The sequence below is a fragment of the Staphylococcus sp. EG-SA-14 genome, assembly GCF_017151935.1.
Classification (GTDB): Bacteria; Bacillota; Bacilli; order Staphylococcales; family Staphylococcaceae; genus Staphylococcus; species Staphylococcus aureus.
In genome coordinates this window covers 57672-108439 of sequence record NZ_JACVZM010000007.1, presented here as the reverse complement: position 1 = coordinate 108439, position 50768 = coordinate 57672, and the positions used below count along the sequence as shown (strand labels likewise).

19 protein-coding genes and 1 other RNA gene (1 of these 20 only partly in view) are annotated in these 50768 nt (G+C 34.4%); 17 read left to right on the top strand and 3 right to left on the bottom strand.

The features are described from left to right. Window positions 1-248: 248 nt before the first annotated feature. From IDG63_RS06405 to IDG63_RS06395, 3 genes are read left to right on the top strand one after another with little or no spacing between them, the layout of a single operon-like run. On the top strand, window positions 249-935 hold the full coding sequence (locus tag IDG63_RS06405) for a DnaD domain-containing protein (protein WP_000362220.1): 687 nt from the start codon (window positions 249-251) through the stop codon (window positions 933-935). Then, the gene (nth, locus tag IDG63_RS06400) at window positions 925-1584 is read left to right on the top strand and encodes an endonuclease III (RefSeq protein WP_000253775.1); all 660 of its coding nucleotides are present in this window, start codon (window positions 925-927) and stop codon (window positions 1582-1584) included. The genes IDG63_RS06405 and nth overlap by 11 nt, the downstream gene beginning before the upstream one ends. A 4-nt stretch (window positions 1585-1588) precedes the next feature. Continuing rightward, window positions 1589-1930, top strand: coding sequence for a YpoC family protein (locus IDG63_RS06395; RefSeq protein WP_000182028.1), 342 nt, complete (start codon window positions 1589-1591; stop codon window positions 1928-1930). A gap of 564 nt (window positions 1931-2494) precedes the next feature. On the opposite strand, the gene IDG63_RS06390 is transcribed toward IDG63_RS06395, so the two are convergent. Both IDG63_RS06390 and recU read right to left on the bottom strand, forming a co-directional pair. Continuing rightward, complete coding sequence (locus tag IDG63_RS06390) at window positions 2495-4678, bottom strand: transglycosylase domain-containing protein (RefSeq protein WP_000138343.1); 2184 nt, start codon at window positions 4676-4678, stop codon at window positions 2495-2497. Continuing rightward, a complete protein-coding gene (gene recU, locus IDG63_RS06385; RefSeq protein WP_001108889.1) occupies window positions 4675-5301 on the bottom strand; it encodes a Holliday junction resolvase RecU in 627 nt (208 codons plus the stop codon). The genes IDG63_RS06390 and recU overlap by 4 nt, the downstream gene beginning before the upstream one ends. 305 nt (window positions 5302-5606) lie before the next feature. Here recU and IDG63_RS14940 point away from each other — a divergent pair, with 305 nt between their 5' ends. The 7 genes from IDG63_RS14940 to IDG63_RS06350 all read left to right on the top strand — a co-directional run bounded on the left by IDG63_RS14940 (window position 5607) and on the right by IDG63_RS06350 (window position 9317). Continuing rightward, entirely contained in the window at window positions 5607-5786 is a 180-nt protein-coding gene (locus tag IDG63_RS14940; RefSeq protein WP_001788819.1) for a hypothetical protein, read from the top strand. Window positions 5787-5840: 54 nt separating this feature from the next. Continuing rightward, complete coding sequence (locus IDG63_RS06375) at window positions 5841-6191, top strand: YppE family protein (RefSeq protein ID WP_000999169.1); 351 nt, start codon at window positions 5841-5843, stop codon at window positions 6189-6191. Beyond that, on the top strand, window positions 6184-6747 hold the full coding sequence (locus IDG63_RS06370; RefSeq protein ID WP_000241308.1) for an SLOG family protein: 564 nt from the start codon (window positions 6184-6186) through the stop codon (window positions 6745-6747). The genes IDG63_RS06375 and IDG63_RS06370 overlap by 8 nt, the downstream gene beginning before the upstream one ends. A 13-nt stretch (window positions 6748-6760) precedes the next feature. Further along, the gene (gene gpsB / locus IDG63_RS06365; protein WP_001286320.1) at window positions 6761-7105 is read left to right on the top strand and encodes a cell division regulator GpsB; all 345 of its coding nucleotides are present in this window, start codon (window positions 6761-6763) and stop codon (window positions 7103-7105) included. A gap of 62 nt (window positions 7106-7167) precedes the next feature. Beyond that, window positions 7168-7547: RNase P RNA component class B (gene rnpB, locus IDG63_RS06360), an RNA gene on the top strand. Window positions 7548-7755: 208 nt separating this feature from the next. Continuing rightward, window positions 7756-8901 (top strand): THUMP domain-containing class I SAM-dependent RNA methyltransferase, encoded by a 1146-nt coding sequence (locus tag IDG63_RS06355; protein ID WP_000487144.1) that lies wholly within the window; start codon window positions 7756-7758, stop codon window positions 8899-8901. Window positions 8902-8984: 83 nt separating this feature from the next. After that, window positions 8985-9317, top strand: coding sequence for a DUF4889 domain-containing protein (locus tag IDG63_RS06350; protein WP_000516794.1), 333 nt, complete (start codon window positions 8985-8987; stop codon window positions 9315-9317). A gap of 205 nt (window positions 9318-9522) precedes the next feature. Here the strand turns inward: IDG63_RS06350 and IDG63_RS06345 are convergent, their stop codons facing one another. Then, window positions 9523-10863 carry a PepSY-associated TM helix domain-containing protein gene (locus IDG63_RS06345; RefSeq protein ID WP_000798988.1) on the bottom strand — a complete coding sequence of 447 codons (1341 nt, stop codon included), beginning with the start codon at window positions 10861-10863 and terminating at the stop codon, window positions 9523-9525. Window positions 10864-11166: 303 nt separating this feature from the next. On the opposite strand from IDG63_RS06345, the gene IDG63_RS06340 reads away from it, so the two are divergent. From IDG63_RS06340 to ebh, 7 genes are all read left to right on the top strand, one after another. Then, window positions 11167-14607 (top strand): dynamin family protein, encoded by a 3441-nt coding sequence (locus IDG63_RS06340; RefSeq protein WP_000608504.1) that lies wholly within the window; start codon window positions 11167-11169, stop codon window positions 14605-14607. A gap of 19 nt (window positions 14608-14626) precedes the next feature. Then, window positions 14627-15505 (top strand): 5'-3' exonuclease, encoded by an 879-nt coding sequence (locus tag IDG63_RS06335; protein WP_001133025.1) that lies wholly within the window; start codon window positions 14627-14629, stop codon window positions 15503-15505. Between the two features lie 475 nt (window positions 15506-15980). Further along, window positions 15981-17099 carry an alanine dehydrogenase gene (ald, locus tag IDG63_RS06330; protein ID WP_000959424.1) on the top strand — a complete coding sequence of 373 codons (1119 nt, stop codon included), beginning with the start codon at window positions 15981-15983 and terminating at the stop codon, window positions 17097-17099. Between the two features lie 94 nt (window positions 17100-17193). Beyond that, entirely contained in the window at window positions 17194-18234 is a 1041-nt protein-coding gene (gene tdcB / locus IDG63_RS06325) for a bifunctional threonine ammonia-lyase/L-serine ammonia-lyase TdcB (protein ID WP_000210823.1), read from the top strand. A 30-nt stretch (window positions 18235-18264) separates the two neighbouring features. Continuing rightward, on the top strand, window positions 18265-19587 hold the full coding sequence (locus IDG63_RS06320) for an APC family permease (RefSeq protein ID WP_000064778.1): 1323 nt from the start codon (window positions 18265-18267) through the stop codon (window positions 19585-19587). A 156-nt stretch (window positions 19588-19743) separates the two neighbouring features. Further along, entirely contained in the window at window positions 19744-21135 is a 1392-nt protein-coding gene (gene norB, locus IDG63_RS06315; protein ID WP_000414685.1) for a multidrug efflux MFS transporter NorB, read from the top strand. A gap of 397 nt (window positions 21136-21532) precedes the next feature. Next, window positions 21533-50768, top strand: the 5' portion of a protein-coding gene (gene ebh, locus IDG63_RS06310; protein ID WP_206176394.1) for a hyperosmolarity resistance protein Ebh. The gene runs 2177 nt beyond the window's last position; the window shows 29236 of its 31413 coding nt (coding positions 1-29236); its start codon is at window positions 21533-21535; its stop codon lies beyond the right edge, outside the window.

Below are 50768 nucleotides of genomic sequence, written 5' to 3'. Positions count from 1 at the left end.
TAATTGGAGCCGTTCTTATGGACCTACATGATGAATGGATTTATTCTTCAAGAAAATACATCAATTTTGATAAGTAGAAATGGTAAAAACATTGTATAGCATTTTACACAGGAGTCTGGACTTGACTAAAAATACTGTTATTTAAAATTTGTTTGCTACTAGTTAAATATATTAAGCATTTTAGTCGAAAATTAAAGAAAATGATTTATACTATTAAGTAATGGTTAAATTTAAAAGGGGGCACGAACATGGATAAATATCAATTAAAAGCAAGACCTGTAGTGATACGAAGAGAATTATTAGACCATTACAGTGACTTAGGTTTAGATGAGCAAGATTTAGTCATTTTGCTTAAATTGATTTATGCTTCCGAAACATCAAATAAACAGCCTTCAATTGAATTACTTCAGAAGGGCTCAACTATGCAACCACGTGATATTACAATGGTTATTCAAAATTTGATACAACGTGAATTGCTAGAATTACAAGTTCAAAAAGATGAAGAAGGTAGATTTACCGAATATATGAATCTAGATCCTTTTTTCGAAAAATTAAGTCATATATTGAAGCAACAAAGTATGGAAACGAAAGAGCAAAATAGTAAAGAAAAATTTAAACAATTATTTAGAGTTTTAGAGGATACATTTGCAAGGCCGTTATCTCCATATGAAATAGAAACGTTAAATCAATGGATTGATGTTGATAAACACGATACTGCAATTATACAAGCGGCATTAGACGAGGCGAATAGTTTGAATAAACTTAGCTTTAAATATATAGATCGTATTTTACTTAATTGGAAGAAAAACAATGTCAAAACAATTGACGATTCTAGAAAAATAAGAGAAAAATTCAATAAACCGAAAATGACGCACACAGTTAAAACGGTACCTAAATTTGATTGGTTAAATGGGGAGAACCTTGATGGTAAGTAAGAAAAAAGCATTAGAAATGGTTGATGTTATAGCAAATATGTTTCCGGATGCAGAATGTGAATTAAAACATGATAATCCGTTCGAATTAACTATTGCTGTATTATTGTCAGCGCAATGTACAGACGTTCTAGTAAATAGAGTAACAACTGAGCTGTTTAAAAAATACAAAACGCCTGAAGATTATTTGGCAGTCAGTGATGAAGAACTTATGAATGATATTCGTTCTATCGGTTTGTATCGTAACAAAGCTAAGAATATTAAGAAACTTTGTCAATCTTTGATTGATCAATTTAATGGAGAAATACCACAAACACATAAGGAATTAGAAAGTTTAGCAGGTGTAGGACGTAAAACAGCTAATGTAGTCATGAGTGTAGCATTTGATGAACCTTCATTAGCTGTTGATACGCATGTAGAACGTGTTTCTAAACGCTTAGGTATTAATCGTTGGAAAGATAATGTGAGACAGGTAGAAGACCGTTTATGTTCTGTCATACCTAGAGATAGATGGAATAGGAGCCATCATCAACTCATTTTCTTTGGAAGATACCACTGTTTAGCCCGAAAACCTAAATGCGATATTTGTCCATTATTAGAAGATTGTAGAGAAGGACAAAAACGTTATAAAGCTAGTTTGAAAGAAGCGTGATAACATGACAAATATTACAAAAGAGGTATTTGATAATTTAGAACAAGAGATTGATGTATTTGCCAAAAATAAGACATTAGGTTCTAGTGAAGCAAAGCCCTACTTGGATGAATACCATAGTAAAATTATTGATTATTTTAAGCAGGTTAATGACATAACTGGCAATATTGATTTTGATAATTTAAATCAATATCCTGTTGTGCCAATGAATTTTAAAGAAAGATATGATTATATGATTGAACGTAAATATCATTTTATGGGCTATCGACAAATGAAGACCTTTAAAACTGAATTGATTAAAATGAATGCTAGTTATCAAACAAGGTTAAAGAATAAGCAGGTATAGACAAGATTGATCATTTCCTAATGTTGAAAATATGTAAAACTAATTCATGCACACATATTTATATTTATGTTAGGTGTCGTGTCATTACAACGTCTTAATATAAAAACTGTCCATCTACATCATAATGGATATCTTGAGATATGCTTTAAGATATCTATTTCGAATCGTAGGTGGATTTCTTATATCTATGATTGTGAAAATATGTTGCAAACATGTTGATATTTCACTGATTAACGTACACAGGGAATTAATAAATATATCAATTTAAAACAGCGTCTAAGATGACTATGAGAAAATATAATCATAATTTTAAAAATGGGAACAACCACTTTTGCAATGTCAATAATTTTAAATAGCTAAAGATGTGAATATGAAAAACTATTTAGATGTTTCAAAATGTATGTGAATGACTGATTTTAAGGTTTCTACTAATATAGCAATAGCGTATGAATACTTATAAAAAAAGCAGGAAGTTTTACCTTCCCACCATAAAAGATGAAGAACCTAAAAAATCCTCAGCTACGCCATAAATATGGTATAACTGAGGATTTTATGTTGTGTGGATTAGTTGAATATACCTGTTAATCCACCGCTGTTTCTAGATTGTTGAGATCTAGTATTGTTATTTGATTGTGCAGTACCACTGCTGTTTGCTGATGTGTCACTACCACCGTGTGTACTACGATTTGTAGTGTTGTTATCTTGACTACCAGAAACATTGATTGATGGGATACTACCACTTACTGAGCTAGGACGTTTAAAGTCTTCGCCATCTCTAGATGAAATTTTTGACATCACATTTTCATATAAGAACTGTGGATATTCTTGTTGGCTATGTCCCACAAATGAGTTTTCACCATATTGTTTAACTTTACTGAAGCCCATCCAGACTGACATAGTGTATTGAGGTGTAAAGCCGTTAATCCACACGTCTTTCGCTGCATTATCAGGTAAATTATATTGTGAATAAGTTTCAGCACCGTAAGTACCAGTACCTGTCTTAGCACCCATATTTACTCCAGATACACCATGGCCATATGCAGAACCATATGGTTTAAATGTACCTTTTAGCATCTCAGCTAACATGTATGCAGTGTAATCACTCATCGCTTTATGGCTAGTATGATCGTATTCGATTGTTTCACCATCACGAGTAACTACTTTTTGAATTGAATGCGCGTTGTTATAAGTACCACCGTTAGCGATCGCAGCAAATGCTGATGCTAATTGTGTTGGTGAGAATTCTGAAGCAGAACCACCAAGTACTTCAGATGGACCAATATCGCCTTCGTAGTTTAAGCCAAGTTTGGCAGCGAATTTCTTAGGTGCATCATTACCAGCATTTTGCTTAACTGATTGCCAAGCTTTTAAAGCTGGTATATTGAAACTTTGTCGTAAAGCATCATAAATAGATACAGTACCGTGACTCTTCGTATCATAGTTTCTAAATGTAGAACCATCAACTTGATATGAAGATTCATCTTGAATCGCATGGTTTGTTGCCCATTTCATATTTTCAATGGCAGGTCCATACGCTAAGAAAGGTTTTAAAGATGAACCAGTAGGGTGAGGATCTGTTGCTTGGTTTCTGTTAACGACGTCTTTGAAATCACGTCCACCAGATATAGCAACTAAACCACCAGTTTTACTATCAAGAATCGTTGCACCAACTTGTTGGTCTTTATTCTTGTAGAAGCTACCATTATCAACATCATTTTGTAATGTTTTTTGAACATCTTTATCCATGTTTGTATAAATTTTAATACCACTTTGTAATACATTACCTAAATTTTCATCTTTGAATGCTTTATTATTCATTAATTCAGATTTTACAAAGTTAACGTATGAATTATACTCAGAATCTTGATTTGTATCAATGTTTTGACGTTCTTCAGCAGTACGATTTACTAAGTTCGCTTTTAAATCGATTTTCTTAGCATCTTCCCACTGTTTATCTGTAATGCGTTTATGATAATGCATTAAGTATAAAACAGTGTTTTTACGATCTTCAGCAGCTTTTGGATGATCATAAATATTATAGTTGTTTGGAACCTGAGGTAAACCGGCTAAATAAGCTTCTTCCGCTAAGTTTAAATCTTTTAAATCTTTATTAAAGTAATACTTAGCAGCAGCTTTAATACCTGTTACGCCATCAGAATAGTAAATTTTATTTAGATATACTTGGAAGATATCATCTTTACTATACTCTTGTTCTAAACGATATGATAAGTATGCTTCTTGAGCTTTACGTCCAATAGATTTATGTTGTGATAAAAATGCATCTTTAACAACTTGTTGTGTTAATGTTGAGGCACCTTCAGAACCAAATCCACCAGTCAAGTTCTTACCAATTGCACCGAATAAACGTTTATAATCAAGTGCGCCATGTTCGTAGAAACGATTGTCTTCAGTTGCAAGTACTGCGTCTTTCATTGATTTCGGCACGTCTTTTAAATTTACATGCTCATGTCTTTGGCCATTATCTAATGTTTTAACAAGTTCTCCGTTCTTGTCATATATCTTTGCAGGAATCGGATCTTGTAATTTAGCTTCGGTAAAAGCAGGTGCTTTCCAAGCATAATAAGCAAACAATAAGATACCTAGTAAAAGAACAACGAAAAATGCAATAATCATGAAGCCAATAATCTTAATAATCGTTCTCTTCACATTTCTATTCTTTTTTGAGTTGGATTTCCCACCATTATTACCATTTTTCTTAGGCTGAGAAGATCCTTTGTTTTCCGTCATACGCGGTCCTCACTTTCATCTAATATCAACTTATCAACTGCTTTTAGATAGTCTAATCTTGGTTGATACTGATAAGGAATATGGTAACCATTTTTTCGTATTTCATCAACTGTTATAGACTTTTTAATATTATCTTTATATCTCTTCCAAAATACTTCGAATTTTGAATAGGGTAAAAGATAAACTTCATCTAGCGTTTTAAAACGAATCATTAAAAACACAATACCTTTTTGTTGATATGCATTTTTCATATGTTCGACTTGATGGTCATGAATATTATTTAAAGGAAAGGACGTCTTGTTTTTAGTTTCCTTTGCTTCAAAATCAATATAATAACCTTGATAAACGCCGTTGTAATCAGTTGTTGAAGGTGTACGAAAATAAGCTTCGTTAATCACAGCTTTACTCCGCTTAGGATAGTTGACATTAACTATTTGTACTGGCGTAGGCTTTTTGTGAATAACTGCAATGTCGCTTTTAAGATAAAACGTATTTGAATGTTCGATATCTTTTTCAAGTGACATACCACGTCCACCATACTCAATATTACTAAAGGCAGCGGTCTTTTTCCCTCCGTCTATAGCACTATTTTTACGATATGGTTTACCATTTGGATAATTCATAAATTTCACCACACAAGTTTGGTAGTAAACGTTGTTTATTATACACAACATTATAGTGAAACACCAAACTTAAATTAGTATAAATGCGAAAGACACAATACACCAAAGCTTATTTTAACGTGATTTCAGCATTAACACAATAATATTATAATACATTTACCGTTAATGTTGGAATTTTACACACAATTTTAATTAATTGAAAAGTTTTGCTTATAAAAATGAATACTCATTACAATATTTTTGAATTTTGTTATAAAAGTCAAATCATGATCAGTAATTATTATTTTTGAGGCAAGTACAAGTATGTGTTGTTAATCAGCAGAGGTGTATTTGATTTAAATGATTTTATTAGATTAAAAGTATTTTCATCGTATAACAACATACACGATAAAATTTTGTATTTATATAGGAAGTTTTTAGATTTACTTGATTTAACAGATAACACATTTGAAAAAATAGTTAAATCAAATTATATAGAGTGTTAAAACATGACGAATACAGTATATTGTGATAAATTAAAAAATGTAGGAGGCGTCCTCATGAATGATTTAGTCGAATCACTAATTTATGAAGTTAACAACATGCAACAAAATTTTGAAAATGTGAAATCACAACAACAAGATCATGATTTTTACCAAACTGTAAAGCCATATACTGAACATATTGATAGCATGCTCAATGAGATCAAATTACATCGTGAATTTATTATAGAAGTACCTTATATGAATTCAAGGAAATTTGAGCTACTGATTGCTAACATTGAACAACTTTCTGTCGAATGTCATTTTAAGCGAACAAGTCGAAAGTTATTTATAGAAAAGCTTAAAAGTGTTCAATATGATTTACAAAATATATTAGATGGCGTAACAAAAGAGGGTACTGATGGTTAAAACAGTTTATGTAACAGGTTACAAATCATTCGAATTAAACATTTTTAAAGATGACGCACCTGAAGTACATTATTTAAAACAATTTATAAAACATAAAATTGAACAACTGTTGGATGAAGGATTAGAATGGGTGTTAATACAAGGGCAAATGGGTATAGAATTATGGACTGCAGAAGTTGTTATTGAATTACAACGAACATATGATTCGTTAAAGTTTGCTGTAATTACACCGTTCCAAGGACATACAGAAAAGTGGAATGAACATAATCAAAGTAAGTATGCCAACATAATTAAGCATGCAGATTATGTTGATAGTATTTTTCATACGTCGTATCAGGGTCCTTTTCAATTTAAACAAGCAGATCAATTTATGCTTGAACATTCGGATCAAACATTGCTCATTTATGATGAGGAACAAGAGGCAAGTCCTAAGTTCTTCAAGCAGATGTTAGTTGATTTTATGGATAAAACAAACTATACTTGTGATATTGTGACGTTCGATGAATTAACAGCATTCATCAATGACTTACAGTGGTCTGAAGATCAAAGTTTCTAATGAGGTGGAAAAAATGTCAGATGTTTCATTGAAATTATCAGCAAAAGATATTTATGAAAAAGATTTTGAAAAAACGATGGCTCGTGGCTATAGAAGAGAAGAAGTAGATGCATTTTTAGATGACATTATTGCTGATTATCAAAAAATGGCCGATATGAATAATGAAGTTGTAAAATTATCAGAAGAGAATCATAAACTTAAAAAAGAATTAGAAGAATTAAGACTACGTGTAGCAACATCAAGACCTCAGGACAATAAAAGTTTTTCTTCGAATAATACAACAACAAATACATCTTCAAATAATGTAGATATTTTAAAACGTATTTCAAACTTAGAAAAAGCTGTATTTGGTAAATAATTACTAAATACAAAAGTTTAACTGTCTTACTAATAATGACTATGTTATAATTTTAAAAGTGATATTTTGGGTAATCGCTATATTATATAGAGGAAAGTCCATGCTCACACAGTCTGAGATGATTGTAGTGTTCGTGCTTGATGAAACAATAAATCAAGGCATTAATTTGACGGCAATGAAATATCCTAAGTCTTTCGATATGGATAGAGTAATTTGAAAGTGCCACAGTGACGTAGCTTTTATAGAAATATAAAAGGTGGAACGCGGTAAACCCCTCGAGTGAGCAATCCAAATTTGGTAGGAGCACTTGTTTAACGGAATTCAACGTATAAACGAGACACACTTCGCGAAATGAAGTGGTGTAGACAGATGGTTATCACCTGAGTACCAGTGTGACTAGTGCACGTGATGAGTACGATGGAACAGAACATGGCTTATAGAAATATCACTACTAGTTTAGCTCTCCTAGATGATGGAGAGCTTTTTTCATGAAAAGAACACTTAAAATTAACGCCTTGTCTTGATATAATGACACTGCCTTGTTTTAAAATAGTAAGCGGATGCGTTAATGTATCAGCGATTAAATTTGTTGGAAATGTATAAAAAACACAAGCTAAGAATAAAATACCTGTATAAAAGGAGAATCATATATGTTTCAATTACTTGCAGTTTGTCCGATGGGATTAGAAGCTGTTGTTGCTAGGGAAATTCAAGAATTAGGCTATGAAACAAATGTTGAAAATGGTCGTATATTTTTTGAAGGAGACGCAAGTGCAATTGTAAAGGCAAATTTATGGTTGCGCACAGCAGACCGAATCAAAATTGTTGTTGGACGTTTTAACGCAACAACGTTTGACGAATTATTCGAACAAACCAAAGCGCTCCCTTGGGAATCTATAATTGATAAAGAAGGTAACTTCCCAGTTCAAGGTAGAAGCGTTAAATCAACACTACATAGTGTGCCAGATTGTCAGGCGATAACTAAGAAAGCTATTGTTGAACGATTACGTCGCGCATATAACGAAAAAGGTTGGTTAAATGAATCAGGTGCCAAATACCCTGTTGAAGTTGCCATTTTAAAAGATAATGTATTATTGACTATCGACACATCAGGTTCTGGTTTGAACAGACGTGGTTATAGATTAGCACAAGGTGAAGCACCAATTAAAGAAACGTTGGCAGCAAGTTTAATCCGTCTTGCAAACTGGAAAGGTGATACACCTTTAATTGATCCATTTTGCGGTTCGGGTACAATAGCTATAGAAGCTTGTTTAATTGCTCAAAATATCGCACCTGGTTTTAATCGCGAGTTCGTATCAGAGCAATGGAACATCATGCCAGCAAATATTTATGATGATTACCGTGATGAAGCGGATAAGATGGCTGATTATGATAAAGAAATCGAAGTATATGCTTCTGATATCGATCCTGAAATGATAGAGATTGCTAAGCGTAACGCTGAAGAAGTTGGGTTGTCTGATATTATTAAATTTAGTGTAAAAGATGTCAATACATTAACAATTGATACAGAAGAACCGGTGGCGTTAATTGGAAATCCTCCATATGGTGAACGTATTGGTGATCGTGAAGAAGTTGAAGAAATGTACCGTTATATTGGTAAACTAATGAAACAACATCCATTTTTATCTACATACATTTTAACAAGTAATAAAGAATTTGAATATTTAGTAGATCGTAAAGCAACGAAGCGACGTAAGTTATTTAATGGATATATAGAATGTACTTATTATCAATACTGGGGTAAAAAGACAGAACGTAAAACTATCGAAAACTAAAGTGTTTCTAATGCGTGACTAAAATTAGTATTAATTATGTTCTCATGATAATAGGTGTTTTTGAAAAATGGAGGAGTCTATAAATGGGTAAAAAAATGGGTCTAGGTTTATCTATTGCATTGATTGTTATTGGTATTGCCGTTGTATGTTTAATGATTTTTTCTAGTCAAAAAACGACTTATTTTGGTTATATGAATAGTAATACAAATGCAGAAAAAGTTGTAAGTGAAAAAGATGGATTAGTCAAACATAATATCAAAGTAGAACCATCTAATGATTTCAAGCCGGAAAAAGGAGACTTTGTAAAATTAGTTTCTAAAGATGATGGGAAGACATTTTATAAACAAGAGATTGTTAAACATGATGACGTCCCACACGGTTTAATGATGAAAATTCACGACATGCATATGAATTAATAAAAAAGCATCTATAACGTAATTTTGAAGAAGTAGAGTTATCTTCTTATGCGTTTTAGATGCTTTTTTATCTTCAAATTCAAAAAATCGGACAGATAAAAAGTAAAAACTTTCCATCAGTACGATTTATTATAGAACCCGTTTTAAGTAATTAGAGAGACGAGAATCATTTTGTAAATTTCGTCAGTTCAAAACTTTAAGTGCATTATTGTTTAGCACGACGATCTTTAATATATAATATTAATTCAATTATAAATACAAGGATAAGTGATAATCCAAATAATGGCATTAATAATCCTAATACAATTAAACATATGATGAGTGATATAGATGCTGGTTTTTTTACGCGATGTGGTACTTTTACTGCAGTATTTTTTGTACGCTTTATCCAAGAGACAAACCCCATGCCAATGGCTACTAATAAAGCGATACATACAAATAAATTAATGATTTTATTTAAAATGCCGAATAAATGACCTTCGTGAAGCGGAATGCCCCATGTAAACCATTTAGCAATAATACCGTAGTCATCATATTTAATCGTACCTAGCTTTTTACCGCTATATTGATCGAAATAAAGTGTTTGTTCCTTGTATGGTGATACATCTAGCCCAGTAACACCTGAATTACTAGTATTAGATACAATAAAGGTACCATTTTTATCACTTGGATATACGATTGAAAACGGCTTTTTAATACCAGCTTTTTGCGCCTGTTCAACGACCTTATCAATAGATATTTGATAATCTAATTTGGTTTGAGGCATTGCTGCATTACCATGATGACTACTTGAACCTTTTTCGGATGAAGCTGGCTGTTTATTTTTACGTGTAGCCCAAGGTAATTCGTTCAAATCTGATTTAGGTGGATTAATCGCTAATTCACCTTGACCAAGGTCACCGTTTGTGTCCATCATACCGGCAATTTTACTGCCCATAAAACCAGACCATGGCAATCCAGTTAAAACTAATACAAATACTGGAATTGCAATGATAACTCCAATCATTGCGTGCCACTTTTGCCAACGAAGTGCCTTACTTTTGTTAGAAATTAAATGCTTCTTAATGAGTAAATAAGTACCAGATAAAATCATGAATATCGTCCAACATGCGGTTAACTCTACTAAATAATTAATAATAGTATTTTCAGTAAACAAAGAACTATGTATACTTCGCATCACATTAGAATACGTATGTTTCGCATTTTGATCTGCAACAAATTGATTGTTATGATCTAGAAAGACGTAACGTTGATTTCCTGCCATATCACTCAGTGTAATTCGTTTGTTATATGGTTCATCAAGTATGCTAACTTTACTTACAAAGAATCCTTCATATTGTTGTTCAACTTGATGTACTGCATCATTTAATGTTTGATGCGTTTTTACATCACTGTCACCAAAAAACTCATTCTTATAAATATTATTTTCAACTTCTGGAAAGAACAAGTAACCAATGCCCGAAATGGTTAAAGTGATTAACAGTGGAGCAATAAAAATTGCTGCATAGAAATGTAATCTTTGTAATGGATTAAATGTATTTTTCATATTTCCCTCCCAATTGGCTATTATACGGTGTCAATTCTGTGACGTGTGTGAACAAACTGTGACAATATTTATTTTCTAGAAAAATTTAACGATGATTTGTGATTTTTAGAAAAATGAACTTTTAAGTTGGAATGTTTGAAGAAAATTGATTATTCGTATGTTTTATCAAGCAGCTATGATAAAATTTAAACATAATACAATGCGAGCCATTTAACGATCTATGTTTAAATGGACATCGATATTGTATGAATTCGTTTTAACAAGCAAGCATTTCTATGTGAACGAACCAAAGGGGAAAGTAACATGATTAATAAAGAACAATTAGATCTTTTATATAAATTAAAAAAAGAAGTTGAAAAGTCGCGAAATGAAGCACTTTTACATACAATTAACCAAGTAATTAAGAAAGTATATTTGCAGCAATATACATGTTCGTTCGTTGGACATTTTTCTGCAGGTAAATCGACACTGATAAATTTATTAATTGAACAAGATATCTTACCAAGTTCACCTGTACCAACGACAAGTAATACTGCTATTGTGTCAGTTTCAGACAATCACGATATTATTGCTAATTTGCCGAATCAAACGTATGCCAAATTATCTAATTATGATGAAGTAAGGGAAATGAATCGCCAAAATGTCGACGTTGAATCTGTAGAAATTAATTTTCAATCAGCTAAATTTGAAAATGGGTTTACGCTGCAAGATACACCAGGTGTTGATTCAAATGTTGCATCACATCAGTCAATAACAGAACAATATATGTATACAAGTAATATGATATTTTATACGGTTGACTATAACCACGTTCAATCTGAACTTAACTTTAAGTTTATGAAGCATATAAATGATGTTGGAATACCTGTTGTGTTTATCATTAATCAAATTGACAAGCATCAAGACGATGAATTGTCATTCTCTACGTTTAAATCACGAGTTGAAAAATCAATTGCAGATTGGGGCATTAAATTAGAACGCACCTTTTATGTATCTAAATTTGATCACCCTGAAAATGAACTTGAAGTATTATCAAGTTATCTAATTTCATTAGATCAACATAGAGAGACAATAGAGGATTATACATCAAGAACGGTTGAATACATTACCGAAGCTCAGCTAGATTACATTCAGTCTGAAATTCAGGAAGTACTAGAAGATTTAGGTATCGAAGAAGCGGAGTTTGAACAAGCATTTTTAAATAGTCAACAACATCAAGCAATTAGTGAAGAGGCACAACTTTTAAATAATCCAGATGAATTAATGGCATTTTTAAAGAATAAGCGTAAAAATATTTTAGAAAATGCATACATTATGCCGCATAATATGAGAGAAATGTTACGAAGTTATTTGGAAAGTATGTCTCAAGACTTTAATGTTGGTGGGTTTTTTAATAAAAAGAAGAAAAAGCTACAAATTCAACAACAGCGATTATTAACAGCGACAGATGCGTTACAAGAACATGTTAATCAACAAATTCGTCAACCAATGCGAGAAGATATGTCATTTGTAACGCGTTTTATCAATAAAAAAGAAGCTTCAGATAAAGTATTAAATCAGCATTATGACGTTAAGCCGGAAATGATTGAAGATTTATATCAACCACAAACATCAATCAGCAATACTTATGTACTTACATTTTCAGACGAAGTGGTTAAAGCCATTAAGAAATATGTTGAACAACAATCAACACCAATTTTTAAAGAAATAATAGAAAATGTGCAGGCAGATGAATTACCAACAGAAGAAAGTGATGATTTAAAAGAATATCAACGTTATACAGAATTAAATGAGCTGCGTCAGTCATTGACGACTAAGAATTATCGTCACTACTATATTCATTTAGATGAATCTCTAGATAAATTAATAGGTCGACAAGAGACAACATATCAAGTGGCTACTGATAATGCTCAGGATAATCGTGATAATCAGCAGCTAAATCAAAATACAGCTACAACAAATATGTCTATAGATATTCAAAAAGCGCTTGATATAATTTCGGATGTGCCTTTGTTCAAGCGTACAAAGCAAGATATCCACGAAACATTAACACGTATAGATAATAAATTAATAAAAATAGGTGTATTTGGAACATTTAGTGCGGGTAAAAGTAGTTTGATAAATGCATTATTAGGCGAGCATATTTTAGTGAGTTCTCCAAATCCTACTACAGCAGCTACTACAGAAATATCTTATGGAGACGAGAGTTATATAACGCTAAAATCACAATCGCAATTATTAGATGAAATTAATGCAGTAGTTGAATACCAAGATATATCTTTTTCAACTATAGAAGAATTTATTAATTGGGATTTAGAAAAGTTAAAATCACATTTAAATAAAAATCAACTCGCTTTTATTCAGGCAGTTGAAAAACATTATAAATTGTATGTCAATATGTTGGAAAATGGAGAAAAACATGCCATTAATCAACAGGAATTGAAAAAGTGGAGTGCAGAAGATGAATATGCAACATTTGTTAAGACAGTACACATTGCATTAATGCATGATTGGTTAAAAGGTAAAATAATTGTTGATTCATTAGGGCTACACTCAAATAACCAAAGGCATACAAATGAAACCGAACAAATTTTAACTTCTTCAGACTTAATATTGTATGTAAGTTATTTTAATCATTCATTTACTGATAATGACAAAGCGTTTATAGAACACATGAAAGATATGAACCAGTTGAATGAAAACCAAGCATTTAAAATGGTAATTAATGCTGCTGATTTAGCAGAAAGTCAAGATGATCTTGAAGCAGTTGAAACATATGTATCAGATGCATTAAGACAAGTACACTTACAATCAGACATTTTTGCTGTATCAAGTCGAAATGCATTGCAAGCTGAAGATAAGGGCATTGATCAATTAAAACAAAGCATACAACAATTTGTTGATGTTGAATCTAAATCAATTTTAGAACAACAAATGATTCATCAGCTTCAACAAATGGATCGTTCTTATGTAGAGATGATTACAGAATTTGAAACAAATAAAGCTGATATTTCACATCGCCAACAAAGGTTAACAGATTATAAAGATAAACAGCGTTTACAACATCAATTAATTGATGCGACGCTACAACATACAGACAACGAAGTTGAAGAACAAGTTTATCATTTAAATGCACGTTTAAAATTACAACTACTTGACGATGTTAAATCAGTGTTTAATTCTCAAATGACGCAAAATAGTGATTTTAATGAAGAAAAGAAAGTGTCTACGAAAGTATACTTAGATCAAATTCATCAACGATTGTTTTTAGAGCAATCTTTAATTACAGAACGTATAAAAAAATACTTTAATAAGCAACTCATTGAGCAAATTGCACCAATCGTTCAACAATTAGCAGATTTACATGTCATTGTTAATCCTCAGTTTAACTTTGAATCAGCTAATATAGAGCAACCATTATTGCACATCGATTTCAATGATATGCTAAATGCATTGCCTAAACAATTAACAAAACGTAAAATTTTGAATCCAAATGGGCAAAGAGATATACATGAATCAATTTGTCAAAGTACGTTAGGATTATTACAACCACAAATGGGATTATTGAGGCAACAGCTTGAATTATATGTAAAGCAAATGGCTGTAGAAGCTGAATCGCAATTTGAAAGTTTTGAAGCTAATATTCAAACGCAAATAAACGATTTATTAGCATTTGATTTAGATACAACACTTATCAATCAATTGAAAGATAAACATCAACAACTGAAAACTATTTTATATTAAGAAAGAAGGAACGTTTTAAATGCCTAATAAAATATTACTTGTAGATGGTATGGCGCTATTATTTAGACATTTCTATGCTACAAGTCTTCATAAACAATTTATGTACAATTCACAAGGTGTACCTACAAATGGAATACAAGGATTTGTGCGTCATATCTTTTCGGCAATACATGAAATACGCCCTACACATGTAGCTGTATGTTGGGATATGGGACAATCAACTTTTAGAAATGATATGTTTGATGGTTATAAGCAAAATCGTTCTGCACCACCAGAAGAATTGATACCACAATTTGATTATGTTAAAGAAATTTCAGAGCAATTTGGCTTTGTAAATATTGGCGTTAAAAACTATGAAGCGGATGATGTTATAGGTACATTAGCACAACAATATTCAACTGATAACGATGTCTATATTATTACGGGCGACAAAGATTTACTGCAATGTATTAATGACAATGTTGAAGTTTGGCTAATTAAAAAAGGTTTTAACATTTATAATAGATATACATTACATCGTTTTAACAAAGAATATGCCCTTGAACCACAACAACTAATCGATATTAAAGCGTTTATGGGTGATACAGCAGATGGATATGCGGGTGTTAAAGGTATTGGCGAGAAAACGGCTATTAAGTTAATTCAGCAATATCAAAGCGTTGAAAATGTGGTTGAAAACATTGATGCATTATCAGCTGGTCAACGTAATAAGATAAATGACAATTTAGATGAACTATATTTATCGAAGCGACTTGCTGAAATTCACACACAAGTACCAATTGATAGTGAATCGCTTTTTGAGAAAATGTCATTTGCAACAACACTTAATCATATTTTATCAATTTGTAACGAACATGAATTACATGTTTCAGGAAAATATATTTCATCCCATTTTTAAAAAAGTATAAAATTTTATGAAAAATTAAACCAATTAAGTATAAAAAGACTATTTCTATCGATACAAGGTAGAAATAGTCTTTTTGCGTATTTGGATATGTCAGAGTGAATAAATAAGCCGAATTTTGATAGATACATATTTGATTAATCAATAGAGTTTACAGAATTATATTTCATCCAAATAAATTACCATACACTACAAAATAGTACAGTTACAACTTTATTAATCTAAAAAACATATTTGATTAATTAGTTTTTGAGTCAATGTATTAATACAACTATAAATCAAATGGAGTATAAGAAATAAATATAGTGGTATAATTGCACATAATATTTAAGAATAAGAATAATATATTAAATATTTATTAACAAATTATAGATAAAATATGAATAATTAATTAATGGTATTTACATATTCATAACCAAAGGATAAAATAATTGTGAAATTATTCACAAATGAAAGAGGAGTGTTGCAAATGTTAGTTGCAGTAGTCAAAGAATTAAAACAAGGTGAAGGACGTGTAGCTTGCACACCCGAAAATGTGCGTAAGTTAACGGATGCAGGACATAAAGTAATTGTTGAAAAAAATGCTGGCATTGGTTCAGGATTTTCTAACGATATGTATGAAAAAGAAGGCGCTAAGATCGTAACTCATGAACAAGCATGGGAAGCTGATCTTGTTATCAAAGTAAAAGAACCTCATGAAAGCGAATATCAATATTTCAAAAAGAATCAAATTATCTGGGGATTTTTACATTTAGCATCTTCAAAAGAAATAGTAGAAAAAATGCAAGAAGTTGGTGTAACTGCGATTAGTGGTGAAACCATTATAAAAAATGGAAAAGCAGAATTATTAGCGCCAATGAGTGCTATAGCAGGTCAACGCTCAGCAATTATGGGAGCTTACTACTCTGAAGCACAACATGGTGGTCAAGGTACTTTAGTGACTGGTGTACATGAAAATGTGGATATACCTGGTAGTACATATGTGATTTTCGGTGGTGGCGTAGCAGCAACAAATGCAGCAAATGTTGCCTTGGGACTAAATGCTAAAGTAATCATTATCGAGTTAAACGATGACCGCATTAAATATCTTGAAGATATGTATGCAGAAAAAGATGTCACAGTAGTCAAATCAACACCAGAAAATTTAGCAGAACAAATTAAGAAAGCAGATGTATTTATTTCTACAATTTTAATTCCAGGTGCGAAACCGCCAAAATTGGTTACTCGTGAGATGGTTAAATCAATGAAAAAAGGTTCAGTATTAATCGATATAGCTATTGACCAAGGTGGAACTATTGAAACAATTAGACCAACTACAATTTCTGATCCAGTGTATGAAGAAGAAGGTGTGATTCATTATGGTGTACCAAATCAACCAGGAGCAGTCCCAAGAACTTCAACAATGGCATTAGCACAAGGAAATATTGATTATATATTAGAAATTTGTGACAAAGGCTTAGAACAAGCAATTAAAGATAATGAAGCCTTAAGTACTGGTGTAAACATTTACCAAGGACAAGTGACAAATCAAGGATTAGCTTCATCACATGACCTAGATTATAAAGAAATATTAAATGTTATCGAATAGATAATAATTTAAATGAAATTGAGTGAAATGAATATTTTAAATATAGCATTATAGTTTGGACTAAAAATTTACAAAACGGAAGGATGTAATTATTATGACAACCAACACAGTTACATTACAAACAGCACATATTGTAAGTTTAGGAGATATCGAAGAAGCTAAAGCAAGCATTAAACCATTTATTCGTCGAACACCACTAATTAAATCTATGTATTTAAGTCAAAGTATAACTAAAGGGAATGTATTTCTAAAATTAGAAAATATGCAATTCACAGGATCTTTTAAATTTAGAGGCGCTAGCAATAAAATTAATCACTTAACAGATGAACAAAAAGAAAAAGGCATTATCGCAGCATCTGCTGGGAACCATGCACAAGGTGTTGCTTTAACAGCAAAACTATTAGGTATTGATGCAACGATTGTGATGCCAGAAACAGCACCAATTGCTAAACAGAATGCTACCAAAGGATATGGTGCAAAAGTCATTTTAAAAGGTAAAAACTTTAACGAAACTAGACTTTATATGGAAGAATTAGCGAAAGAAAATGGCATGACAATCGTTCATCCATATGACGATAAGTTTGTAATGGCAGGCCAAGGAACAATTGGTTTAGAAATTTTAGATGATATTTGGAATGTGAATACAGTCATCGTACCAGTTGGCGGTGGAGGATTAATTGCAGGTATTGCCACCGCATTAAAATCATTTAACCCTTCAATTCATATTATCGGTGTTCAATCTGAGAATGTTCATGGTATGGCTGAGTCTTTCTATAAGAGAGATTTAACTGAACATCGAGTGGATAGCACAATAGCAGATGGTTGTGATGTAAAAGTTCCTGGTGAACAAACATATGAAGTAGTTAAACATTTAGTAGATGAATTTATTCTTGTTACTGAAGAAGAAATTGAACATGCTATGAAAGATTTAATGCAGCGTGCCAAAATTATTACTGAAGGTGCAGGCGCATTACCAACAGCTGCAATTTTAAGTGGAAAAATAAACAATAAATGGCTTGAAGATAAAAATGTTGTTGCTTTAGTTTCAGGCGGGAATGTTGACTTAACTAGAGTTTCAGGTGTCATTGAACATGGACTGAATATTGCAGATACAAGCAAGGGTGTGGTAGGTTAAAACATTTAATCTTAAAAATGAGGTGTAATTATGTCAAATGGTAAAGAATTACAAAAAAATATAGGTTTCTTCTCAGCGTTTGCTATTGTTATGGGGACAGTTATTGGTTCAGGAGTATTCTTTAAAATATCAAACGTAACAGAAGTAACAGGAACAGCAGGAATGGCCTTGTTTGTATGGTTCCTAGGCGGCATCATTACCATTTGTGCGGGGTTAACAGCAGCAGAACTTGCTGCTGCAATCCCTGAAACAGGTGGCTTAACGAAGTATATAGAATATACATACGGTGATTTCTGGGGCTTCCTATCAGGTTGGGCGCAATCATTTATTTATTTTCCAGCTAACGTAGCAGCATTGTCTATCGTATTTGCGACACAGCTAATTAATTTATTCCATTTATCTATAGGTTCGTTAATACCAATAGCAATCGCATCTGCGTTATCTATTGTGTTGATAAATTTCCTAGGTTCAAAAGCAGGCGGAATTTTACAATCAGTTACTTTAGTAATTAAACTGATTCCAATCATCGTTATTGTAATTTTTGGTATTTTTCAATCTGGAGATATCACTTTTTCATTAATTCCAACTACAGGTAATTCAGGAAATGGTTTCTTTACAGCAATTGGTAGTGGTTTATTAGCAACTATGTTTGCATATGATGGTTGGATTCATGTAGGAAATGTTGCGGGGGAACTTAAAAATCCTAAACGCGATTTACCTTTAGCGATTTCAGTTGGTATCGGTTGTATTATGGCTGTGTATTTATTAATTAACGCTACATTCTTATTAACGTTGCCAATAGAACTACTTGCTGGTAATTTAAATGCAGCTTCAGATACATCAAAAATATTATTTGGTGAAAATGGCGGTAAGATTATTACAATCGGTATATTAATTTCTGTTTATGGTACGATCAATGGCTATACTATGACTGGTATGCGCGTACCATATGCAATGGCTGAAAGAAAATTATTGCCATTTAGCCACTTATTCGCAAAATTAACAAAATCTGGTGCACCATGGTTTGGCGCAATTATACAACTTATAATCGCTATCATCATGATGTCAATGGGAGCATTTGATACAATTACAAACATGTTAATCTTTGTTATTTGGTTGTTCTATTGTATGTCATTTGTTGCGGTAATAATTTTAAGAAAACGTGAACCAAATATGGAACGACCATATAAAGTACCGTTATATCCGATCATACCTTTAATTGCTATTTTGGCAGGATCATTTGTATTAATTAATACACTGTTTACACAATTTATATTAGCAATCATTGGAATTCTAATAACAGCACTTGGTATACCAGTTTATTACTATAAAAAGAAACAAAAAGCAGCATAAGGTAAGATAACTAGCATTGAGAATAAATGGATGGACTACTAATAAATTTAAAGTTTTACACATTAAAATCAAAAACCATTCAATTATTCTATGGAACAGACAAATTTCTGTTATGGAATTTGTCTGTTTTTCAAAAGTATAGGGAGGCAAATAGAGATGGAAAAGCCGTCAAGAGAGGCATTTGAAGGCAATAATAAGTTGTTAATAGGAATTGTTCTAAGTGTAATAACGTTTTGGCTATTTGCACAATCATTGGTTAATGTTGTACCAATACTTGAAGATAGTTTCAATACAGATATTGGAACGGTTAATATCGCCGTTAGTATAACTGCTTTATTTTCAGGAATGTTTGTAGTAGGAGCAGGTGGTCTTGCTGATAAATATGGCAGAATTAAACTCACGAACATTGGTATTATCTTAAATATATTAGGTTCATTATTAATCATTATTTCAAATATTCCTTTATTACTTATTATAGGAAGATTAATTCAAGGACTTTCAGCAGCATGTATTATGCCTGCAACTTTGTCTATTATTAAGTCATATTACATTGGGAAAGACAGACAACGCGCTTTAAGTTATTGGTCAATTGGCTCATGGGGCGGCTCTGGTGTTTGTTCATTTTTTGGAGGTGCAGTTGCAACGCTTTTAGGTTGGCGTTGGATTTTCATCCTATCAATTATAATTTCATTAATTGCACTGTTTCTTATTAAAGGCACACCTGAAACTAAATCTAAATCGATTTCTCTAAATAAATTTGACATTAAAGGTCTGGTTCTTTTAGTCATTATGCTCCTCAGTTTAAATATTTTAATTACTAAAGGATCAGAATTAGGTGTAACCTCACTTCTTTTTATTACTTTATTAGCTATTGCAATTGGATCTTTTAGTTTATTTATAGTTCTTGAAAAGCGTGCTACAAATCCTTTAATCGATTTTAAATTATTTAAAAATAAAGCTTACACAGGTGCAACAGCTTCAAACTTTTTGTTAAATGGTGTTGCAGGAACATTAATAGTAGCCAACACATTTGTTCAAAGAGGTTTAGGATATTCTTCATTGCAAGCAGGAAGTTTATCAATCACTTATTTAGTAATGGTACTAATTATGATTCGTGTTGGTGAAAAGTTACTTCAAACACTCGGATGCAAGAAACCAATGTTAATTGGAACAGGAGTTCTTATTGTCGGAGAATGTCTCATTTCATTAACTTTCTTGCCAGAAATATTCTATGTCATTTGTTGTATTATAGGTTATTTATTCTTTGGTTTAGGACTAGGGATATATGCTACACCATCAACAGATACAGCAATTGCAAATGCACCGTTAGAAAAAGTAGGCGTTGCTGCAGGTATCTATAAAATGGCTTCTGCATTAGGTGGAGCATTTGGCGTCGCATTGAGTGGTGCAGTATATGCAATCGTATCAAATATGACAAACATTTATACAGGTGCAATGATTGCATTATGGTTAAATGCAGGTATGGGAATATTATCATTCGTTATCATTTTGTTACTTGTGCCTAAACAAAACGACACTCAATTATGATAATTGAGAATTAAATTGAAATCATACAAGTCGCTACAATATTAAACAAAAATATAAACCGATTCTTATGTGTCATTATTTTAAATGAACATAGGGATTGGTTTTTTATTACTCTTTTACGCTACTTTATTTATAATTATTATAAATTGTCACAAATTCAATTTACCTTACAATATATTTTGTGTTATTATATTCTGGAGCATAAATAAATTGTTAAACACATAGTTGTAATGTGTTTCAATACTTTTTGGATAGATTGCGAAATTGTATTGAATCGTCATCGTTTTAAATTTTTAAATGAGAATGGAATGAGCATTACAATACACAAGCAATCAAAAGTAAATACATTCACAACACAACAGAGACATAACAACAAGATAAGGAGTGAACAATAGCTGTGAATTATCGTGATAAAATTCAAAAGTTTAGTATTCGTAAATATACAGTTGGTACATTTTCAACTGTCATTGCGACATTGGTATTTTTAGGATTCAATACATCACAAGCACATGCTGCTGAAACAAATCAACCAGCAAGCGTGGTTAAACAGAAACAACAAAGTAATAATGAACAGACTGAGAATCGAGAATCTCAAGTACAAAATTCTCAAAATTCACAAAATGGTCAATCATTATCTGCTACTCATGAAAATGAGCAACCAAATATTAGTCAAGCTAATTTAGTAGATCAAAAAGTAGCGCAATCATCTACTACTAATGATGAACAACCAGCATCTCAAAATGTAAATACAAAGAAAGATTCGGCAACGGCTGCGACAACACAACCAGATAAAGAACAAAGTAAGCATAAACAAAACGAAAGTCAATCTGCTAATAAAAATGGAAACGACAATAGAGCGGCTCATGTAGAAAATCATGAAGCAAATGTAGTAACAGCTTCAGATTCATCTGATAATGGTAACGTACAACATGACCGAAATGAATTACAAGCATTTTTTGATGCAAATTATCATGATTATCGCTTTATTGACCGTGAAAATGCAGATTCTGGCACATTTAACTATGTAAAAGGCATTTTTGATAAGATTAATACGTTATTAGGCAGTAATGATCCAATAAACAATAAAGACTTGCAACTTGCATACAAAGAATTGGAACAAGCTGTTGCTTTAATTCGTACAATGCCTCAACGTCAACAGACTAGCCGACGTTCAAATAGAATTCAAACGCGTTCGGTTGAGTCAAGAGCTGCAGAGCCTAGATCAGTATCAGACTATCAAAATGCAAACTCATCATATTATGTTGAAAATGCTAATGATGGTTCGGGCTATCCTGTTGGTACATATATCAATGCTTCTAGTAAAGGGGCGCCATATAATTTACCAACTACACCATGGAATACATTGAAGGCCTCTGACTCAAAGGAAATTGCTCTTATGACAGCGAAACAAACTGGAGACGGGTACCAATGGGTTATTAAGTTTAATAAAGGACATGCTCCACATCAAAATATGATCTTTTGGTTTGCATTACCAGCAGACCAAGTGCCAGTAGGAAGAACTGACTTTGTAACAGTTAATTCAGATGGAACAAATGTACAATGGAGTCATGGAGCAGGAGCAGGTGCAAATAAACCACTTCAACAAATGTGGGAATATGGAGTAAATGATCCTCATCGTTCACATGACTTTAAAATAAGAAATAGAAGTGGCCAAGTAATATATGACTGGCCAACTGTCCATATTTATTCTTTAGAAGATTTATCTAGAGCGAGTGATTATTTTAGTGAAGCTGGAGCGACACCTGCTACTAAAGCTTTTGGTAGACAAAATTTTGAATATATTAATGGTCAAAAACCTGCTGAATCACCGGGTGTTCCTAAAGTTTATACTTTCATCGGTCAAGGTGATGCAAGTTATACAATTTCATTTAAAACACAAGGTCCAACTGTTAATAAATTGTACTATGCAGCAGGTGGGCGTGCTTTAGAGTACAATCAATTATTTATGTACAGTCAACTATACGTCGAATCAACGCAAGACCATCAACAACGTCTTAATGGTTTAAGACAAGTGGTTAATCGTACATATCGCATAGGTACAACTAAACGTGTAGAAGTGAGTCAAGGAAATGTACAAACGAAAAAGGTATTAGAAAGTACAAACCTAAATATAGATGATTTTGTTGATGATCCTTTAAGTTATGTTAAGACGCCGAGTAATAAAGTGTTAGGATTTTATTCGAATAATGCAAATACTAATGCTTTTAGACCGGGTGGAGCCCAACAATTAAATGAATATCAATTAAGTCAATTATTTACTGATCAAAAATTACAAGAAGCAGCAAGAACTAGAAACCCAATAAGATTAATGATTGGTTTCGACTATCCTGATGCTTATGGTAATAGTGAAACTTTAGTTCCTGTTAACTTAACGGTATTACCTGAAATCCAACATAATATTAAATTCTTTAAAAATGACGATACTCAAAATATTGCTGAAAAACCATTTTCAAAACAAGCTGGGCATCCAGTTTTCTATGTATATGCAGGTAACCAAGGGAATGCTTCCGTGAATTTAGGTGGTAGCGTAACATCTATTCAACCATTACGTATTAATTTAACAAGTAATGAGAATTTTACAGATAAAGATTGGCAAATTACAGGTATTCCGCGTACATTACACATTGAAAACTCGACAAATAGACCTAATAATGCCAGAGAACGCAATATTGAACTTGTTGGTAACTTATTACCAGGGGATTACTTTGGAACGATACGTTTTGGACGTAAAGAACAATTATTCGAAATTCGTGTTAAACCACATACACCAACAATTACAACGACAGCTGAGCAATTAAGAGGTACAGCATTACAAAAAGTACCTGTTAATATTTCGGGAATACCGTTGGATCCATCTGCATTGGTTTATTTAGTTGCACCAACAAATCAAACTACGAATGGTGGTAGTGAGGCAGATCAAATACCATCTGGTTATACGATACTTGCGACTGGTACACCTGATGGGGTCCATAACACAATTACTATACAACCAAAAGATTATGTTGTATTCATACCACCAGTAGGTAAACAAATTAGAGCAGTAGTTTATTATAATAAAGTAGTTGCATCTAATATGAGTAATGCTGTTACTATTTTGCCAGATGACATTCCACCAACAATCAATAATCCTGTTGGAATAAATGCCAAATATTATCGTGGTGATGAAGTTAGCTTTACTATGGGGGTTTCAGATAGACATTCTGGATTAAAAAGTACAACTATTACGACATTGCCAAGTGGTTGGACATCAAATTTAACTAAATCCGACAACAAAAACGGCTCATTAGCTATTACAGGTAGAGTCTCTATGAATCAGGCATTTAACAGTGATATTACATTTAAAGTATCAGCGACAGACAATGTCAATAATACGACAAATGATAGTCAATCTAAACATGTGTCAATTCATGTAGGTAAAATTAGTGAAGATGCTCATCCGATTGTATTAGGAAATACTGAGAAAGTTGTAGTAGTCAATCCGACTGCTGTATCTAATGATGAAAAGCAAAGCATAATTACTGCCTTTATGAATAAAAACCAAAATATAAGAGGATATTTAGCATCAACTGATCCAGTAACTGTCGATAATAATGGTAATGTCACATTACATTACCGTGATGGCTCATCAACAACGCTTGATGCTACAAATGTGATGACATACGAACCAGTTGTGAAATCTGAATATCAAACTGCCAATGCAGCTAAAACAGCAACGGTAACGATTGCTAAAGGACAATCATTTAATATTGGTGATATTAAACAATATTTTACTTTAAGTAATGGACAAGCTATTCCAAGTGGCACATTTACAAATATTACTTCTGATAGAACGATTCCAACTGCACAAGAAGTTAGTCAAATGAACGCAGGCACGCAGTTATACCATATAACTGCTACAAATGCGTATCATAAAGATAGTGAAGACTTCTATATTAGTTTGAAAATCATCGATGTGAAACAACCAGAAGGCGATCAACGTGTATATCGTACATCAACATATGATTTAACTACTGATGAAATCTCAAAAGTAAAACAAGCATTTATTAATGCAAATAGAGATGTAATTACGCTTGCCGAAGGTGATATTTCAGTTACAAATACACCTAATGGTGCTAATGTAAGTACTATTACAGTAAATATTAATAAAGGTCGATTAACGAAATCATTCGCGTCAAACCTAGCTAATATGAATTTCTTGCGTTGGGTTAATTTTGCACAAGATTACACAGTATCTTGGACAAATGCGAAAATTGCAAATCGACCAACTGATGGTGGTCTATCTTGGTCTGATGACCATAAATCATTAATTTATCGTTATGATGCTACATTAGGTACTCAAATTACGACGAATGATATTTTAACAATGTTAAAAGCAACAACTACAGTGCCTGGATTGCGAAATAACATTACTGGTAATGAAAAATCACAAGCAGAAGCTGGCGGAAGACCTAACTTTAGAACGACTGGTTATTCACAATCAAATGCGACAACTGATGGTCAACGTCAATTTACGTTGAATGGTCAAGTGATTCAAGTGTTAGACATCATCAACCCTTCAAACGGTTATGGTGGGCAACCTGTTACAAATTCAAATACTCGTGCAAACCATAGTAACTCAACTGTTGTTAACGTAAACGAACCGGCAGCTAATGGTGCTGGCGCATTTACAATTGACCATGTTGTAAAAAGTAATTCTACACATAATGCAAGTGATGCAGTTTATAAAGCACAGTTATACTTAACGCCATATGGTCCAAAACAATATGTTGAACATTTAAATCAAAATACAGGAAATACTACTGACGCTATTAACATTTATTTTGTACCAAGTGATTTAGTGAATCCAACAATTTCAGTAGGTAATTACACTAATCATCAAGTGTTCTCAGGTGAAACATTTACAAATACGATTACAGCGAATGATAACTTTGGTGTGCAATCTGTAACTGTACCAAATACATCACAAATTACAGGCACTGTTGATAATAACCATCAACATGTTTCTGCAACGGCACCAAATGTGACATCAGCAACTAATAAGACAATCAATTTATTAGCAACTGATACAAGCGGCAATACAGCTACAACTTCGTTCAATGTAACAGTGAAACCTTTGCGTGATAAATATCGAGTTGGTACTTCATCAACGGCTGCTAATCCTGTGAGAATTGCCAATATTTCGAATAATGCGACAGTATCACAAGCTGATCAAACGACAATTATTAATTCGTTAACGTTTACTGAAACAGTTCCAAATAGAAGTTATGCAAGAGCAAGTGCGAATGAAATCACTAGTAAAACAGTTAGTAATGTCAGTCGTACTGGAAATAATGCCAATGTCACAGTAACTGTTACTTATCAAGATGGAACAACATCAACAGTGACTGTACCTGTAAAGCATGTCATTCCAGAAATCGTTGCACATTCGCATTACACTGTACAAGGCCAAGACTTCCCAGCAGGTAATGGTTCTAGTGCATCAGATTACTTTAAGTTATCTAATGGTAGTGACATTCCAGATGCAACTATTACATGGGTAAGTGGACAAGCGCCAAATAAAGATAATACACGTATTGGTGAAGATATAACTGTAACTGCACATATCTTAATTGATGGCGAAACAACGCCGATTACGAAAACAGCAACATATAAAGTAGTAAGAACTGTACCGAAACATGTCTTTGAAACAGCCAGAGGTGTTTTATACCCAGGTGTTTCAGATATGTATGATGCGAAACAATATGTTAAGCCAGTAAATAATTCTTGGTCGACAAATGCGCAACATATGAATTTCCAATTTGTTGGAACATATGGTCCTAACAAAGATGTTGTAGGCATATCTACTCGTCTTATTAGAGTGACATATGATAATAGACAAACAGAAGATTTAACTATTTTATCTAAAGTTAAACCTGACCCACCTAGAATTGACGCAAACTCTGTGACATATAAAGCAGGTCTTACAAACCAAGAAATTAAAGTTAATAACGTATTAAATAACTCGTCAGTAAAATTATTTAAAGCAGATAATACACCATTAAATGTCACAAATATTACTCATGGTAGCGGTTTTAGTTCGGTTGTGACAGTAAGTGACGCGTTACCAAATGGCGGAATTAAAGCAAAATCTTCAATTTCAATGAACAATGTGACGTATACGACGCAAGACGAACATGGTCAAGTTGTTACAGTAACAAGAAATGAATCTGTTGATTCAAATGACAGTGCAACAGTAACAGTGACACCACAATTACAAGCAACTACTGAAGGCGCTGTATTTATTAAAGGTGGCGACGGTTTTGATTTCGGACACGTAGAAAGATTTATTCAAAACCCGCCACATGGGGCAACGGTTGCATGGCATGATAGTCCAGATACATGGAAGAATACAGTCGGTAACACTCATAAAACTGCGGTTGTAACATTACCTAATGGTCAAGGTACGCGTAATGTTGAAGTTCCAGTCAAAGTTTATCCAGTTGCTAATGCTAAGGCGCCATCACGTGATGTGAAAGGTCAAAATTTGACTAATGGAACGGATGCGATAAACTACATTACATTTGATCCAAATACAAACACAAATGGTATCACTGCAGCATGGGCAAATAGACAACAACCAAATAACCAACAAGCAGGCGTTCAACATTTAAATGTCGATGTCACATATCCGGGTATTTCAGCTGCTAAACGAGTTCCTGTAACTTTGAACGTATATCAATTTGAATTCCCTCAAACTACTTATACAACAACAGTTGGTGGCACTTTAGCAAGTGGTACGCAAGCATCAGGATATGCACAAATGCAAAATGCTACTGGTTTACCAACAGATGGATTTACGTATAAATGGAATCGTGATACTACAGGTACAAATGACGCAAACTGGTCAGCTATGAATAAACCGAATGTGGCTAAAGTCGTTAACGCAAAATATGACGTCATCTATAACGGACATACTTTTGCAACATCTTTACCAGCGAAATTTGTAGTAAAAGATGTGCAACCAGCGAAACCAACTGTGACTGAAACAGCGGCAGGAGCGATTACAATTGCACCTGGAGCAAACCAAACAGTGAATACACATGCCGGTAACGTAACGACATACGCTGATAAATTAGTTATTAAACGTAATGGTAACGTTGTGACGACATTTACACGTCGCAATAATACGAGTCCATGGGTGAAAGAAGCATCTGCAGCAACTGTAGCAGGTATTGCTGGAACTAATAATGGTATTACTGTTGCAGCAGGTACTTTCAACCCTGCTGATACAATTCAAGTTGTTGCAACGCAAGGAAGCGGAGAGACAGTGAGTGATGAGCAACGTAGTGATGATTTCACAGTTGTCGCACCACAACCGAACCAAGCGACTACTAAGATTTGGCAAAATGGTCATATTGATATCACGCCTAATAATCCATCAGGACATTTAATTAATCCAACTCAAGCAATGGATATTGCTTACACTGAAAAAGTGGGTAATGGTGCAGAACATAGTAAGACAATTAATGTTGTTCGTGGTCAAAATAATCAATGGACAATTGCGAATAAGCCTGACTATGTAACATTAGATGCACAAACTGGTAAAGTGACGTTCAATGCCAATACTATAAAACCAAATTCATCAATCACAATTACTCCGAAAGCAGGTACAGGTCACTCAGTAAGTAGTAATCCAAGTACATTAACTGCACCGGCAGCTCATACTGTCAACACAACTGAAATTGTGAAAGATTATGGTTCAAATGTAACAGCAGCTGAAATTAACAATGCAGTTCAAGTTGCTAATAAACGTACTGCAACGATTAAAAATGGCACAGCAATGCCTACTAATTTAGCTGGTGGTAGCACAACGACGATTCCTGTGACAGTAACTTACAATGATGGTAGTACTGAAGAAGTACAAGAGTCCATTTTCACAAAAGCGGATAAACGTGAGTTAATCACAGCTAAAAATCATTTAGATGATCCAGTTAGTACAGATGGTAAAAAGCCAGGTACAATTACGCAGTACAATAATGCAATGCATAATGCGCAACAACAAATCAATACTGCGAAAACAGAAGCACAACAAGTGATTAATAATGAGCGTGCAACACCACAACAAGTTTCTGACGCATTAACTAAAGTTCAAGCTGCACAAACTAAGATAAATGAAGCTAAAGCATTACTTCAAAATAAAGAAGATAATAGTCAATTAGTAACGTCTAAAAATAACTTACAAAGTTCTGTGAACCAAGTACCATCAACTGCTGGTATGACGCAACAAAGTATTGATAACTATAATGCGAAGAAGCGTGAAGCAGAAACTGAAATAACTGCAGCTCAACGTGTTATTGACAATGGCGATGCAACTGCACAACAAATTTCAGACGAAAAACATCGTGTCGATAACGCATTAACAGCATTAAACCAAGCGAAACATGATTTAACTGCAGATACACATGCCTTAGAGCAAGCAGTGCAACAATTGAATCGCACAGGTACAACGACTGGTAAGAAGCCGGCAAGTATTACTGCCTACAATAATTCGATTCGTGCACTTCAAAGTGACTTAACAAGTGCTAAAAATAGCGCTAATGCTATCATTCAGAAGCCAATAAGAACAGTGCAAGAGGTACAATCTGCGTTAACAAATGTAAATCGTGTCAATGAGCGATTAACGCAAGCAATTAATCAATTAGTACCTTTAGCTGATAATAGTGCTTTAAGAACTGCCAAGACGAAACTTGATGAAGAAATCAATAAATCAGTAACTACTGATGGTATGACACAATCATCAATCCAAGCATATGAAGATGCTAAACGTGCGGGTCAAACAGAATCAACAAATGCACAAAATGTTATTAACAATGGTGATGCGACTGACCAACAAATTGCCGCAAAAAAAACAAAAGTAGAAGAAAAATATAATAGCTTAAAACAAGCAATTGCTGGACTAACTCCAGACTTGGCACCATTACAAACTGCAAAAACTCAGTTGCAAAATGATATTGATCAGCCAACGAGTACGACTGGTATGACAAGCGCATCTATTGCAGCATTTAATGAAAAACTTTCAGCAGCTAGAACTAAAATTCAAGAAATTGATCGTGTATTAGCCTCACATCCAGATGTTGCGACAATACGTCAAAACGTGACAGCAGCGAATGCCGCTAAATCAGCACTTGATCAAGCACGTAATGGCTTAACAGTCGATAAAGCGCCTTTAGAAAATGCGAAAAATCAACTACAACATAGTATTGACACGCAAACAAGTACAACTGGTATGACACAAGACTCTATAAATGCATACAATGCGAAGTTAACAGCTGCACGTAATAAGATTCAACAAATCAATCAAGTATTAGCAGGTTCACCGACTGTAGAACAAATTAATACAAATACGTCTGCAGCAAATCAAGCTAAATCTGATTTAGATCATGCACGTCAAGCTTTAACACCAGATAAAGCGCCGCTTCAAACTGCGAAAACGCAATTAGAACAAAGCATTAATCAACCAACGGATACAACAGGTATGACAACCGCTTCGTTAAATGCGTACAACCAAAAATTACAAGCAGCGCGTCAAAAGTTAACTGAAATTAATCAAGTGTTGAATGGCAACCCAACTGTCCAAAATATCAATGATAAAGTGACAGAGGCAAACCAAGCTAAGGATCAATTAAATACAGCACGTCAAGGTTTAACATTAGATAGACAGCCAGCGTTAACAACATTACATGGTGCATCTAACTTAAACCAAGCACAACAAAATAATTTCACGCAACAAATTAATGCTGCTCAAAATCATGCTGCGCTTGAAACAATTAAGTCTAACATTACGGCTTTAAATACTGCGATGACGAAATTAAAAGACAGTGTTGCGGATAATAATACAATTAAATCAGGTCAAAATTACACTGACGCAACACCAGCTAATAAACAAGCGTATGATAATGCAGTTAATGCGGCTAAAGGTGTCATTGGAGAAACGACTAATCCAACGATGGATGTTAACACAGTGAACCAAAAAGCAGCATCTGTTAAATCGACGAAAGATGCTTTAGATGGTCAACAAAACTTACAACGTGCGAAAACAGAAGCAACAAATGCGATTACGCATGCGAGTGATTTAAACCAAGCACAAAAGAATGCATTAACACAACAAGTGAATAGTGCACAAAACGTGCAAGCAGTAAATGATATTAAACAAACGACTCAAAGCTTAAATACTGCTATGACAGGTTTAAAACGTGGCGTTGCTAATCATAACCAAGTCGTACAAAGTGATAATTATGTCAACGCAGATACTAATAAGAAAAATGATTACAACAATGCATACAACCATGCGAATGACATTATTAATGGTAATGCACAACATCCAGTTATAACACCAAGTGATGTTACCAATGCTTTATCAAATGTCACAAGTAAAGAACATGCATTGAATGGTGAAGCTAAGTTAAATGCTGCGAAACAAGAAGCGAATACTGCATTAGGTCATTTAAACAATTTAAATAATGCACAACGTCAAAACTTACAATCGCAAATTAATGGTGCGCATCAAATTGATGCAGTTAATACAATTAAGCAAAATGCAACAAACTTGAATAGTGCAATGGGTAACTTAAGACAAGCTGTTGCAGATAAAGATCAAGTGAAACGTACAGAAGATTATGCGGATGCAGATACAGCTAAACAAAATGCATATAACAGTGCAGTTTCAAGTGCCGAAACAATCATTAATCAAACAACAAATCCAACGATGTCTGTTGATGATGTTAATCGTGCAACTTCAGCTGTTACTTCTAATAAAAATGCATTAAATGGTGATGAAAAATTAGCACAATCTAAAACAGATGCTGCAAGAGCAATTGATGCATTACCGCATTTAAATAATGCACAAAAAGCAGATGTTAAATCTAAAATTAATGCTGCATCAAATATTGCTGGCGTAAATACTGTTAAACAACAAGGTACAGATTTAAATACAGCGATGGGTAACTTGCAAGGTGCAATCAATGACGAACAAACGACATTAAATAGTCAAAATTATCAAGATGCGACACCAAGTAAGAAAACAGCATACACAAATGCGGTACAAGCTGCGAAAGATATTTTAAATAAATCATATGGTCAAAATAAAACGAAAGATCAAGTTACTGAAGCGATGAATCAAGTGAATTCTGCTAAAAATAACTTAGATGGTACGCGTTTATTAGATCAAGCGAAGCAAACAGCAAAACAGCAGTTAAATAATATGACGCATTTAACAACTGCACAAAAAACGAATTTAACAAACCAAATTAATAATGGTACTACTGTCGCTGGTGTTCAAACGGTTCAATCAAATGCCAATACATTAGATCAAGCCATGAATACGTTAAGACAAAGTATTGCCAACAAAGATGCGACTAAAGCAAGTGAAGATTACGTAGATGCTAATAATGATAAGCAAACAGCATATAACAACGCAGTAGCTGCTGCTGAAACGATTATTAATGCTAATAGTAATCCAGAAATGAATCCAAGTACGATTACACAAAAAGCAGAGCAAGTGAATAGTTCTAAAACGGCACTTAACGGTGATGAAAACTTAGCTGCTGCAAAACAAAATGCGAAAACGTACTTAAACACATTGACAAGTATTACAGATGCTCAAAAGAACAATTTGATTAGTCAAATTACTAGTGCGACAAGAGTGAGTGGTGTTGATACTGTAAAACAAAATGCGCAACATCTAGACCAAGCTATGGCTAGCTTACAGAATGGTATTAACAACGAATCTCAAGTGAAATCATCTGAGAAATATCGTGATGCAGATACAAATAAACAACAAGAGTATGATAATGCTATTACTGCAGCGAAAGCGATTTTAAATAAACAACATGGTCCAAACACTGCGCAAAATGATGTTGAGGCAGCATTACGACGTGTGAATACAGCGAAAGATGCATTGAATGGTGATGCAAAATTAATTGCAGCTCAAAACGCAGCGAAACAACATCTAGGTACTTTAACGCATATCACTACAGCACAACGCAATGATTTAACAAATCAAATTTCACAAGCTACAAACTTAGCTGGTGTTGAATCTGTTAAGGAAAGTGCGAATAGTTTAGATGGTGCAATGGGTAACTTACAAACGGCTATCAACGATAAATCTGGAACATTAGCGAGCCAAAACTTCCTAGATGCTGATGAGCAAAAACGTAATGCTTACAATCAAGCTGTATCAGCTGCCGAAACAATTTTAAATAAACAAACTGGACCGAATACAGCGAAAACAGCAGTCGAACAAGCACTTAATAATGTTAATAATGCGAAACATGCATTAAATGGTACGCAAAACTTAAACAATGCGAAACAAGCAGCGATTACAGCAATCAATGGCGCATCTGATTTAAATCAAAAACAAAAAGATGCATTAAAAGCACAAGCTAATGGTGCTCAACGCGTATCTAATGCACAAGATGTACAGCACAATGCGACTGAACTGAACACGGCAATGGGCACATTAAAACATGCCATCGCAGATAAGACGAATACGTTAGCAAGCAGTAAATATGTTAATGCCGATAGCACTAAACAAAATGCTTACACAACTAAAGTTACCAATGCTGAAAATATTATTAGCGGTACGCCAACGGTTGTTACGACACCTTCAGAAGTAACAGCTGCAGCTAATCAAGTAAACAGCGCGAAACAAGAATTAAATGGTGACGAAAGATTGCGTGTAGCAAAACAAAACGCCAATACTGCTATTGATGCATTAACACAATTAAATACTCCTCAAAAAGCTAAATTAAAAGAACAAGTGGGACAAGCCAATAGATTAGAAGACGTACAAACTGTTCAAACAAATGGACAAGCATTGAACAATGCAATGAAAGGCTTAAGAGATAGTATTGCTAACGAAACAACAGTCAAAGCAAGTCAAAACTATACAGACGCAAGTTCGAATAACCAATCAACATATAATAGCGCTGTGTCAAATGCGAAAGGTATCATTAATCAAACTAACAATCCGACTATGGATACTAGTGCGATTACCCAAGCTACAACACAAGTGAATAATGCTAAAAATGGTTTGAACGGTGCTGAAAACTTAAGAAATGCACAAAACACTGCTAAGCAAAACTTAAATACGTTATCACACTTAACAAATAACCAAAAATCTGCAATCTCAACACAAATTGATCGTGCAGGTCATGTGAGTGAGGTAACAGCTGCTAAAAATGCAGCAACTGAGTTGAATACGCAAATGGGTAACTTGGAACAAGCTATCCATGATCAAAACACAGTTAAACAAAGTGTTAAATTTACTGATGCAGATAAAGCTAAACGTGATGCGTATACAAATGCGGTAAGCAGAGCTGAAGCAATTCTGAATAAAACGCAAGGTGCAAATACGTCTAAACAAGATGTTGAAGCGGCTATTCAAAATGTTTCAAGTGCTAAAAATGCATTGAATGGTGATCAAAACGTTACAAATGCGAAGAATGCAGCTAAAAATGCATTAAATAACTTAACGTCAATTAATAATGCACAAAAACGTGACTTAACAACTAAAATTGATCAAGCAACAACTGTAGCTGGTGTTGAAGCTGTATCTAATACAGGTACACAATTGAATACAGCGATGGCTAACTTGCAAAATGGTATTAATGATAAAACAAATACACTAGCAAGTGAAAACTATCATGATGCTGATTCAGATAAGAAAACTGCTTATACTCAAGCCGTTACGAACGCAGAAAATATTTTAAATAAAAATAGTGGATCAAATTTAGACAAAACTGCCGTTGAAAACGCGTTGTCACAAGTTGCTAATGCGAAAGGTGCCCTAAATGGTAACCATAATTTAGAGCAAGCTAAATCAAATGCAAACACTACTATAAACGGACTTCAACATTTAACAACTGCTCAAAAAGATAAATTGAAACAACAAGTGCAACAAGCACAAAATGTTGCAGGTGTAGATACTGTTAAATCAAGTGCCAACACATTAAATGGTGCTATGGGTACGTTAAGAAATAGCATTCAAGATAACACAGCTACGAAAAATGGCCAAAACTATCTTGATGCTACAGGAAGTAACAAAACAAACTATAACAATGCTGTTGATAGTGCTAATGGTGTCATTAATGCAACAAGCAATCCAAATATGGATGCTAATGCAATTAACCAAATCGCTACACAAGTGACATCAACGAAAAATGCATTAGATGGTACACATAATTTAACGCAAGCGAAACAAACAGCAACAAATGCCATCGATGGTGCTACTAACTTAAATAAAGCGCAAAAAGATGCGTTGAAAGCACAAGTGACAAGTGCGCAACGTGTTGCAAATGTAACAAGTATCCAACAAACTGCAAATGAACTTAATACAGCTATGGGTCAATTACAACATGGTATTGATGATGAAAATGCAACAAAACAAACTCAAAAATATCGTGACGCTGAACAAAGTAAGAAAACTGCTTATGATCAAGCTGTAGCTGCTGCGAAAGCAATTTTAAATAAACAAACAGGTTCAAATTCAGATAAAGCAGCAGTTGACCGTGCATTACAACAAGTAACAAGTACGAAAGATGCATTGAATGGTGATGCAAAACTGGCAGAAGCGAAAGCGGCAGCTAAACAAAACTTAGGCACTTTAAACCATATTACGAATGCACAACGTACTGACTTAGAAGGCCAAATCAATCAAGCGACGACTGTTGATGGCGTTAATACTGTAAAAACAAATGCCAATACATTAGACGGCGCAATGAATAGCTTACAAGGTTCAATCAATGATAAAGATGCGACATTAAGAAATCAAAATTATCTTGATGCGGATGAATCAAAACGAAATGCATATACGCAAGCTGTCACAGCGGCTGAAGGCATTTTAAATAAACAAACTGGTGGTAACACATCTAAAGCAGACGTTGATAATGCATTAAATGCAGTTACAAGAGCGAAAGCGGCTTTAAATGGTGCTGAAAACTTAAGAAATGCGAAAACTTCAGCAACAAATACGATTAATGGTTTACCTAACTTAACACAATTACAAAAAGACAACTTGAAGCATCAAGTTGAACAAGCGCAAAATGTAGCTGGTGTAAATGGTGTTAAAGATAAAGGTAATACATTAAATACTGCCATGGGTGCATTACGTACAAGTATCCAAAATGATAATACGACGAAAACAAGTCAAAATTATCTTGATGCATCTGATAGCAACAAAAATAATTACAATACTGCTGTAAATAATGCAAATGGTGTTATTAATGCAACGAACAATCCAAATATGGATGCTAATGCGATTAATGGCATGGCAAATCAAGTCAATACAACAAAAGCAGCGTTAAATGGTGTACAAAACTTAGCTCAAGCTAAAACAAATGCGACGAACACAATTAACAACGCACATGACTTAAACCAAAAACAAAAAGATGCATTAAAAACACAAGTTAACAATGCACAACGTGTATCTGATGCAAATAACGTTCAACATATAGCTACTGAATTGAACGGTGCGATGACAGCACTTAAAGCAGCTATTGCTGATAAAGAAAGAACAAAAGCAAGCGGTAATTATGTCAATGCTGATCAAGAAAAACGTCAAGCGTATGATTCAAAAGTGACTAACGCTGAAAATATCATTAATGGTACACCGAATGCGACATTAACAGTCAATGATGTAAATAGTGCGACTTCACAAGTCAATGCGGCTAAAACAGCATTAAATGGCGATAACAACTTACGTGTTGCTAAAGAAAATGCTAATAATACAATTGATGGCTTAGCACAATTGAATAATGCACAAAAAGCAAAATTAAAAGAACAAGTTCAAAGTGCAACTACATTAGAAGGTGTTCAAACTGTTAAAAATAGTTCTCAAACGTTGAATACAGCGATGAAAGGCTTAAGAGATAGTATTGCGAATGAAGCAACAATTAAAGCAGGTCAAAACTACACTGACGCAAGTCCAACTAATCGTAACGAGTACGACAGCGCAGTTACTGCAGCAAAAGCAATCATTAATCAAACATCGAACCCAACGATGGAACCAAATACTATTACGCAAGCAACATCACAAGTGACAACTAAAGAACATGCATTAAATGGTGCGCAAAACTTAGCTCAAGCTAAGACAACTGCGAAAAACAACTTAAATAACTTAACATCAATTAACAATGCACAAAAAGATGCGTTAACGCGTAGCATTGATGGTGCAACAACAGTAGCTGGTGTAAATCAAGAAACTGCCAAAGCAACAGAATTAAATAACGCAATGCATAGTTTACAAAACGGTATCAATGATGAGGCACAAACTAAACAAACTCAGAAATACCTAGATGCAGAGCCAAATAAGAAATCAGCTTATGATCAAGCTGTAAATGCAGCGAAAGCAATTTTAACAAAAGCTAGTGGTCAAAATGTAGACAAAGCAGCAGTTGAACAAGCATTACAAAATGTGAACAGTACGAAGACGGCGTTGAACGGTGATGCGAAATTAAATGAAGCTAAAGCCGCTGCGAAACAAACGTTAGGTACATTAACACACATTAATAATGCACAACGTACAGCGTTAGATAATGAAATTACACAAGCAACAAATGTTGAAGGTGTTAATACAGTTAAAGCCAAAGCGCAACAATTAGATGGTGCTATGGGTCAATTAGAAACATCAATTCGTGATAAAGACACGACGTTACAAAGTCAAAATTATCAAGATGCTGATGATGCTAAACGAACTGCTTATTCTCAAGCAGTAAATGCAGCAGCTACAATTTTAAATAAAACAGCTGGCGGTAATACACCTAAAGCAGATGTTGAAAGAGCAATGCAAGCTGTTACACAAGCAAATACTGCATTAAACGGTATTCAAAACTTAGAACGTGCGAAACAGGCTGCTAACACAGCGATTACAAATGCTTCGGACTTAAATACAAAACAAAAAGAAGCATTAAAAGCACAAGTAACAAGTGCAGGACGTGTATCTGCAGCAAATGGTGTTGAACATACTGCGACTGAATTAAATACTGCGATGACAGCTTTAAAACGTGCCATTGCTGATAAAGCTGAGACAAAAGCTAGTGGTAACTATGTCAATGCTGATGCGAATAAACGTCAAGCATATGATGAAAAAGTGACAGCTGCCGAAAATATCGTTAGTGGTACACCAACACCAACGTTAACACCATCAGATGTTACAAATGCAGCAACGCAAGTAACGAATGCTAAGACGCAGTTAAACGGTAATCATAATTTAGAAGTAGCGAAACAAAATGCTAACACAGCAATTGATGGTTTAACTTCTTTAAATGGTCCGCAAAAAGCAAAACTTAAAGAACAAGTGGGTCAAGCGACGACGTTGCCAAATGTTCAAACTGTTCGTGATAATGCACAAACATTAAACACTGCAATGAAAGGTCTACGAGATAGCATTGCGAATGAAGCAACGATTAAAGCAGATCAAAACTACACAGATGCAAGTCCTAATAATCGTAGTGAATACGATAGTGCAGTCACTGCAGCAAAAGCAATCATTGGTCAAACAACTAGTCCATCAATGAATGCGCAAGAAATTAATCAAGCGAAAGACCAAGTGACAGCTAAACAACAAGCGTTAAACGGTCAAGAAAACTTAAGAACTGCGCAAACAAATGCGAAGCAACATTTGAATGGCTTAAGTGACTTAACTAATGCTCAAAAAGAAGCGGCGAAACGTCAAATCGAGGGTGCAACGCATGTTAATGAAGTAACACAAGCACAAAATAATGCGGATGCATTAAATACAGCTATGACGAACTTGAAAAATGGTATTCAAGATCAGAATACGATTAAGCAAGGTGTTAACTTCACTGATGCAGATGAAGCGAAACGTAATGCATATACAAATGCAGTGACACAAGCTGAACAAATTTTAAATAAAGCACAAGGTCCAAATACTGCAAAAGACGGTGTCGAAACTGCATTAGAAAATGTACAACGTGCTAAAAACGAATTGAATGGTAATCAAAATGTTGCGAATGCTAAGACAACTGCGAAAAATGCATTGAATAACCTAACATCAATTAACAATGCACAAAAAGAAGCATTGAAAACGCAAATTGAAGGTGCGACAACAGTTGCAGGTGTAAATCAAGTGTCTACAACAGCATCTGAATTAAATACTGCAATGAGCAACTTACAACGTGGTATTAACGATGAAGCAGCTACAAAAGCAGCTCAGAAATATACTGATGCAGATAGAGAAAAACAAACAGCATACAATGATGCTGTAACGGCAGCTAAAACGTTATTAGATAAAACAGCTGGCACAAATGAAAATAAAGCAGCCGTTGAACAAGCATTACAACGTGTGAATACTGCTAAAACTGCATTAAATGGTGATGCGCGCTTAAATGAAGCGAAGAACACAGCTAAACAACAAGTAGCGACAATGTCACACTTAACTGATGCTCAAAAAGCAAACTTAACATCGCAAATCGAAAGTGGTACGACTGTTGCAGGTGTTCAAGGTATTCAAGCTAATGCCGGTACTTTAGATCAAGCAATGAATCAATTAAGACAAAGTATTGCTTCTAAAGATGCGACTAAATCAAGCGAAGATTATCAAGACGCGAATGCAGATTTACAAAATGCATACAATGATGCGGTAACTAATGCTGAAGGTATTATTAGTGCAACGAATAACCCTGAAATGAATCCTGATACAATTAACCAAAAAGCGAGCCAAGTGAACAGTGCGAAGTCTGCATTGAACGGTGATGAAAAATTAGCAGCAGCAAAACAAACTGCGAAATCAGATATCGGTCGTTTGACAGACTTGAACAATGCACAACGAACTGCGGCAAATGCTGAAGTGGATCAAGCACCAAATCTTGCAGCTGTCACAGCGGCTAAAAATAAAGCAACATCGTTAAACACAGCGATGGGTAATTTGAAACATGCACTTGCTGAAAAGGATAATACGAAACGTAGTGTCAATTACAAAGATGCGGATCAACCAAAACAACAAGCGTATGATACTGCGGTTACACAAGCAGAAGCAATTACTAATGCTAATGGCAGCAACGCGAATGAAACACAAGTTCAAGCAGCACTAAACCAATTGAATCAAGCTAAAAATGACTTGAATGGTGATAATAAAGTTGCTCAAGCAAAAGAGTCAGCGAAACGTGCATTAGCTTCATATAGTAACTTGAATAATGCGCAATCAACTGCAGCAACTAGTCAAATTGACAATGCAACGACAGTAGCAGGTGTAACTGCTGCACAAAATACTGCTAATGAATTAAATACAGCAATGGGTCAACTTCAAAATGGTATTAATGACCAAAACACTGTTAAACAACAAGTGAACTTTACAGATGCTGACCAAGGTAAGAAAGATGCTTACACAAATGCTGTTACGAATGCTCAAGGTATTTTAGATAAAGCAAACGGTCAAAATATGACAAAAGCACAAGTTGAAGCTGCATTAAATCAAGTAACGACTGCTAAGAATGCTTTAAACGGTGATGCAAATGTAAGACAAGCAAAATCAGATGCGAAAGCAAACTTAGGTACATTAACACACTTAAATAATGCACAAAAACAAGATTTAACATCACAAATCGAAGGTGCAACAACAGTCAACGGTGTAAATAGTGTTAAAACGAAAGCACAAGACTTAGATGGTGCAATGCAACGATTAGAGACAGCAATCGCAAATAAAGATCAAACTAAAGCGAGCGAAAACTACATCGACGCAGATCCAACTAAGAAAACAGCATTTGATAATGCCATCATACAAGCTGAATCTTACTTAAATAAAGATCATGGTGCGAATAAAGATAAGCAAGCTGTTGAACAAGCAATTCAAAGTGTAACGTCTACTGAAAATGCTTTGAACGGTGACGCAAACTTACGACGCGCTAAAACTGAAGCTACACAAGCTATCGATAACTTGACACATTTGAATACGCCACAAAAAACAGCATTAAAACAACAAGTGAACGCTGCGCAACGTGTATCAGGTGTAACTGATCTGAAAAATAGTGCTACATCACTTAATAATGCGATGGATCAATTAAAACAAGCAATTGCTGATCATGACACAATTGTTGCTGGTGGTAATTACACTAACGCGAGTCCTGATAAGCAAGGTGCTTATACTGATGCATATAATGCTGCGAAAAACATTGTAAATGGTTCACCTAATGTGATTACAAATGCAGCAGATGTTACAGCAGTAACACAACGTGTTAATAATGCTGAAACAGGTTTAAACGGTGATACAAACTTAGCAACTGCGAAGCAACAAGCTAAAGATACATTACGTCAAATGACACATTTATCTGATGCACAAAAACAAAGTATTACTGGTCAAATTGATAGCGCGACACAAGTAACTGGCGTCCAAAGTGTGAAAGACAACGCGACAAATCTTGATAATGCAATGAATCAACTTCGAAATAGTATTGCGAATAAAGATGAAGTTAAAGCAAGTCAACCATATGTTGATGCAGATACGGATAAACAAAATGCATACAACACAGCAGTTACAAGTGCTGAAAATATCATTAATGCAACGAGTCAGCCGACACTTGATCCATCTGCAGTAACACAAGCAGCTAATCAAGTGAACACTAACAAAACTGCGCTTAATGGTGTACAAAACTTAGCGAATAAAAAGCAAGAAACGACTGCTAACATCAACCAATTAAGTCATTTAAATAATGCTCAAAAGCAAGATTTAAATACGCAAGTGACAAATGCACCAAATATTAGCACAGTAAATCAAGTGAAAACTAAAGCTGAACAATTAGATCAAGCAATGGAACGTTTAATCAACGGAATCCAAGACAAAGATCAAGTGAAACAAAGTGTTAACTTTACAGATGCAGATCCAGAAAAACAAACAGCATACAACAATGCGGTAACTGCTGCTGAAAATATTATTAATCAAGCAAATGGTACAAATGCGAACCAATCACAAGTTGAAGCAGCACTTTCAACTGTAACAACTACTAAACAAGCGTTGAATGGTGATAGAAAAGTAACAGATGCTAAAAACAATGCAAACCAAACATTATCTACATTAGATAACTTAAACAATGCACAAAAAGGTGCTGTTACTGGAAACATCAATCAAGCGCACACTGTAGCTGAAGTAACGCAAGCCATTCAAACAGCTCAGGAACTGAATACAGCGATGGGTAACTTGAAAAATAGCTTGAATGATAAAGACACTACACTTGGCAGTCAAAACTTTGCAGATGCAGATCCAGAGAAGAAAAATGCATACAATGAAGCGGTTCGTAATGCTGAAAATATTTTAAATAAATCTACAGGTACAAACGTGCCTAAAGATCAAGTTGAAGCAGCTATGAATCAAGTGAATACAACGAAAGCAGCGCTTAATGGTACTCAAAACCTTGAAAAAGCTAAACAACACGCAAATACAGCAATTGACGGTTTAAGCCATTTAACAAATGCACAAAAAGAGGCATTAAAACAATTGGTACAACAATCGACTACTGTTGCAGAAGCACAAGGTAATGAACAAAAGGCAAACAATGTTGATGCAGCAATGGACAAATTACGTCAAAGTATTGCAGATAATGCGACAACAAAACAAAACCAAAATTATACTGATGCAAGTCCGAATAAAAAGGATGCGTACAATAATGCTGTCACAACTGCACAAGGTATTATTGATCAAACTACAAGTCCAACTTTAGATCCGACTGTTATCAATCAAGCTGCTGGACAAGTAAGCACAACTAAAAATGCATTAAATGGTAATGAAAACTTAGAGGCAGCGAAGCAACAAGCAACGCAATCTTTAGGTTCATTAGACAACTTAAATAATGCGCAGAAACAAGCTGTTACTGATCAAATTAATGGTGCGCATACTGTTGATGAAGCAAATCAAATTAAGCAAAATGCGCAAAACTTAAATACTGCGATGGGTAACTTGAAACAAGCGATAGCCGATAAAGATGCTACGAAAGCAACAGTTAACTTCACTGATGCAGATCAAGCAAAACAACAAGCATATAACACAGCTGTTACAAATGCTGAAAACATTATTTCAAAAGCTAATGGTGGCAATGCAACACAAACTGAAGTTGAACAAGCAATCCAACAAGTAAATGCAGCAAAACAAGCATTAAATGGTAATGCCAACGTTCAACATGCAAAAGACGAAGCAACAGCATTAATTAATAGCTCTAATGACCTTAATCAAGCACAGAAAGATGCATTAAAACAACAAGTTCAAAATGCAACTACTGTAGCTGGTGTAAACAATGTTAAACAAACAGCACAAGAGTTAAACAATGCTATGACACAATTAAAACAAGGCATTGCAGATAAAGAACAAACAAAAGCTGATGGTAACTTTGTCAATGCAGATCCTGATAAGCAAAATGCATATAATCAAGCAGTAGCGAAAGCTGAAGCATTAATTAGTGCTACGCCTGATGTTGTCGTTACACCTAGCGAAATTACTGCAGCGTTAAATAAAGTTACGCAAGCTAAAAATGATTTAAATGGTAATACAAACTTAGCAACGGCGAAACAAAATGTTCAACATGCTATTGATCAATTGCCAAACTTAAACCAAGCGCAACGTGATGAATACAGCAAACAAATCACGCAAGCAACACTTGTACCAAACGTCAATGCTATTCAACAAGCGGCGACAACGCTTAATGATGCGATGACACAATTGAAACAAGGCATTGCGGATAAAGCACAAATTAAAGGTAGCGAAAACTATCATGATGCTGATCCTGACAAGCAAACAGCATATGATAATGCAGTAACAAAAGCAGAAGAATTGTTGAAACAAACAACAAATCCAACAATGGATCCAAATACAATTCAACAAGCATTAACTAAAGTGAAAGATACAAATCAAGCACTTAACGGTAATCAAAAATTAGCTGATGCCAAACAAGCTGCTAAGACAAATCTTGGTACATTAGATCATTTAAATGATGCTCAAAAACAAGCGCTAACAACTCAAGTTGAACAAGCACCAGATATTGCAACAGTTAATAATGTTAAGCAAAATGCTCAAAATCTGAATAATGCTATGACTAACTTAAACAATGCATTACAAGATAAAACTGAGACATTAAATAGCATTAACTTTACTGATGCAGATCAAGCTAAGAAAGATGCTTATACTAATGCGGTTTCACATGCAGAAGGTATTTTATCTAAAGCAAATGGCAGCAATGCAAGTCAAACTGAAGTGGAACAAGCGATGCAACGTGTGAACGAAGCGAAACAAGCATTGAATGGTAATGACAATGTACAACGTGCAAAAGATGCAGCGAAACAAGTGATTACAAATGCAAATGATTTAAATCAAGCGCAAAAAGATGCATTAAAACAACAAGTCGATGCTGCGCAAACTGTTGCAAATGTAAACACGATTAAGCAAACAGCACAAGATTTAAATCAAGCAATGACACAATTGAAACAAGGTATTGCAGATAAAGACCAAACTAAAGCAAATGGTAACTTTGTCAATGCTGATACTGATAAGCAAAATGCATATAACAATGCGGTAGCACATGCTGAACAAATCATTAGTGGTACACCAAATGCAAACGTGGATCCACAACAAGTGGCTCAAGCGTTACAACAAGTGAATCAAGCTAAGGGTGATTTAAACGGTAACCATAACTTACAAGTTGCTAAAGACAATGCAAATACAGCCATTGATCAGTTATCAAACTTAAATCAACCACAAAAAACAGCATTAAAAGACCAAGTGTCGCATGCAGAACTTGTTACAGGTGTTAATGCTATTAAGCAAAATGCTGATGCGTTAAATAATGCAATGGGTACATTGAAACAACAAATTCAAGCGAACAGTCAAGTACCACAGTCAGTTGACTTTACACAAGCGGATCAAGACAAACAACAAGCATATAACAATGCGGCTAACCAAGCGCAACAAATCGCAAATGGCATACCAACACCTGTATTGACGCCTGATACAGTAACACAAGCAGTGACAACTATGAATCAAGCGAAAGATGCATTAAACGGTGATGAAAAATTAGCACAAGCGAAACAAGAAGCTTTAGCAAATCTTGATACGTTACGCGACTTAAATCAACCACAACGTGATGCATTAAGAAACCAAATCAATCAAGCACAAGCGTTAGCTACAGTTGAACAAACTAAACAAAATGCACAAAATGTGAATACAGCAATGGGTAACTTGAAACAAGGTATTGCAAACAAAGATACTGTCAAAGCAAGTGAGAACTATCATGATGCTGATGCCGATAAGCAAACAGCATATACAAATGCAGTGTCTCAAGCGGAAGGTATTATCAATCAAACGACAAATCCAACGCTTAACCCAGATGAAATAACACGTGCATTAACTCAAGTGACTGATGCTAAAAATGGCTTAAACGGTGAAGCTAAATTGGCAACTGAAAAGCAAAATGCTAAAGATGCCGTAAGTGGAATGACGCATTTAAACGATGCTCAAAAACAAGCATTAAAAGGTCAAATCGATCAATCGCCTGAAATTGCTACAGTGAACCAAGTTAAACAAACAGCAACGAGCCTAGATCATGCAATGGATCAATTATCACAAGCTATTAATGATAAAGCTCAAACATTAGCGGACGGTAATTACTTAAATGCAGATCCTGACAAACAAAATGCGTATAAACAGGCAGTAGCAAAAGCTGAAGCATTATTGAATAAACAAAGTGGTACTAATGAAGTACAAGCACAAGTTGAAAGCATCACTAATGAAGTGAACGCAGCGAAACAAGCATTAAATGGTAATGACAATTTGGCAAATGCAAAACAACAAGCAAAACAACAATTGGCGAACTTAACACACATAAATGATGCACAAAAACAATCATTTGAAAGTCAAATTACACAAGCGCCACTTGTTACAGATGTCACTACGATTAATCAAAAAGCACAAACGTTAGATCATGCGATGGAATTATTAAGAAATAGTGTTGCGGATAATCAAACGACATTAGCATCTGAAGATTATCATGATGCAACTGCGCAAAGACAAAATGACTATAACCAAGCTGTAACAGCTGCTAATAATATCATTAATCAAACTACATCGCCTACGATGAATCCAGATGATGTTAATCGTGCAACAACTCAAGTGAATAACACGAAAGTTGCATTAGATGGTGATGAAAACCTTGTAGCAGCTAAGCAACAAGCTAACAATAGACTTGATCAATTAGATCATTTAAATAATGCGCAAAAGCAACAGTTACAATCACAAATTACGCAATCATCTGATATTGCTGCAGTTAATGGTCACAAACAAACAGCAGAATCTTTAAATACTGCGATGGGTAACTTAATTAATGCGATTGCAGATCAACAAGCCGTTGAACAACGTGGTAACTTCATCAATGCTGATACTGATAAACAAACTGCTTATAATACAGCGGTAAATGAAGCAGCAGCAATGATTAACAAACAAACTGGTCAAAATGCGAACCAAACAGAAGTAGAACAAGCTATTACTAAAGTTCAAACAACACTTCAAGCGTTAAATGGAGATCATAATTTACAAGTTGCTAAAACAAATGCGACGCAAGCAATTGATGCTTTAACAAGCTTAAATGATCCTCAAAAAACAGCATTAAAAGACCAAGTTACAGCTGCAACTTTAGTAACTGCAGTTCATCAAATTGAACAAAATGCGAATACGCTTAACCAAGCAATGCATGGATTAAGACAGAGCATTCAAGATAACGCAGCAACTAAAGCAAATAGCAAATATATCAACGAAGATCAACCAGAGCAACAAAACTATGATCAAGCTGTTCAAGCCGCAAATAATATTATCAATGAACAAACTGCAACATTAGATAATAATGCGATTAATCAAGTAGCGGCAACTGTGAATACAACGAAAGCAGCATTACATGGTGATGTGAAATTACAAAATGATAAAGATCATGCTAAACAAACGGTTAGCCAATTAGCACATCTAAACAATGTACAAAAACATATGGAAGATACGTTAATTGATAGCGAAACAACTAGAACAGCAGTTAAGCAAGATTTGACTGAAGCACAAGCATTAGATCAACTTATGGATGCATTACAACAAAGTATTGCTGACAAAGATGCAACTCGTGTGAGCAGTGCATATGTCAATGCAGAACCGAATAAAAAACAAGCCTATGATGAAGCAGTTCAAAATGCTGAGTCTATCATTGCAGGATTAAATAATCCAACTATCAATAAAGGTAATGTATCAAGTGCGACTCAAGCAGTAACATCATCTAAAAATGCATTAGATGGTGTTGAACGATTAGCTCAAGATAAGCAAACTGCTGGAAATTCTCTAAATCATTTAGATCAATTAACACCAGCTCAACAACAAGCGCTAGAAAATCAAATTAATAATGCAACAACTCGTGATAAAGTGGCTGAAATCATTGCACAAGCGCAAGCATTAAATGAAGCGATGAAAGCATTAAAAGAAAGTATTAAGGATCAACCACAAACTGAAGCAAGTAGTAAATTTATTAACGAGGATCAAGCGCAAAAAGATGCTTATACGCAAGCAGTACAACACGCGAAAGATTTGATTAACAAAACAACTGATCCTACATTAGCTAAATCAATCATTGATCAAGCGACACAGGCAGTGACTGATGCTAAAAACAATTTACATGGTGATCAAAAACTTGCTCAAGATAAGCAACGTGCAACAGAAACGTTAAATAACTTGTCTAACTTGAATACACCACAACGTCAAGCACTTGAAAATCAAATCAATAATGCAGCAACTCGTGGCGAAGTAGCACAAAAATTAACTGAAGCACAAGCACTTAACCAAGCAATGGAAGCTTTACGTAATAGCATTCAAGATCAACAGCAAACGGAAGCGGCTAGCAAGTTTATCAATGAAGATAAACCACAAAAAGATGCTTACCAAGCAGCAGTTCAAAATGCAAAAGATTTAATTAATCAAACTAACAATCCAACGCTTGATAAAGCACAAGTTGAACAATTGACACAAGCTGTTAACCAAGCTAAAGATAACCTACACGGTGATCAAAAACTTGCAGACGATAAACAACATGCGGTTACTGATTTAAATCAATTAAATGGTTTGAATAATCCGCAACGTCAAGCACTTGAAAGCCAAATAAACAACGCAGCAACTCGTGATGAAGTAGCGCAAAAATTAGCTGAAGCAAAAGCGCTTGATCAAGCAATGCAAGCATTACGAAATAGTATTCAAGATCAACAACAAACAGAATCTGGTAGCAAGTTTATTAATGAAGATAAACCGCAAAAAGATGCTTACCAAGCAGCAGTTCAAAATGCAAAAGATTTAATTAACCAAACAGGTAATCCAACACTCGACAAATCACAAGTAGAACAATTGACACAAGCAGTAACAACTGCAAAAGATAACCTACATGGTGATCAAAAACTTGCTCGTGATCAACAACAAGCAGTAACGACTGTTAATGCATTGCCAAACTTAAATCATGCACAACAACAAGCATTAACTGATGCTATAAATGCAGCGCCTACAAGAACAGAGGTTGCACAACATGTTCAAACTGCTACTGAACTTGATCACGCGATGGAAACATTGAAAAATAAAGTTGATCAAGTGAATACAGATAAGGCTCAACCAAATTACACTGAAGCGTCAACTGATAAAAAAGAAGCAGTAGATCAAGCGTTACAAGCTGCACAAAGCATTACAGATCCAACTAATGGTTCAAATGCGAATAAAGACGCTGTAGAACAAGCATTAACTAAGCTTCAAGAAAAAGTGAATGAGTTAAATGGTAATGAGAGAGTCGCTGAAGCTAAAACACAAGCGAAACAAACTATTGACCAATTAACACATTTAAATGCTGATCAAATTGCAACTGCTAAACAAAATATTGATCAAGCGACGAAACTTCAACCAATCGCTGAATTAGTAGATCAAGCAACGCAATTGAACCAATCAATGGATCAATTACAACAAGCAGTTAATGAACATGCTAACGTTGAGCAAACTATAGATTACACACAAGCAGATTCAGATAAGCAAAAGGCTTATAAACAAGCTATTGCTGATGCTGAAAATGTATTGAAACAAAATGCGAATAAGCAACAAGTGGATCAAGCACTTCAAAATATTTTAAATGCAAAACAAGCATTAAATGGTGATGAACGTGTAGCACTTGCTAAAACAAATGGTAAACATGACATCGACCAATTGAATGCATTAAACAATGCTCAACAAGATGGATTTAAAGGTCGCATCGATCAATCAAACGATTTAAATCAAATCCAACAAATTGTAGATGAGGCTAAGGCACTTAATCGTGCAATGGATCAATTGTCACAAGAAATCACTGGCAATGAAGGACGCACGAAAGGTAGCACGAACTATGTCAATGCAGATACACAAGTCAAACAAGTATATGATGAAGCGGTTGATAAAGCGAAACAAGCACTTGATAAATCGACTGGTCAAAACTTAACTGCAGAACAAGTTATCAAATTAAATGATGCAGTCACTGCAGCTAAGAAAGCATTAAATGGTGAAGAAAGACTTAATAATCGTAAATCTGAAGCATTACAAAGTTTGGATCAATTAACACATCTAAACAATGCTCAAAGACAATTAGCAATCCAACAAATTAATAATGCTGAAACGCTAAATAAAGCATCTCGAGCAATTAATAGAGCAACTAAATTAGATAATGCAATGGGTGCAGTACAACAATATATTGACGAACAGCACCTTGGTGTTATCAGCAGCACAAATTACATCAATGCAGATGACAATTTGAAAGCAAATTATGATAATGCAATTGCGAATGCAGCACATGAGTTAGATAAAGTGCAAGGTAATGCAATTGCAAAAGCTGAAGCAGAGCAATTGAAACAAAATATTATCGATGCTCAAAATGCATTAAATGGAGACCAAAACCTTGCAAATGCCAAAGATAAAGCAAATGCGTTTGTTAATTCGTTAAATGGATTAAATCAACAGCAACAAGATCTTGCACATAAAGCAATTAACAATGCCGATACTGTATCAGATGTAACAGATATTGTTAATAATCAAATTGACTTAAATGATGCAATGGAAACATTGAAACATTTAGTTGACAATGAAATTCCAAATGCAGAGCAAACTGTCAATTACCAAAACGCTGACGATAATGCTAAAACAAACTTCGATGATGCCAAACGTCTAGCAAATACATTGCTAAATAGTGATAACACAAATGTGAATGATATCAATGGCGCAATCCAAGCAGTCAATGATGCAATCCATAATCTTAATGGTGATCAACGACTACAAGATGCTAAAGACAAGGCAATTCAATCAATTAATCAAGCTTTAGCTAATAAGCTAAAAGAAATCGAAGCTTCAAATGCGACGGATCAAGACAAGCTTATTGCGAAAAATAAAGCAGAAGAATTGGCAAACAGCATCATCAACAACATTAATAAAGCAACAAGTAATCAGGCTGTATCTCAAGTTCAAACAGCAGGCAACCACGCGATTGAACAAGTGCATGCCAATGAAATACCAAAAGCAAAAATTGATGCCAATAAAGACGTTGATAAGCAAGTTCAAGCAT

Excerpts from the sequence above, each read along its gene's own strand:
- IDG63_RS06405 (WP_000362220.1), top strand. The coding sequence starts at position 249 with ATGGATAAATATCAATTAAAAGCAAGACCTGTAGTGATACGAAGAGAA.
- nth (WP_000253775.1), top strand. The coding sequence starts at position 925 with ATGGTAAGTAAGAAAAAAGCATTAGAAATGGTTGATGTTATAGCAAAT.
- IDG63_RS06395 (WP_000182028.1), top strand. The coding sequence starts at position 1,589 with ATGACAAATATTACAAAAGAGGTATTTGATAATTTAGAACAAGAGATT.
- IDG63_RS06390 (WP_000138343.1), bottom strand. The coding sequence starts at position 4,678 with ATGACGGAAAACAAAGGATCTTCTCAGCCTAAGAAAAATGGTAATAAT.
- recU (WP_001108889.1), bottom strand. The coding sequence starts at position 5,301 with ATGAATTATCCAAATGGTAAACCATATCGTAAAAATAGTGCTATAGAC.
- IDG63_RS06375 (WP_000999169.1), top strand. The coding sequence starts at position 5,841 with ATGAATGATTTAGTCGAATCACTAATTTATGAAGTTAACAACATGCAA.
- IDG63_RS06370 (WP_000241308.1), top strand. The coding sequence starts at position 6,184 with ATGGTTAAAACAGTTTATGTAACAGGTTACAAATCATTCGAATTAAAC.
- gpsB (WP_001286320.1), top strand. The coding sequence starts at position 6,761 with ATGTCAGATGTTTCATTGAAATTATCAGCAAAAGATATTTATGAAAAA.
- IDG63_RS06355 (WP_000487144.1), top strand. The coding sequence starts at position 7,756 with ATGTTTCAATTACTTGCAGTTTGTCCGATGGGATTAGAAGCTGTTGTT.
- IDG63_RS06350 (WP_000516794.1), top strand. The coding sequence starts at position 8,985 with ATGGGTAAAAAAATGGGTCTAGGTTTATCTATTGCATTGATTGTTATT.
- IDG63_RS06345 (WP_000798988.1), bottom strand. The coding sequence starts at position 10,863 with ATGAAAAATACATTTAATCCATTACAAAGATTACATTTCTATGCAGCA.
- IDG63_RS06340 (WP_000608504.1), top strand. The coding sequence starts at position 11,167 with ATGATTAATAAAGAACAATTAGATCTTTTATATAAATTAAAAAAAGAA.
- IDG63_RS06335 (WP_001133025.1), top strand. The coding sequence starts at position 14,627 with ATGCCTAATAAAATATTACTTGTAGATGGTATGGCGCTATTATTTAGA.
- ald (WP_000959424.1), top strand. The coding sequence starts at position 15,981 with ATGTTAGTTGCAGTAGTCAAAGAATTAAAACAAGGTGAAGGACGTGTA.
- tdcB (WP_000210823.1), top strand. The coding sequence starts at position 17,194 with ATGACAACCAACACAGTTACATTACAAACAGCACATATTGTAAGTTTA.
- IDG63_RS06320 (WP_000064778.1), top strand. The coding sequence starts at position 18,265 with ATGTCAAATGGTAAAGAATTACAAAAAAATATAGGTTTCTTCTCAGCG.
- norB (WP_000414685.1), top strand. The coding sequence starts at position 19,744 with ATGGAAAAGCCGTCAAGAGAGGCATTTGAAGGCAATAATAAGTTGTTA.